Source organism: Eikenella glucosivorans, assembly GCF_016025525.2.
In the GTDB taxonomy this organism is placed as follows: domain Bacteria; phylum Pseudomonadota; class Gammaproteobacteria; order Burkholderiales; family Neisseriaceae; genus Eikenella; species Eikenella glucosivorans.
The window spans coordinates 1-57,149 of record NZ_JACSGR010000002.1 but is presented as its reverse complement, the minus strand read 5'-3'; the positions used below and the strand labels follow the sequence as shown (position 1 = coordinate 57,149).

Here is a 57,149-nt window from a genome sequence, read left to right as displayed (position 1 = left end):
CAGGAAGGGGCGCAAATCGTAGGCGATGCCGCCGAACAGGCAGAGGTGCATTTTGCCTTGGGCGGTCACGCGCAGGCGGTTGCAGCTTTTGCAGAAGTCTTCGCTATACGGGGCGATGAAGCCGATGCTGCCGGCGAAATCGCGGTGGAAATATTCGCGTGCGGGGCCGGCGTGCGGCAGGCGCGGGGCAAGCTGCCAGCCCTGCTCTTGCAGGCCGCGCTCGATTTCGGCGGCGGAGAGGTGCTGGCTGTTGAAGAAGGCGCCGTTGTCGCCGGTTTGCATCAGCTCGATGAAGCGCAGGGTAACGGGGCGGGCGCGCACGAAGGCAAGCGCGTCGGCCAGCGTGCGCTCGGCATAGCGGCGCAGCAGCAGGGTGTTCACTTTCACGCCGTAGAAGCCTGCATCCAAAATACCGTCGAGCGCGCGCAGGATGTTGGCGCATTCGCGTTTGCCGGTGATTTGGAAAAAGGTGTCGGGGTCGAAGCTGTCGATGCTGATGTTGATTTTGTCCAGCCCGGCGGCACGGTAGGCGGGGAAGAGTTTGGCCAGGCGGAAGGCGTTGGTGGTGAGCGCCACATTTTCAATCAGCGGGTTGGCTTTGCAGGCGGCGATGATGTCGGCCAGGTCGCGGCGCAGGGTGGGCTCGCCGCCGGTGAGCCGGATTTTGCGTGTGCCGGCGGCGGCGAATACGTTTACCAGGGTTTGGATTTCGGGCAGGGTCAGCTCGTCGGGCTTGGCTTTGCCCTGATAACCGTCGGGCAGGCAGTAGGTGCAGCGGTAGTTGCACAGGTCGGTAACCGACAGCCGCAGGTAGCTGAGGCGGCGTTGGTAGGGGTCGGTGAGCGGGGGTTGGGCGGTCATGGCGCGGGTCTCTGATGTGTGTTCGGCATTTATTTTTGTGTTTGGGTATCAAGGCTACCTGAAAATTAAGGGCCGGCTTTGGGGAACCCGTAAATATTTTTCAGGTAGCCTGAAGCGTGTTTACAGAAACGCTTCGTCAAACGGCTGTACGGTTACTTCCGCCCCCACCGGCAGCGAGCCGCTTTCGGCGGGGATGATCAGATAAGCATTGGCGCGGCTGACCTGATAGATGCGGTGCGAATCCTGGCGGCCGCAGGGCGCGGCCAGCCAAGTACCGTCTTCTTGGCGGCTGATGATAGCACGCTGGATGTCGGTGCGGCTGTGGTTCTTCGTTACCGGCTCGGACAGTTTGGCGGCAAAGCGCAGCGGCGGCGGGATGTCGGCCGCACCACAGAGCTGCCACAGTGCGGCTTTGAGGAAAATATCAAAACCGACAAAGCCGGACACGGGGTTACCCGGCAGGCCGAAGCACCAAGTGGTCATGATTTGGCCGAACACGAAGGGCTTGCCCGGCTTGAGCGCAACCTTGTAGTGGTGGATGCTGCCCACACGCTCCACGGCCTCGCGCATGAAGTCGTAATCGCCCACCGACACGCCGCCGGTGGTAATCAGCACGTCGGCCTGCTGGATCACCTTATCCAGCATCCGCAGCACGTCTTCCAGCTTGTCGGCCACCTGCCCGAAATCGATTACCTCCACCGGCAGCGCGGCCAGCCGCGCCATCAGCATCGGGCGGTTGCTGTCGTAAATGCGGTCGGTGCGGCTGCTGGCCTCACCCGGCTCCAGCAGTTCGTCGCCGCTGGACAGCACGGCCACGCGCAGCTTGCGGAATACCTCGATTTCGGCATAGCCCAGTGCGGCCAAGAGCATGATGTCGGCCTGGCGCAGAATCCGCCCCGCCTGCAACACGGTTTCGCCCGCCGCGATTTCCTCCCCACAGCGGCGGATGTTGCCGCCTTCGGCCGCGTCTTTTTCCAGGCGGATGATGCCGTCTTGCAACTGCACGTTTTCCTGAATCACCACGCTGCTGCATTCGGGCGGCACCACCGCGCCGGTCATGATCCGCACACAGCCGTTCTCCGACAGGCTGCCCGAAAACGGCTGCCCGGCCACCGATTCGCCCACTACCTGCCACTCGCTGCCTGCAGCGGCGGCCCCGGGCAGCGCATAGCCGTCCATGGCGGAAATATCGGCAGGCGGCAGGTTCAGCGTGGAAGCCACATCCTGCGCCAGCACGCGCCCCACCGCCGACAGCAGCGGCACACGTTCGCTTTCAGGCTGTTTGCGGGCGGCTGCAATTTTGTCGTGGATTAACGCTTGCAGTTCGTGGACGGGGGTGAGTGCCATGATGGTTTCCTTATTATCGGGTTGGAGGGCGGCGGGTGGTAAAGGCTACCTGAAAACACGGCAGTGTTGAATTTTCAGGTAGCCTCTTAATTCAGCATTTGGCTTCGGCGTTTTTGCGCGCGTAATACCACCAGTTGAGTGCGGCACAGATAACGTAGAAGGCGATAAAGCCGATCAGGGCGCCGTTTACGCTGCCCAGCAGTTCGAGTGAGGTGCCGAAGCTTTTCGGAATCAGGAAACCGCCGTAGCCCGCAAATGCGGCGGTGAAGCCGATCACGGCGGCCGCTTCGCGGTTGGCGTTGTGCACGCATTCTTCCTGCGTGATTTTTCCTTCATCGACAAATTTCTGATGGAAGCCGAGGAAAATCAGCGGCACCTGCACGAAGGTGGACGCGTTGCCGACACCGCTCAAGGCAAACAGCAGCATGAAGCAGGCAAAAAAGCCGGCGAAGCTGCCGCCCCCGCTATGCCCCGGCAGGAAGGTCAGCACGCCCAATACGCCGACAATCATGCCGACAAACACAATCTGCGTGGTACGCGCGCCGCCCAGCTTGCTGGACACCCAGCCGCCGGCGGAACGGGTAAGCGCGCCGATCAGCGGGCCGAGGAAGGCAAATTTGGTCGGGTCGGTTTCGGGGAACAGCAGTTTGATGAGGAACGGGAATCCGGCGGAGAAGCCCAAAAACGAGCCGAAGGTGCCCAAATACAGGATGCACATGATCCAGTTGTGCTTGCGCGAAAAAATCACGGCCTGCTCTTTGAAGCTGGCTTTGGCACTGGCCAAATCATTCATGCCGAACCAGGCGGCGGCGGTGGACATCAGGATCAGCGGCACCCAGATAAACCCGGCGTTTTGCAACCAGATTTGCACGGTCTCGTTGTTTTTCATCATGGTTTGCGGTTCGCCGCCGAGCGCACCGAACAGGCCGGCGGTGATTGCCAACGGCACGGCAAACTGTACGGCGGACACGCCCAGATTGCCCAAACCCGCGTTCAGGCCGAGGGCGGTACCTTTTTCGGCTTTGGGGAAGAAGAAGCTGATGTTGGCCATGCTGGAGGAGAAGTTGCCGCCACCGAAGCCGCACAACAGCGCCAGGATGACCATGGTGGCATAGCTGGTATCCGGATTCTGCACCGCAAAACCGATGCCCAGTGCAGGCAGCAGCAGGCTGGCGGTAGACAGCGTGGTCCATTTGCGGCCGCCGAAAATCGGCACCATAAAGGAATAAAACGCCCTCAGTGTCGAGCCGGATAAGGCGGGCAGCGCCGCCAGCCAGAACAATTGGTTTTTGCTGAAATTAAAGCCGATGTTGGGCAGGTTGAGGATGGTGACGCTCCACACCTGCCACATGGCGAAGGCGAGGAACAGCGCGGGGATGGAAATCCACAGGTTGCGGCGGGCGACTTTGCGGCCGGTGTTTTGCCAAAACTCGGCGTCTTCCGGCCGCCAGTCTTGAATCAGGTGGGACGACATGGTGTGCTCCTAATGAAATATGGGTTTGCTAGGGGCTACCTGAAAATTTCCGCTGCGCTTTAACTGCGTTTTTCAGGTAGCCTTCTCCGGCTTACTGGCCGCGTTTGGCTTTAAACGAGAAGTGCATCCAAACCAGCGACACGCACACCGTGCCGTAGAGCAGCATGAAGGTGGTGGAGCGGATGCCGGTGAGATCGAGCAGCATGCCGAACATAATCGGCAAGAGGAAGCCGCCCAAACCGCCCGCCAAGCCGACAATGCCGGACACCGTGCCGATGTCGTTCGGATAGTCGTCGGCTACGAATTTGAACACCGAAGCCTTGCCCACCGCCATGGCGATGCCGGCGGTGAACATCAGAATGGTAAACAACACCACGTTCAGGCCGATATGGAAGCTCTGCGGGCCGTGGGTGGTGGCAATCACGAAATCGGTTTGCGGGTAGGACAGGATGAAGAAGCACACCCACAGCACCCACATCACGCCCCAGGTAACTTTGTATGCGCCGTATTTGTCCGACAGCCAGCCGCCGATGGCGCGCAGCACGCCGCCGGGCAGCGAGAAACAGGCCGCCAGCAGGCCGGCGGTGGCCATTTCGAGGCCGTATTCGTTGATGTAGTATTTGGTCATCCACAGCGCCAAGCCGACGTAGCCGCCGAACACCACGGAATAATACTGGCTGTAGCGCAGCACGCCCGGGTCTTTCAGCATCGCCAACTGTTCTTTCAGCGAAGCCTTGGGCGCAGTGTTCGGGTTATGCGGGGTGGGATAGGTGGTAAACCAAAACAACACGGCGGTGGCGGCCATAATCGCGGCATACACCTTGGGCACGATGACCCAGGCCGCCGCGCCCGCGCCTGCCGCAGCAGAATATTTAATCAGCGCGGGGGCGACGAATTTGTTGATGGCGCTGCCCGCGTTGCCCGCGCCGAAAATGCCCATCGCCAAGCCCTGCTGCTGCTTGGGAAACCAGCGCGCCACATAGGGCGTGCCCACCGAAAACGAGCCGCCGGCCAAGCCCATCATCAGGCCGATGGCGATGAAGTGCCAATAATGCGTGGCATAGGCCATCAGAAAGATGGCGGGCACGGACAGCAGCATCAGCACGAACATCACGATGCGGCCGCCGAATTTGTCGGTCCAGATGCCCAGCGGCACTCGGATGAGCGAGCCGGAAAGCACCGGCACGGCCATCAGGATGCCGGTTTGTGTTTCGTTCAGGCCGAGCTGCTCCTGCACCTTCACGCCGACAATCGCCAACATCATCCACACCATAAAGCAAACGGTGAACGAGAAGGTGCTGGAAGCCAATACCGAGTAGCGTTTGTAGTTTTCTGATCTCATTTTTTATTCTCTATATCATGATATGAATCGGGCGGATCATCAGGCTACCTGAAAAGATGATTCAGCATATCTTATTGATAAAAAAACATTTCATCAGGCCGGCCAAAACCGCTGTTCCGGCAGAAATTCTAGAACAAAGCCCTGCGTGAAATAAGCCCTGTTGTAGCTAGGCTGTCTAATCCTAAAGGATTAGGTGGCCAGCCTCCTTCTGATTACACCAGAAAAGTGAAACAATTAGCGCGTATAATTATGGATAATGTGGGCGGTTGCGGCCGCCGTGTTGCCCCTATCCTCTTTAAAAACCCGCCGATGAAACTACTCAAGAGCCTGTCTGTCCGACTCAAACTGCTCACCCTGCTGTGGCTGGTGCTGGCCGCCGCCTCCAGCAGCTACACCCTGCTGTTGTCGTGGCGGCTGGAAGGCAGCGCGGCGGCCATCAACGACATCGGCAGCCTGCGCCTGCGCAGCTACCGCATCGCCCTGCTCATCCGCGAAAACGCCCCCGCCGCCGAAATTGAGCAGCGCCTGCAGCAATACGACGGCATCCTCGCCAACGTGCGTCAAGGCGACCGCCGCCGCCCGCTGTTCCTGCCGCCCGACGACATCGTGTGGCAGCGCTTCAACGAGCTGGACACCCATTGGCAACAATCTGTCCGCCCACGTTTTCAGGTAGCCTCACAGCAGCACAAACCGATTACCGACCAAGAGCTGCAGCCCTTCCTCAACCGCCTCGACAGCGTGGTTTCCGCTGTGGAGCAGACCAACACGCGCTATATTTCCTGGCTGCGCCTGTTCCAGAGCAGCCTGCTGGTGCTGGTGGCGATGAGTGCGGCCTTCATGATCTTCCTGCTGTATTGGTGGATCATCCGCCCCTTGCAGCATTTGCAACAGGGTGTGGCCGCCATCCACGGCGGACAGCTCGGCATCCAGATCCCCATCGACCATTCCTCCGAATTCGCCCGTGTGGACAACGGCTTCAACCAGATGAGCAGCCGCCTCTCCCAGCTCTATTCGCATTTGGAAGAAGAAGTAGCCGAGAAAACGCGCGATTTGGAAGCCAAACACCACACGCTGGAAACCCTCTATTTCTTCTCGCACTTCCTCAGCCAAACCCAAACCACCGCCGGTGCCGCCGAAGTGTTTTTAAAAAGAATGCTGGAAATGGTGTCGGCCGACGCGGGCAGCATTCGCCTGATCGACTTCAAACGGCAGCGCATGGATTTAGTGACACAAATCGGCCTGCCCGATTCGCTGCAAACCGCCGAAGCCTGCCAGCGCTTCGACGACTGCCTATGCGGCCATGCTGTGATGGAGGACGACTGGCAGCCCATCCGCTTCGTGCGGGATGCGGAAAAGCCAAACGAAGGCCAAAATGCTGACATCGACGGCAAGGAATGCAGCCGACTCGGTTTCTCCCAGCTGCGTATTTTCAAAATCCGCTACAAGGCGCAAGATTTCGGCATGGTGACGCTGTATTTCAAACAGAAAGAACCGGTGGCCATGGCCGACAGCGATTTGTGGGAAGCACTGTGCAGCCAGTTCGGCGTGGTCATCAGCAACCTGCGCCTGATCGACGAGAGCCGCCAGCTGGCCGTATTGCAGGAGCGCAACCTGATTGCCCAAGGCCTGCACGACAGCATCGCCCAGGCGCTCACCTTCCTCAACCTGCAAGTGCAGATGCTGGAAGCCGCCCTGCAAAACCACGAACAGGAACAGATCAACGAAAACCTGCAATACATCAAAGAAGGCATCCAAGAATGCTACGACGACGTGCGCGAACTGCTGAGCAACTTCCGCACCAAAATCAACAGCAAAGATTTCGCCGGTGTGGTGCAGGCCTTGGTGGAGCGCTTTGAGCGCCAAACCCAAATCGCCGTGCGCCTGAGCTGGCACGGCAACGGCCCGCCGCTGAGCAACGAGCAGCAATTGCAGGTGGTGTTTATCCTGCAGGAAAGCCTCTCCAACGTGCGCAAACATTCGCAGGCTTCACAAGTAGACATCCGCTTCGACAACGGGCAAGATTTCACCATGAGCATCCAAGACGATGGCTGCGGCTTCGACACCGAGCGCATCAAAGAGCAGCACAGCCACCATGTGGGGCTGCACATCATGCGCGAGCGCGCCAGCCGCATCCGCGCCGAGCTTGGCTTGCAATCCGCGCCCGGCGGCACCCGGGTAACCCTGAAACTTCCCAACATAGAAAGAAGGCAGGTATGACCGACACAATCAAGATCGTTCTCATCGACGACCACACCCTGTTCCGCAGCGGCATCAAAGCCCTGCTCGCCCGGCAGGAAAACTACGAAGTGGTGGGTGAGGCCGCCGACGGCTTGAGCGGCGTGAAACTGGTGAGCCAGCTCGCGCCGGACGTGGTGCTGCTGGATTTGGACATGCCCGTGATGAGCGGGCGCGAAGCCCTGGCACAAATCCTCAGTAGCCGCCCCGAGCAGAAAGTGGTGATGCTCACCGTATCGGAAGATGGCGAAGACCTGGTGGAATGCATGCGTTTGGGCGCCTGCGGCTTCCTGCTAAAAAACATCAACGCCAATTTCCTTATCGATGCCATCGGCAAAGCCGCCAACGGCGACAACGTGTTTTCCCCCGAAATGATGGCCTGCATGGTGCAATCCCTCATCCGCCCCACCCTGCCGCAGGCCAAAAACGCCCTCGACACCCTCACCTCGCGCGAGCTGGAAGTATTGGGCTACCTCGCCGCCGGCTACAGCAACAAAATCATCGCTAAACGCATGGATTTGGCCGAATCCACTGTGAAAGTGCATGTGCAGAACATCCTGCGCAAACTCGAACTCGGCAGCCGCGTGCAGGCCGCCGTGTATGCCGTGCAGCACAAAGTACCGCTGCCGGAAGAAGCACCGAAAGAATGAAGCCTGCTAAGCCACTTAGATGCATGCCCCAACCAAGGCTACCTGAAAACGGAAATCCATTTTCAGGTAGCCTTTTTACCAGGCAGCCGTCACCAAGTTTGCGATACGCCGAAATTTTATGCTGATGGGTTTCAAACCAGGGCAGTGTTACCCTGCCCTGTTGCCATACTGTTTGCGGTTTTGCCGCCTTGGCCTGATTTAAACCGCATTCGCTACCCCAACCGCATACAGAAAGTTTCCTGCATCCAACCAACAAAGGCTACCTGAAAATTTCAGGTAGCCTTTTGCTGGTAATGGAAACCGGTATCCGGCGGCGCGGAAACCGTGTTTGAGCTTCGCAGAACCCGGCTGACCCGAACACCTTATTTGCCTGCGTGAAAAGGCAAACCCGATGTTTTCAGGCTGCCGTGGCAAAGGCTACCTGAAAATCCGGCTGCCGCTTCCGGGCAAACCTGCAAAAAACCGCCCGCCAACCTGTTTGCCGAGGTGGGCGGGCGTTTGCGGTTTGCCGGTTTTAGAACGAGTAGCGCGCGTTGAAGAAGAAGCTGCGGCGGCGTTCGTTGTAGGTATTGGCGCGTCCGGCGGTGCGCAGGATGGTTTTGTCGAACAAGTTGTTCACGCCGGCGCGCAGGCTGATGCTGTCTTTCCAGTTGTAGCCGACGTTGAGCCCGAACACGCCGTAGCTGCCCATCTGGTATTCGGTCAGCTTGCTGCCGCCGTCTTCGTAATACACGTCGATGAAACGGGTAGGCTTGGAGCCGGTTTTCTGGCGGCCGTAGTAAGTGTAGGTGGCGTTCAGATCCCAGGCCGGGGTGATCTGCCAGTTGAGCGCGCTGTTGACGGTGTATTTCGGCACGATGGACACGGGGTTGCCGTAGAACTTCTCTTCGTTGCGGTGGAAATAAGTGAAGTTGGTGCTGAGGGTCAGCTTATCGCGGATCAGCGGCAGGGTGAGGTTGCCTTCCAGGCCTGAGAGCACAGCCTTGCCGCGGTTGCCCCACTGATACACGTTGGTGGCGGTGTAATTGCGCCAAATGTTTACGCCGCCGCGGTTATTGGTGGGACGCACGTCGCGGTTATAGCCACCGGCAGGGGCATCGATGGTGGTAACGAATTCGCCGTTGTCAACAATGCGGTTGCGGTAATCGTTGTGGAAATAGGCCAGCGAAGCCAGATAGCCGTCTTTGCTGAACTCGAAGCCGATTTCCTTGTTGATGCTGGTTTCGGGCTTGATGTCTTTGTTGCCGACGAAGTAGCAGGCGCGGCCCCAGTCGAAGCCGCCGGGGTTGCTGTTGTAGTAGGCGTTGCCTGCGGTCGTGCCGGGGCCGCCACTGGTGGCGCTGCTGTTTTGCGCATTGGGGTTGTCCCATCGGTTATGCTCGTCGATGGGGCAGCCGTGACTGGCATTGGTCAGCATGTAGTTGGGCTGGGTCTGGTACAGGTTGGGCGCTTTGAAGGCACGAGCCACGCCACCCTTAATCCGCCAGTTGTCGTTTAAGGCATGGGAGAAGTTGAACGAGGGCGAGAAAACCGAACCGAAGGCGGTGTTGTAGTCCCAACGCAGGCCGGGGATGAGGAAGGTACGGCCTTGGTTTAGCGAGATGTTGTCTTCGATATAGATGGCGAAGTCGTTCTGGCTGCCTTTGCCGCTGCGGCCGGTGCTGGCCAGCCACGGGATGTCGCCGTAGGTCTGCATGGTTTGCGACATGGAGGCGGAATCATCCAGCACGGAGCGGCCGCCTTCGGCGCCGACGGTGAGGGTATGGTTGGAAAGGGGCAGGTCGGCGCGGGTGCCGAAGCGGTAGTTTTTCAGCACGCTGTCGGAGAAGCCCGTGGTGCTGTTATAAGCGCCTTCGGTGCTGCCGAGCAGGCCTTCAGGCAAGCGGCTGTTTACGGTTTTGTCGAAGCTGATGTAGCTTTCCACATCGCCCCAATCCCAGCTGCCGCGGTGGGTGAGGGTATAGCTTTGGCGGTAGAGGCGGGCGGTTTCCGTGCCGATTAAGGGGAAGGCGATATTGCGTACGGCAGGGACGAGCACATTGCTGCTCTGTGTGTCGCCGTTGTAGATATTGCCTTGGCGGCTGTAGGTGGCATCGAAGGTGATGCGCTGGGTGGGGCTGATGTCCCATTGCAGGCGGCCTGCGATGTCGCGGTTGCGCACACCTTCGCGGCCGGCGCTCAGGGCAGTGCCGGTGTTCGCGCTGCTGTTGATGTCTAAATCGTCGGGACTGGTTTTGTTGATGTTGCCGTAGAGGCGGAAACCGAGTTTGTCCTGTACGATGGGGCCGGACACGATAAAGTTGGCGCGCCGCGTGGCACCTTGCTCGGTGCCGCTTTGCGGCTGTTCAATATAAGTGCCGACGCTGCCGTGGAATTCGCGGGTGATGGATTTGGTGCGGATGTTCACCACGCCGCCCATCGCACCCGAGCCGTAGCGGGCGGCAGCCGGACCGCGCAACACTTCGATTTTCTCGATCATTTCGGGCGGTACCCAGTTGGAATCGCCGCGCGTGTTACGCACGCCGCCGCGTCCGTAGCGTTCGGCGTTGCGCGAGCGCACGGGTTTGCCGTCAATCAAAATCAGTGTGTTTTCCGGCCCCATGGCGCGGATGTCGATTTGGCGTTTGTTGCCGCGTGCGCCGCCGGGCGAGTTGCTGCTGAGTGTCACGCCGGGCATTTTGCTGACGATTTCGGAGATGTCGTTGGTGACCGGCATGCGCTGCAAGTCCTGCGCGGTGATGACGGAAGAACCGAGCTGCTGTTTGGCTTGGGCTTCTGCGGTAACGTAGATGGTTTCCAGCTCGGTGCTGCCGGCGGGTTCGCTGGCGGCAGTGGTTTCCGCAGCGGCAAAGCCGGAGAGCAGCAAGGCGTTGAGCAGGGTGAGGCGGAATAATGCGGGGCGCATGATGAGGTGTGTCCTTGGTAGGGTTTAAACGGGTTTTAGGTGCGAGAACCAATTTCAGGTAGCCTGCTCGGCAATGCGACTTGAGGCTACCTGAAAAATGTTCGGCTTAATCCGGATTGAGGCGGGCTGAAATCATTGTTTTAGCCGGTTTATGCTTCTTCAGATTCCGGCCGGAATCCAGCGGGGCGCAATCATCTGTCTTTACCAAAATTAAAACTATTATGCGAAAGGATTAGTCCCACCGGTGGGCGCGGCTCGGCCGATGTGGAAAAGCCTTGCCGGATGCGGTTTGCGGCATGGCAAACTTTTCAGACGGCCTGCATTCCCCACCGGATGTCGGGTGGCTGCCGAGTGTGTTTGCCGCAACACAATTCCCCCGCCTACTCCTTTCGTACAATAAACCACCGCCTGCCCTGCGGCTAAAATGCAACGTTTTTGCCGAAACCCGAACACCATGCCCGCTCCCCGCCCCGCCCGTTTTTCCGGCTACCCGCTGCTGATGCTGGCACTGTCTGCCGTTTTGCTGCTGGCCGTGCTGTTTTCCCTGTCGTGGGGGCGTTACCCCGTGCCGGTGGACGCGGTGTGGCGTAGCCTGTTGCAGGGTGCGGCGCAGTGGGCGGCAGATTGGCATCTGCCGTTTGCAGGCAGCCTGACCCCCGCGCCGGTAGGCGAGGTGGAGGCCAACATCGTGTTGAACCTGCGCCTGCCGCGCATTTTGGCGGCCATGCTGGTGGGCGCGGCGCTGGCGGCTTCCGGCGCAGCCTATCAGGGCATCTTCCGCAACCCGCTGGTGTCGCCCGACCTGCTTGGCGTGTCTTCCGGCGCGTGCGTGGGCGCGGCATTGTCTATCCTGCTGGGTTGGAGCATTTGGGGCACGCAGGCGGCGGCCTTTGCAGGCGGCCTTTTGGCGGTGATGATGACGCTGGTGCTGCCCCGCCTGGTGGGGCGCGATTCGGCGGTGATTTTGGTTTTAGCGGGGATTGTGGTGTCGGGCTTTATGTCGGCCACGCTCGGGCTGATGAAATATCTGGCCGATCCGGAAACCGAGCTGGCGGAAATCGTGTATTGGCAGCTCGGCAGCCTGGCCAAATCGGAATACGGCAACCTGGCCGCGCTCGCGCCCGTCATGCTGCTGTCGGCGGCGGTGCTGGTGGCGATGCGCTGGCGCATCAACGTGCTGTCGCTGGGCGACCGCGAGGCGCGGCTGGTGGGGGCGGAAATCCGCCGCGAACGCACGGTGATGGTCGTCTGTGCCACGCTGCTGACCGCCTCGGCCGTGTGCCTGAGCGGCACCATCGGCTGGCTGGGGCTGGTCGTGCCGCACCTGGCGCGGCTCTCGGCGGGCGACAACAACCTGCGCACTCTGCCGCTCTCGATTCTGGCGGGCGCGCTGTTTTTGCTGTGCACCGACACGCTGGCGCGCAACCTGTACGAGCAGGAAATCCCGCTGGGCATCATCACCGGCTTTATCGGCGCGCCGTTTTTCGCCTGGGTGCTGGTGCGGCAGAAGGTGGCGGATTAGGATTGCAGGCCGCTTTTGCCCCGCAAAATCCACCTTGTTTGCTTCAACCGCACCGAGCCCCACGCCTCCGGCCAACCCTTTCCCAACCCAATGAAGGCTACCTGAAAAACCAAAACGCACCGCCCAACCACTGCCCTTTGGAAACCAATTTCAGGTAGCCACCGCCCATCATGCTGAACATCGAAAACCTGCACTACACCTACCGCGGCCGCCCCGTGCTCAACGGCATCAACCTGCATATTGAGCGCGGCGCACTGCTTACCCTGCTCGGCCGCAACGGCGCAGGCAAATCCACCCTGCTCAACTGCACCGCCGGCCTGCTTGCCCCGCAACAGGGGCGCGTGCTGCTGAGCGGGCGCGACGTGCAAACCATGCGCCCGCGCGAAATCGCCCGCGTGGCAGGTTATGTATCGCAGGCTGCGCCGCAAACCTACCGCTACACCGTGCTCGACTACGTCGTCCTCGGCCGCGCCGCCCGCATCGGCATGGCCGCCAAACCGCAGCCTGCCGACTACGAAGCCGCCATGCAGGCGTTGGAAACGCTCGGCATCGCCCGCTTGGCGCAACACATCTACATGGAAACCAGCGGCGGCGAAAAACAACTGGCCAACATCGCCAAAGTGCTGGTGCAGCAGCCCGAACTGATTTTGTTCGACGAGCCGACCTCCGCGCTGGATTACGGCAACGCCGTGCAGACTCTGCGGCTGGTGGCCGATTTGTCCGAACGCGGCTACACCATCGTCATGACCACCCACAACCCCGAACACCCGCTGCTGCTGCACGGCCGCCTGCCGCACAGCCAAACCGCCATCCTCGCCGCCGACGGCACGCTGCAAAGCGGCAACACCGCCGATATTTTAAGCAGCGAACGGCTGGAAGCCCTCTACGGTGTTGGCCTGCGCCTGCTCGACGTACCCAACTGGCCGCGTCGCGTCTGCGCCGTGGCAGAGTTGTAAAACGGCGCGCGAGGCCGTCTGAAAGCGCGGCTTCAATGCCAGTTAAAATGCAATCGCGCGGAGTAACAGCCGAGCCACACACCGAACAAGAGAAACCGAAGGGCTACCTGAAAAACAAGCCGCCTCGTGCAGGCTGTTTGCTCACTTTGTTGAAACCGCGCTTTCAGGTAGCCCATACCCGGCACAACGCCCCTATTTCAACCCAGCAACAAGGAAACTCCATGTCCCGTCAACGCCCCAAACTCATCGCCGCCGCCTTCGCCGGCCTGCTGCTCGCCCTCCAACCCGCCCACGCCCGCCCCGTGCGCGACATCAACAACCAAGTGGTCGAACTGCCGCAGCAGGTAAACCGCATCGCCGACCTGTGGCCCGCCAACAACCAAGTCGTGCTCATGCTCGGCGGCGCAGACAAACTGGTGGCCACCACCGAATCCGTCCGCAACCTGCCCTGGTTTGCCAAAGTTTATCCGCGCATCAAAAACGTGCCCGCCTTAAGCAACGGCCAAACCGTGCAGGCCGAAGCCCTCATCGGCGTGCGCCCCGACGCCGTGCTGCTCTCCCAGCCCGCCATGCAGGAACAAGTGCGCCGCGCCGGACTCAAACCCGTGCTGGTGCGTTTCCAAGACTATAACGGCCTCAAACAGACCGTCCGCATCACCGCCGAGGTCATCGGCGGCAACGCCCCGAAAATCGCCCGCCAATACAACGCCGAACTCGACGGCAATATCAGCCTCGTGCACCGCCGCCTCGCTAACCTGCCCGAAGCGCAGAAACCCACCGTGCTGCATCTTACCGGCGGCAGTAACCTGCGCCGCATCGACGGCGGCCGTTCCCTCATCGGCGAATGGATACGCACTGCCGGCGGCCGCCCCGCACTGCCCGAACAGGCCAACCTCACCGAAGTGTCGATGGAGGCCATCATCCGCGCCAACCCCGACATCATCATCATCGGCGGCCGTAATGCCGCGCAGTCCATCGCCCGTATCAGGCAAGACCCCGCCTGGCGCAGCATCAAAGCCGTGCAAAACAACCGCCTGCACGCCAACCCCATCGGCACCTTCGGCTGGGACCGCTACGGCACCGAAGCCGCCCTGCAAGTGCTGTGGGCGGCCAAGCTGCTGCACCCGCAGCGTTTCAACGACGTAGACATGACCGCCAAAACGCAGGACTTCTACCGCCGCTACTACCGCTACAACCTCAGCGCCGCCGAAGCGCAACGTATTTTGCAGGGCTTGGATCCGCAATAAGCCGTCTGTAACCTGCCGGCAAAACAAAAGGCTACCTGAAAACCTGACTTTGGTTTTCAGGTAGCCTTTGCGGCTTCAGGCAGCCAACTATTGCTAACAGGCTACCTGAAAAATCGGGCGAACGTTTGCCAACCCCTTTCACCCCTCCCCTTCCAAACCCCGCAACCACGCCGCCAGGCCTTCTTCCAACTGCCTTCTGGTTTCCGCGTCCAGCTTTTCCATCAGCCGCTTTTCGTTCTCCACATGCGGGAACACGGCCTGCTCAATCAAATCCCTGCCCTTGCCGGTCAGGCGCACCAGCAGGCTGCGTGCGTCGTCGGGATTGGGCAGGCGTTCGATCAGGCCTTGGTTTTCCATGTTTTTCAGGCGTGTGGTCATGGTGCCGGACGTTACCATCAGCGAGGAAAACAGCTCGGTGGGCGTGAGCGTATAGGGCGCACCGCTGCGACGCAGGGTGGCGAGCACGTCGAACGCACCTTCCGAAAGCCCGTATTCGCCGTAAACCTTGTCCAACTCGCGCGCGATTAAGGCGGCGGCGCGTTTCAGACGGCCGATTAAGAGCATATTTTCGGAGGCCAATTCGGGCAGTTCGTGCTGCCATTGGGCAACGGCGCGGGCTGGAGCGTCAGTGTATTCGGTCATAGAGTTTCCTTGGTTTGGACACCTTGGCTATTTTATCTTGACTTCAAGTTAACCGCCATTTATTATTTAGCTTGATTTCAAGATAAATAATTCGGTTGACGTTTCAGACGGCGTTTAAACTTCAAAAAGCCGTCTGAAACCGCCAAAACATCAGGAGAACCGCCATGCCGAACCGTACTGCCGCCATTCTTTTCACTGCGCTCGCCCCGCTGATTTGGGGCAGCACTTATCTTGTTACCACCGAATTTTTACCGCCCGACCGCCCGTTTACCGCTGCGCTGATACGCGTATTGCCTGCCGGGCTGCTGCTGTTGGCATGGACCAGGAAAATGCCCAAACGCGGGGAGTGGGCGACGGTTGTTCTGCTCGGTTTTTTGAATATCGGTTTTTTCCAAGCTATGTTGTTTGTGGCGGCATACCGGCTGCCGGGCGGTTTGGCGGCGGTCTTGAGTTCTACGCAGACGCTGATGGTGCTGGTGTTTACCTGGCTGATTGGCAAAACCATGCCGCCGAAAGCGGCTTGGGCTTGGTCGGCGGCTGGCGTGGCGGGGATTGCGCTTTTGGTGTTGTCGCCAAACGCGCGTTATGACACGGCGGGAATTGCGGCGGCACTGGCGGGCGCGGCGGCGATGGCGCTGGGCGTGTATTTGTCCAAACATCGCCAAACATCACTGCCCGTGCTGGCGTTTACCGGCTGGCAGCTTTTCATCGGCGGACTGTTTTTGCTGCCTGTCGCGCTATTGACCGAACCGCCACTTGAATCTTTAAGCACGGCCAATGTCGGCGGCTATCTGTATTTGTGCCTGTTTGGCGCGGTGTTGGCTTATGTACTGTGGTTTGACGGCATCGCGAAACTGCCGCCCGCTGCCGTTTCGTCGCTGGGACTACTTAGCCCGGTGTGCGCCTTTGTGTTGGGCTGGCTGTTTTTAGGGCAGGAGATGGATGCGGAGTCGCTGTGCGGCTTTGTGCTGGTGTTGCTGTCTATTTTCGGAGTACAGCGGGCGGTGGCGGGGAAGGCTACCTGAAAATGTAAGTCTCTAAGTAAAAAGAAGCTTCCGCAATCATGAGTGTTTCTGCACCGCTTAAACAGCAAACCCTTTTCAGGTAGCCTTCCCTTACCCTGCGGGCAGATGTTCTTTATCTGCCCCGCTGCTGCTTCATCAGCCAGTCGCGGGCAGGTTCGAGCAGGTAGGCGTAGTCGAACGAATACATATGTTCCGCGCCTTTGTGGGTGCTGCCTTCGGGAACAACGGTGTTCGGCGTGAAGCGGATAAAGTTGATGCGCCTGCCTTGGGCGAGCATTTTTTGCACTTGTGCGTCCTGCTGCGCCTGCGGCAGTTTGGCGGAAAACTCGGTTTCGGCGTAGGGCACGTTATCCCGTTGCAGCATTTCGCCGACTTCTGCCATGCCGCCCGAAGCCTTCTGGTCGCCGGCGGACACGGTGTAGATGAATTTCGCCTGTTCCAGCGGTTTCAACACGCTGATGTCCCACTGGCTGCCGACAAACATGGACGCGGCAAACAGTTCCGGTTCTATGCTGTTGAGATAAAAGGAAATCATGCCGCCCATAGACTGGCCGGTGGTGTACACGCGGTCTGCGTCTATCGGTTTTTCGGCCAACAGGCTGTGCACGAGTCGCAGCGTCATGCCGACTTCGTCCGTGGTCTGCCATTGGTCGTTCACCGCCGTTTCGGTGTAGGACGGCACCAGCACGAAGGCGGGGTGTTTCGCCTGCGCTTCGTCCGTTGCCCAGATAATGCCGCCGTAGCCCTGCATCAGCGGCGCGCGCACGCCTTTGCCGGCGGTGCTGGCATCGGCGATGAACATCACCAGTGGGTATTTGCGATTCGGTTCAAGATTTTTCGGCGTATAGAGGTTGTACTGCATGGTTTTGCCCGTCTGCGGGTCTTGGAAGGCCAGCACCTCAAAACGCGGGGCGATTCGGTCGCGCAGGGCGAGCAGGCGGTGGTCGTAGGATTTGTCCGCGCCGCCGTACTGCTTGTCCCAAGCGGGATTTTGCGTATTTTGGGCGGCGGGGCTGCCTGAAACGGGGTTGGGCGCGGTGCAGGCGGCCAAAAGCAGGGCGGCGGCCACGGCGGCGGTTTTTTTCATAAGATAACTCCTTAAAAATGAATTCGGTTAATTTGCTTTCACGCCCAAGCGGTTCAGCGCATCCATAGCAGGCTGCGAAACATGGTCGCCGCGTGCGGCGGATTTTTGATACCAGCGCACGGCTTGGGTCAGGTCTTTGGCCGTGCCGATGCCGTTTTCGTAGCAGTAGCCCAGCCAATACTGCCCCGTGATATCGCCCGCTTCGGCGGCTTGGGTGAAATAGGCAAACGCGGCCTGCGCGTCCTTTTCCACGCCCTCGCCGTTCAGAGACATCAGCCCCAGATAGCGCGGGGCTTTCATATGCCCCGCCTGCCGCGCCTGTTCAAAATAAGGGCGGGCGTTGGCGTAATCCTGTTTTTGATACAGGGCGATGCCTTCGTCCAACAGGGCTTTGGCCTGTACGTTGTGGGTAGGGACGGCTGTACAGGCAGTGAACACGAATATGGCGGCGGTAAGTGCCAGGGTTTTGGTTTGCATTGGTTTTCCTGATTGCTTTGCCGTTTGGCGGGAACGGCTATTTTAAGGGTGCCTGCAGACGGTGCAAAGACTCAGCGGGAAGGTTGACACTTTGAAAAACCAGATGAGTCCCGGGGCAGGCATTCTGTCAAAACTTCGTTTTAGCTCCGCAGAAACTCATCTCCCTTCGGGAACTCGTTTTCAGGTAGCCTGTGTTGGTGTTTGAGGCTACCTGAAAATATTAGGGGCTGTACTAGATTAGCCCTAAATTCCACACCAATCCCGCAGGATTTCAAGCTGCTGAGACGGTGTGCCGAAGTTAAACCGAAACTCGCATTCTTTCAAGAACAGTGGGAAAGATTTGCGGTCGATTCCGTTGTATGTGCGTAAGACGCGTTTTGCCTGATTCCAAAAGTTTTCGATGCCGTTGATGTGGTTCTGACGGTCTGCAAATTCCTTGGAATGGTTGATACGGTGATGGATAAAACCGCTCACGTCCAACTTGTCGTCACTGCTCAGGCTGTCGGTATAGACAATGCTGTCGGGCATGATTTTCTTTTAATGACAGGCATCAATGTTTCAGACCTGGCATTATTCACCACGACGGTATAGACCCGTCCTTGTCGTTTCAGGATACCGAATACCACCACCTTACCCGCTGCACCTCGTCCTCACCTACCTTTGCGATGACCACCGAAATAACTTTCGTCCAATTCGACCGGGCCGGCGAAAATTTCATTGGCCGCTAATGCCAAATGATGGCTGATGACCATACAGATTTTGCGGTAGAACAGGATGGCGGAATTGGGCTGTATGCCCAAAATATCGGCAGCGGAACGGGCGGTAACTTCGAGCACAAAAAAGCGAAGCAGTTTTTTCTGTACTTTTTTCTTTAATTTGCAGTGTGTTATCTTCATATCTTGAGAGTAACATAACTGCTAATCTAGTACAGCCCCAAATATTAAGCTTAACCATTCAAACGATACTCTTCGGAATAAGCGCAAAACAAGCAGCCTGAATTGTTCAGGCTGCTTGTTTTGCGGACGCACGGGTGGCACTACCCTTCGGCCACGCCGTGCGCCATTTTCCCCGCCGCCATGGTGGCCACTTCTTCAGCCAACACTTCGCTGTCCTGCGGGTCGTGGGTGATGAGCAGCATGGGAAGGTCGAGCTCCTGCTGCAGCTGCAGCAGCCATTGGCGCATCTGGCCGCGCAGGCCGATGTCGAGGGCGGCGAAAGGTTCGTCCAGCAGCAGCCAGCGCGGGTTGGCAATGCAGGCGCGGGCAAGGGCTGTGCGCTGGCGTTGGCCGCCGGAAATCTGGTAGGGATAGTGCGCGGCCACGCGGGTAAGCTGCATTTTGTCCAGCCAGAAGGCGACCAGCCGCTCCGCCTGTTTCTGCCCCGGCGTCGGCCAGCGGTGTTGCAGGCCGAAGGCGATGTTTTGCGCCACGGTGAGGTGCGGGAACAGGGCGTAATCCTGAAACACCAGCCCTACCTGCCGCTGCTGCGGCGGCAGCCACAGCTTGTGCGCGGTGTCGCCGTAGCAGGTGCCGCTAATCCGCACATGCCCGGCCTGCGGGCGCAGCAGGCCGGCCAAAAGCTGGAGGGTCAGGCTTTTGCCCGAACCTGATTCGCCCACGATGGCCAACCGTTTGGCACGGCTTTGGCAGCGGCAGTTTAAATCGAAGGTTTTGCCGCCGCCGGAAATCTGCAAGGCGAAGGCGAAATCGAACACAGGCGCTTGGCTCATACTTTGTCCCTCGCTTTGGCCAAGTGGCCGACGCTCCACAGAATCGACACGCACACCACGGAAATCAGAATCACCAGCTTGTTGGCCAACGCATCATCACCGGCCTGCACAGCTTCATACACGGCAATGGAAAGTGTTTGTGTTTGGTTCGGAATGCTGCCGGCAATCATCAGCGTGGCACCGAATTCACCCAAGGCGCGGGCAAAGGCCAAGAGCAGTCCGGCCAGGATGCCGCGCCAGGCCAGCGGCAGCGTTACCCGCAAAAACACCGCCCATTCGGGCAGCCCGAGCACCCGCGCCGCCTGCTCCAATTGCGGATTTACTTCTTCAAACGCCGCCCGCGCAGGTTTGCAAATCAGCGGGAAGGTAACCACCATCGCCGCCAGCACCGCGCCCTGCCAGGTAAAAATCAGGCTGAGGCCGAAATATTCCTGCAGCCATTTCCCCAGCGTGCCGTTGCGTCCGAACAGCACCAGAAGGTAGTAGCCCATCACGGTGGGCGGCATCACCATCGGCAGGGTTAGGATCACATCCAGCAGGTTGCGCCCGAAAAAGCGGTAACGCGCCAACAGCCAGCCGCAAAGCACGCCCAGCACCAGGTTCATCCCGCTGGCCCAAAACGATACTTTCAGCGACAACAGCAGCGCGGGCAATACGTCTTGCAACACGCAAACTCCTTAAATAATCAAAAGTACTTTTCCCAAACGGCAATCAGGCTACCTGAAAACGGAATGTTATTTTTCAGGTAGCCTTTTCCCGGGTCTGTTGGCCATGGCTTTTCCAAGCGGATTTTCGTTCCCAAAGCGGCAGATTCAAGGCGGAAACCGCAGCAAGGTTAAAAACACCTTGCAAGGATTTCCAACGCGGAAGATGCCATTTGGGGGCGAGAAGACGCGGAAACCAGCCACGGCCAACAGGCCCTAATCTTCCAACTTAACGTCTGGCCGGGTTAAAGCCGTATTTCTGCAAAATGCGGTTGCCTTCGCGCGACTGGATGAAATTGAGGTAGCGGGCTGCTTCGGCCGCATCCTTGCTGCTGGCGGTAACAGCAATGGCATAAGATACCGGCGTTTCCAGCGGCACTGCACGCACGATGCGAACCTGGTCGCGGATCAGCATGGCGTCGGTGCGGTATACAAACCCCGCATCCACTTCGCCGCGCGACACATAATCCAGCGCCTGGCGCACGTTCTGAGTGGAAATCACTTTGCCGCTCACCGCATTCCACAGGCCGGCTTTTTCCAGCGCGCCCTTGGTATAGCGGCCAGCCGGTACGCTGGCGGGATTGCCCACAGCGATACGCTGCACTTTGGCGTTGGTCAAATCCTGTAGGCGGGTGACGCGGAAAGCAGCATTTTTCGGCTGGATCAGCACCAAATCGTTCAGCGCGAAGGTGCGGCGGGTGGCCGGGGCAATAACCTTAGCCTCGGCGGCCTTATCCATGGTTTCCTGGTCGGCCGTGGCCAACACGTCCACCGGCGCACCCTGCACCAGCTGTTGCAACAGCACGCCGGAAGCGGCGGTATTCAAACGGATTTGCGTGTCGGGATGGGCTTTTTGATAGGCGGTGTTGATTTCCTGAAACGCTTCTTTCAGGCTGGCGGCGGCAGACACGGTGAGGTCTTTAGCCAGGGTGAGGGGAGCGGCGCAAAGCAGTGCGGCAGCTAAGGCAAGGCGGGGGAAACGGCGCATCATCATTCTCCTAATCGTCAGTGTGCGGACGGCAGCCTGCGGATTGAGGCTGCCTGAGATTCGGCGGATTCTAGCAAGCATCATCCGCGATGCAATAGTTATTCCGGCATACGCCGGAAGAAGTAGGCAGGCTACCTGAAAAATATCCCCGGTTTTTTCAGGTAGCCTTTTACCAACAAACCCTCTCCAAGCAACTAACGCTGCCTTCTGCCGCGACCTTCCCACAGCTGCAAAATCGACTGTTTCTGCGCGGGCGGGATGGCGGTGTCTTGCAGTAACACGGTTTCTTTGCCCTGCAAATCGCGGATGGTGATGCGGTATTGCTGGTGGGTGGTGCCGGATTGGTAGAGCCAGGGTGCCTGTTGCGGCGTCAGCTTGCGGGCGGCGGTTTGGCCGATCCAGTCGAAAGTACCGTCGCCGTTGTTGTAGAGGTAGGAGCGCGTGCCGTCGGCGTGGCGCTACCAGCCTTTGGTGGCGGTGGTAGGGCTGCGGCTGTCGTCAAACACCACGCCAAGCTCGCCGCCCCGTGTGCGCTCGATTCGCACCGAAGCCACACGCGGCGCGTTTTTCAGGCGGATGCCAAAGCCGTAACGGTAGCTCGAAGCGGCGGCACTCCGCCCCACCTCAGCCTGCACCCCGCCCGCCACTTCCATTTTGTAATCCGCCGTTTGCTGCCCACGCGGCATGCCGCCCCCGCTCGAGCACGCGCCCAGCAGGGCTGCGGCGGCCAAAGGCAATAAGTAGTTGGCTGCTTTCATTTAACCCTCCTCCTGTCGATAAGGAACTCCATTCTATAGCGAATTCGATTTAAATCAAGGCACGGCAACAAAACCGCAGGACAATTATGAATGCTACGGCACGTCGCGGCAGCGCATTCCACGCTATAATCCGCTCCCCCCAGCACCCCGACCCGCCCCGACATGAACAACCACCAATTGCTGCGCTACAGCCGCCACATCCTCCTCGACGAAATCGGCATCGAAGGCCAGCAAAAGCTGTTCGATGCAACCGTACTCGTGCTCGGCTGCGGCGGGTTGGGCAGCGCCGCCCTGCCCTATTTGGCCGCCGCCGGCGTGGGCCGCCTGCTGATTGCCGACCACGACCTCATCGACGACACCAATCTCCAGCGCCAAATCACCTACCGCGAAGCCGACATCGGTCGCCCCAAAACCGACACCATGGCAGACTACCTGAAACAGCTCAACCCCGCCTGCCAAATCGAAACCCATGGCAAATTGGGCGAAGCCGAGCTGCTGCGCCTGCTGCCCCAATGCCAAGCCGCCCTCGATTGCAGCGACAACTTCACCGCCCGCCAAGCCCTCAACGCCGCCGCCTGCGCCACCCGCACCCCGCTCGTATCCGGTGCCGCCACCCGCTTCGACGGCCAAATCGCCGTCTACCGCCCCGACCTGCCCGGCCAGCCCTGCTACGCCTGCCTGTTTGACGGCAGCGAAGCCAACGACGGCGCCTGCGCCCTGTTCGGCGTCTTCGCCCCGCTAGTGGGCATCATCGGCAGCACCCAAGCTGCCGACACGCTGAAAATCCTGCTCGGCCTGCCCACCGAACACGGCGTACTCCGCTGCTATAACGCGCTCTCCGGCCACTGGCAGCATTTCGCCATTCCGAAAAACCCGCAATGCCGCGTATGCGGCGGGGAGCAGGTATAAAGCCTTGCCCGCCGTGTCCGGTAAGGTAAACAGGCCGCAGGGATAGGCGCTTTATCCCTGCGGCTTGTTTTGGTTTGATTTGCTTGCGGCTGAAGTTTTCAGGTAGCCTCTTCTAACCGGCTGACGGCTTAGGCCGGGCTATGGAAAAACACATAAAGATGATAGCCCGTGGTAACGGCAATTAGCACCAGCCAAGCGCCGTAATACACCACCGCGCCCGCTTTCACTGCACGGATGCCACTAAAATGAGTGTCGATGTCGCCTTTGACCGTTTCAACCGGATAACTGCTCAATGCGCCATGCTCCTGATTGGCCGCCCAATGTTCCAGCGGGCGGAAGCCCTGTGCTTCATACAGCAGGTACACAAATTTTTTCTGCAAATCAAAATCCAAAGGTGGCACAAGACCTTTCCGCTCAATCCGTCCGCCAGCTGATCAATGCCCACTTCATAGCAAATTCGTCTTGTGCGAAGCGGTGGCCTTCGGCGTGGAAAAAGTCGGTCAGGCGGCGCAGGTCGGCGGGGGAGAGCGGGTGGTAGGCGGCGTGCATGCGGTGCAGGAAGTCATCTAAATCCGTGCAGTCGGCCAGGCGGCCGGGGGTGGTGATGAATGAAACCTCGGCATCGTAGCCCATCTGGTACAGGATATTGACGGCGTAGATGTAGTCGGGATAGGGCGCGCGGCTGCGGCCGAGCAGTGCGCTGACGGGTGAGTAGTCGAAGCGGCCGCCAACCAGCATGGAGAAATAGACGGCGCGGAGGGCGTGGGCGGAGAGTTTGGCGAACAGGGCGGCCAGGTCGCCGTCCAGCCCGCTGCGGGAGGCGATGACGCTGTCGCACACGGGGACGCGGCCGCGCCAGTCGTCTTCTTTGCTCAGCAGCAGCGGGGTGATGTTGCGGCAGCCTGCGGCTTCGGCGTTTTCCCGCAGGCATTGCAGCATGGCGGGGCTGTAATCCAGCCCGTACAGGCGGCGCACCTGCGGGGCGAGGCGCAGGGCGAGGATGCCGGGGCCGCAGCCGACATCGAGCACGGTGTCTTCGGGGCGGATGTCCATCCGGCTCAGGAAGGTGTCGGCATAGGCACTGGGCCGGCGGACTTTGGCGTTGAAACCGGCGGCTTTACCGTCCCATTCGGCGGCAGGTTTTTCGCAAAAACCGAGTTCGGCCATGCGGGCGCGGTAGGCGGCGGCGAAGTCGGCGGGCAGGGTGCGTGTGGTGTTCGGCATGATAAAGGCTACCTGAATATTCACACCAGCCCGAGCATCCGCTGCTGTGCGGCGGTGGGGTGGTGGTGGTATAGGGCTTCGAGCAGGGGCAGGATGCGGTCGCGGTGGCGGCTGACGGGCTGGCCGGACAGCACGGCGGCGAGGGCGTAGATACCGGGTAGGCGGTTGATGCCGGGCGGGCCGTCTATCCAGCCGTAGGGCAGACGCGGCAGCAGGCCGATGCGGCCTTCGCGCACGGCGTTCACTTTTTGCCACAAGGGGTTGCGTGCGGCTTCGGCGGCAAAATCGGCATCTTGGGTCAGCACCCAGTCGGGCTGCCACAGCAGGATTTGTTCCAGCGAAACCTGCGCCAGCCCACCGCCTTCCAGCGCGTCGCCCACGCTCTGCGCGCCCAGCATGGCGGCCACTTCGGTGTGGATGGAATCGCGCCGCCCCGTTTCCAGCCCATCTCGACCGCGCGCCAGATAAACGCTGACGGGGGCAGCACGGGCGGCGGCTTCCCGCGCAGCAAACAACAAAGCCTGTTCGGCCAGCGTGGCCAGGTTTTCGGTGTGTGACGAAGCGAGCAGTCCGCCCAATTGGCGGATTTGTTCGACCGACTGCGCCAGCCTGCCTTCCAGCAGCAGATAGGGCACGCCCAGCTGTTTGGCGGTTTGTTCGGCGGTAGACACGGTGGAATCGTTCACCACGCCAACATCTACAACCGCATCGATTTTCTCCGCCAGCAGCCTTTCCACGGATGCGGGTGTGCCACGCCCGTTGATGCCGCCGAGCACGGGCAGGCTGCGTGCGTTTTCGCCCAGCATTTCCAGCGTTTGCGGCCGTTTCTGCGTTGTCCAGCCCACCAGCCGTTCGGGGGCGAGCGCGTAAAGCAGCACTTCGGCGGGCGGGCCGGCGGCATACAGGCGTTGGAAGGCGCGGGTTTCGGACGACCCGAAGCGGTGCAGCAGTCCGGCAGCGGGCGTGGCGGAAGCGGAGGCTTCGGATGGGTGGTTTTCGCTAGGGCGGCAACCGGCCAGCAGCAGGCTGCCCGCTATCATGTTGCGCAGGAAGGTGCGGCGGCTAATCATGGCCGTCCCCGATGGCGGCAAGGGCATTGCGCGCCCATGCGATCACGGCGGCGGAATCAGCAGGCAGTTCCGCACCTTCGCCGCCGCAGAAGTCGCGCCATTCGGGCAGGTATTTGGTATGCACGGTAGTGAGCACGGGGATGCCCGCTGCTGCTGCTGCCAGGTATTCGGCCAGCAGGCCGCGGTTTTCGATTTCGGCGTGGCCGAATTTGTTGATGAAGACCAAATCGGCACGCGCTTGGACGGCTTCGCGCACCGCCGCGCCCGCTTCGGCCAGTTTGCCGCCGTCGAGTTTGCAGCCGGACGAGCCGCTGCCCAGGTTTTGGAAGATGGGGAATTCCGCGCCGTCGGCCAGGGAAACCAGGCGGGAATTGAGGTGGCGGCCTTGGCCGTCCAGCGGGTTGAGCAGGCCGCCGATGCGGAAACCTTGGCGGCGCAATCCGGCGGCGGCCTGCCACAGTGCGGCAGCTGCGGCGTCGGCTTGGGCGTCGTTTTGGAAAATAACGGCGGCAGTGGAAAAGTCAGTCATGGTCGGAATCGGGACGGGTTGGGGTTCGGTTGCCGGAATGGCACGGTATGATGTTTGGGCTGCGTTGGGGCTTGCTTTTTCAGGTAGCCTTTGAGGCTGGTAGGCTACCTGGAAACGGGTCTTATACGAAGTTCCGCTTATACCCGCCGTCGCGGTCTTTCAGCGGGGGATGCCGCGCATTGTGCCGTTGTGTGGCGGTGCTGTCTATCTTCTGCGTGCGGGTTGCGTGGTGCGGTGGGCTACCTGAAAGCTGGGCCGGTGGCCGGGTAGGATTCCAATGCAGACCGCAAGCCCAAGCCTTGTTTGAAACTTCGCTAAAGCCGTGCTTTCAGGTAGCCTAAATCATCGGACTACCTGAAAGCACGGCTTCAACTAAAGTGGCAATATAGCTTGCCTGCAAACACAGCGAAACGGGGTTTCTGCGAGGCTGGTACCGTGTACCGCTTAAAACGCGTAGCGCAGGTTGGTGAACCAGGTGCGGCCGGGCATGGGGTAGCCGTCTGAAAGTTCGTAATAACGGTTGCCCAGGTTTTCCACGCCTGCTTCCCAGGTCAGTCCTTCGCGGATGCGCCAAGCGGCTTTGGCGTTGTATACCGCGTAGCCGCCAAGGGTGCGCGTGCCGTTGCCGTAGGACGATTTGCGGCCGGTTTCAGCCAATACGGAAGCGTTCAGGCTCACGCGTTCGATGGGGCGGTATTCGGCATAAGCAGACAGCTTGTGGCGCGGCGTGTTTAGCAGCGGGGTGTCGGTGTCGCCCAAATCTTTGCGGTGCAGGTAGCCGTAGGTCGCGCCCAGCGTCCATTGGCTGCCGATGTTCTGACGCAGGCCGAGTTCGAAGCCCGCGTGACGGGTACGGCCGATGTTTTGGGTTTGCTGGCAGTAGCCCGGCACCGGAGAGCGGCGGCAGGTGCGGCCGGTGGGGTCGGGGACGTAGGCGTTTTGGATTTCGTTGCGCAGGCGGCTGTAGAACACGGCGGCTTCGGCTTCCGCACCCTGCCACGGTTTACCACGCCAGCCGAGCTCAACGTGATTGGCGCGTTCGGATTCCAAATCGGGGTTGGGGATAGCGCGCCCCAGGCGGTAGGAATAGCGGTCTTTCAGGCTGGGGAACCGTGATTTGCTCGACAACGTGCCGTAGAAGGTGTGGTTATCGTTCGGGCGGTAGCTCAGTTCCAACAGGCCGTTTACCGATGAGGTTTTACCGCTGTTAAACGAAGCAGGTAGCTCTTTGGTGGCCAAGCGTTCGTAATCCAAGCCGCTGCGCAAACGCCAGCTCGGGGTAAAGTCGATTTGGTGTTCGGCGGCGATTTGGTGGGCGGCATCGCGGAAGACCTGGTTGTCGCTCAACTCGTGGTGGCGGTCGGCCTTGTATTGATAGCCGATTTGCAGCAACTGGTTTTGCCATGCGGCGGTGGAGAAGTTGATGCTCAAACCCTGCGCCCTGTCTTTATAAGCGCTGATTTCGCCATCGGGGATGCTGTATGCCGCGTCGCGGTACATTTGCAGGCCGTTTTTATAGGTGTCATGGTAGGCGCGGATTTTTAGGCGGTTGGCTTCGCCGAGGCCGATGTTGCTCAGAAAATAGAAGCTGTCTTTGTCCCAATACGGCCAGCGCCAGTAGCGGGCGTTTTGGTTGGCGGTGCCGACATAGGCGGGCTGCTGCTTTTCGCTGCGGATGCCGCTGTAACCGATGGCGTATTCGTCGGTTAGATTGGGGGTAAAGCCGAGTTTGAGTGAGTAGTGACGGTCAGTGCGTGCGGCGTTTTCGCGGTAGGAACCGGTATCGGTGGGTTGCCTTTTCGGGTCGCGGAAGTGATGCGGCAGATGGAAACGGTCGGAATCCAAATAGGCGAAACCGCCCTGTATGTAGAAGCGGCCGGTATTGGAGCCGAAATTGGCCGAAAGGTTGTGGCCGACGGTATCGTCAAAACCGATATTGATGTCGCCTTCAAACGGTTTGGACGGTTTGCGCGTAACCAGGTTGATGGCGCCGCCCATGGTGTTCGGGCCATACATCAGCGACGCGCCGCTCTTGGCCACGCGGATTTCCGACAGGCCGGGCGTGAGGAAGCGGGCAAAATCCACATAACCGTCATAAGGAACGTATTGCGGGATGCCGTCGAGAAACAGCGGCACTTGGCGGGCATCGAAACCGCGCACACGCAGACCGGTTTCGTTGCGCGCGCCGGAAAAATCGATATTGACACCGGCCTGGGTTTCCAGTGCCTGGGCGATGTTCTGGCTATTGGTGCGGCGGATGTCTTCGGCGCTAACAGTGTGCTCGCCCGCGTCGGTGCTGCGGGTGCGCTTGCCGATGACGGTAATCTGACCGAGTTCGAAGGCGGATTCTTCGGCTTGGCCGGAGGTATCGGCAAAAGCCTGTGGGGTGGCAACGGCCAAGAGGCCGAGCAAGATGGCGTTGCAGGGGAAACGGGGAAACATAATGGTTTACGTGTGATTTAGTTAAGACTTTGTAAATCTACCCTGCCCGGTAAGTATCTGCCATCAGCCGAAAGGATTAGGCAAAACAGTAGTTAGAAAACAGGTGGCAAACATCCCCCCAACATGGAAAGGCTACCTGAAAACTGCATCTTCATGCAGCAAAGGCAGGGTTTCTGCGAAACAACCCCTTCATTTTGTTTTCAGGTAGCCTTCCGGCCACAGGCGGCCATAAAGCAATCGGGCAAGCCCGGATGCAGGGCTTACCCGATTGTTTGGTTTACGCGACAGGTTACGCCACCACGCCGAGAATCACGCTGCCGGCCTTAAATACGGCGGTTACGCTCTGCCCGGGGTGCAGGTCCAGCGTTTCGGTACTCTGCATGGTGATGCCGGCAGTGAGGACCAAACCGCCGCCGATGTCGATACTGACGATGGAATTAACCGCACCGCGCTCCACATTAATAATGTGTCCATTCAATTGGTTGCGCGCAGAAAGCTTCATCGGGTGCAGATCGGTGGCCACGATAATATTGCCTGCCTTAATCAGCGCGGTGGCCATACCGCCTTCCGCCAAGCCGAGCTCGCGGCAGCTCTCTTCGGTAACGGTGGCGACAAGGTTGGCGCCATTGGCCAGTTGCAGCGTGATTTCGCTGGTGACCGGGCCGTGTTTGATGGCTTTGATTTTGCCGGAAAATTGGTTGCGTGCGCTGGTTTTCATGATGTGGGTATCCTGTCAGTCATACTAAAAACGGGCACATCTTAACCGTTTGCCCGCCGTTTGAATATCCCTATTCGGCCTAACTATGCCGCAGCGGCAGAAAGTACTACTCCTTTCGGATTAGTCCACCCTAGCCTAATGAATGGATTTTAAACCTGTTGGAAGCATATTTTTTACCCTGCGCCTCCTCTATACTCCAAACACTTATAACCGGTTTTGAGACAAGCTTTGCACGGCACTGCCGCTGCACGGCATTTCTCGGCAAAGCCTAATAACGACAGGGATAGAACATGAGCCATTTCCTAGACCGCCTCACCTTCTTCAAACAAAAACGTGAGCCGTTTGCCAACGGCCACGGCATCCTGGTTAACGATGACCGTAAGTGGGAAGATGCCTACCGCAGCCGCTGGGCACACGACAAAGTTGCCCGCTCTACCCACGGCGTGAACTGTACCGGTTCGTGCTCGTGGAAAATTTATGTGAAAAACGGCATCATCACTTGGGAAACCCAACAAACCGACTACCCGCGCACCCGCCCCGACCTGCCAAACCACGAACCACGCGGCTGCCCGCGCGGCGCCTCCTTCAGCTGGTATGTGTATTCCGCCCAGCGCATCAAATATCCGATGATGCGCGGCGCGCTGGCCGAGTTGTGGCGCGAGGCACGCCAAACCAAAGACCCAATTGAAGCCTGGAAGTGGATTGTGGAAGACCCCGAACGTTCCAAATCCTACAAATCCCAGCGCGGCTTGGGCGGCTTCGTACGCTCCAACTGGGATGAAGCCTATGAAATGGTGGCGGCAGCCAACTGCTACACCATCAAAAAATACGGCCCCGACCGCATCATCGGTTTCTCACCGATTCCTGCTATGTCGATGATCAGTTATGCCTCCGGCGCACGCTATCTCGGCCTGATCGGCGGTGTGCCGCTCTCTTTCTACGACTGGTATTGCGACCTGCCGCCCGCTTCGCCGCAAACTTGGGGTGAACAGACCGACGTGGCCGAATCCGCCGACTGGTACAACTCCAACTACCTCTTGGTGTGGGGTTCCAATATCCCGATGACCCGCACGCCTGATGCCCACTTCTACACCGAAGTGCGCTACAAAGGTACCAAAACCGTGGCCGTGTCGTCCGACTTCGGCGAAATGGCCAAATTCAGCGACATCTGGCTGGCACCGCGCCAAGGCACGGATGCCGCGCTGGCAATGGCGATGGGCCATGTCATCCTCAAAGAATTCCATATCGACAAGCCTTCCGACTATTTCCAAGACTACTGCCGCCGCCTCACCGACATGCCGGTGCTGGTGTGCCTGAAACAAGACGGTGAAGGCTACCGTCCCGAATACACCCTGCGCGCCTCGCAGTTGGACGGTAATTTCGGCGAAGAGAAAAACCCCGACTGGAAAGTACTGGCCTGGAACGAAAAAACCGACAGCCTGATGCTGCCCAACGGCTCCATCGGCTTCCGCTGGGACGGCAGCGGCAAATGGAATTTGGAAACCAAGGCGCAGGACGACCAAGACGTTCAGGCAGCCTTGTCGCTGAAAGAGCGTGCCGACGAAGTGGTACGCGTCGGATTTGACTATTTCGGCGGCGAGTTCGACGAAGAGAAAACCTTGCGCAAAGTGCCGGCCAAACGCATCACCTTGGCCGACGGCAGCACGCAACTGGTGGCCACCGTGTTCGACTTGTTAGTGGCACAATACGGCGTGGACAACGGCCTGGGCGACGAAAACGTGGCCAGAGATTATTTCGACGACAAACCCTACACGCCGAAATGGCAGGAAAAACATACCGGCGTCGCGCCCGAGCGCGTGATTCAGGTAGCCCGCGAGTTCGCCCAAAACGCGCACGACACCAAAGGCCGTTCGATGATTATCGTCGGTGCCGGCCTGAACCACTGGTATTACCTGGACATGAACTACCGCGGCTTGATCAACATGCTGATGATGTGCGGCACCATCGGTAAGTCCGGCGGCGGCTGGTGCCACTATGTTGGGCAGGAAAAACTGCGCCCGCAATCCGGCTGGGCACCGCTCACCTTCGCGCTGGATTGGCACCGCCCCGCGCGCCAAATGGCCGGCACCTCCTTCTTCTACGGCCACACCGGCCAATACCGCCACGAAACCGTGTCCGCCGACGAGCTGCTCACCTCAGATGCCGGCGACGACATGCGCCGCCTGACCATGATCGACTACAACGCCAAAGCCGCCCGCATGGGCTGGACACCGAGCGCGCCGCAATTGGAAACCAACCCGCTGGACGTAACCGACGCGGCGGAAAAAGCCGGCATGAATCCGGTGGATTACGTGGTGAAAGGCCTGAAGGAAGGCACGTTGGGCATGTCCTGCGACGATCCGGAAAATCCGAAAAACTGGCCGCGCAACATGTTTATCTGGCGCTCCAATATTTTGGGTTCGTCCGGCAAAGGCCACGAATACTTCTTGAAATACCTGCTCGGCACGCAACACGGCCTGCTGAGCGATGAAGACGACTGCCTGAAACCGACTGAGGTCAAACAACGGGAAGGGGTGGAAGGCAAGCTGGACCTGTTCGCCCTGCTGGATTTCCGCATGAACACCACCTGCCTGTACGGCGATGTGATTTTCCCCACTGCCACCTGGTATGAAAAATATGATCTGAACACCTCCGACATGCACCCCTTCATCCACCCGTTTACCGAAGCGGTGCAGCCCCTGTGGCAGAGTCGTTCCGACTGGGAAATCTATAAAGGCCTGGCGAAAAAATTCAGCGAACTGGCCAAGGATTACCTCGGCGTGCGCAAAGACATCGTGCTCACCCCGCTGATGCACGACAGCCCGCAGGAGCTCGGCCAGCCCTTCGACCCGAAAGACTGGAAGCTGGGCGAATGTGAGCCGATACCGGGCAAAACCATGCCCGCCATGACGGTGGTAGAACGCGACTACGGCGCGGTATACGAAAAATTCACCTCCATCGGCCCTTTGTTGGAAAAAGTAAACAACAACGGCAAGGGCATGGCGTGGGACACCAAGCACGAAGTGGATTTCCTGCGCAAACTCAACGGCGTGCGCAGCGAAGGCGCCGGCAAAGGCCAGCCCAAGCTGGAAACCGCCATCGATGCCGCCGAGATGATTCTCACGCTGGCACCGGAAACCAACGGCCACGTTTCCAAAAAAGCCTGGCAGGCTTTGAGCAAAAACACCGGCCGCGACCACACGCACCTGATCAACGCCAGCGAGCACACGCAAATCCGCTTCCGCGACATCGTCGCCCAGCCGCGCAAAATCGTTACCTCGCCGATTTGGTCGGGCGTGGAAAGCGAAGAAGTGTGCTACACCGCCGGCTACACCAATGTGCACGAGCTGATCCCGTGGCGCACGCTCACCGGCCGCCAGCAGTTCTACCAAGACCACAAATGGATGCGCGATTTCGGCGCAGGCTTCTGCGTGTACCGCCCGGCGGTGGACACCAAAACCACCAAACAGCTCCTGGGCAAAATGCCCAACGGCAATCCGGAAATCACGCTCAACTTCCTCACGCCGCACCAAAAATGGGGCATCCACAGCACCTATTCTGAAAACCTGCGCATGCTCACGCTCGGCCGCGGCGGCCCGCACGTGTGGATTTCCGAAATCGATGCCAAGAAAGCCGGCCTGGTGGATAACGACTGGGTGGAAGTGTTCAACACCAACGGCACGATTGCCTGCCGCGTGATTGTGAGCCAACGCATTCCCGAAACCATGATCGTGATGCCGCACGCCCAGGAAAAACTGGTGCACACCCCCGCAGCGGAAACCACCAAGAAACGCGGCGGCATCCACAATTCGGTAACCAAAGCGGTGCTGAACCCAACCCACATGATCGGCGGTTACGCCCAGCTGGCCTACAGCTTCAACTACTACGGCACGGTCGGCTCCAACCGCGACGAATGGGTGATCGTACGCAAGATGAAGGACATCGACTGGATGGACGAACCCGCCGAACAGGCATAACCGTTTTCAGGTAGCCTCCTGCAACAAAAGGCTACCTGAAACCGTACCCCGAGAACGAAACCATGAAACTCCCGCAGATTATCCGTTTCGCCGACTACTTGCAGGACCAGCCCGCCGAAGCCGTGCGCACCGTGCTGCACCAAGACCCGCACGACAACATGGTGCTGTGGCAGATTCCGCCGCAAACCATGTTGCCCGCCCACCGTCACCCGCACGGCGCGGACATCTGGATTGTGTTGCAGGGCGAAGCCGAGCTGGTGGACGACGCGCAAAGCGGCCGCACCATCCGCGCGGGCGAAGCCGTAGTGGTGGGCGACCACCAAATCCACGGCGCGCGCAACAACGGCCAGCCCGGCGACCCGGACTGCATCTTGGTTTCCGTGATCAGCCCGAAGGCGGGATTCGAACAGGCATAACAGAATTTTCAGGTAGCCTCAAACAGGCTTTCCCCAATCTTTAAAGAGGCTACCTGAAAAATAATTCAAAGGAACACAACATGAAAATCAGAGCGCAAATCGGCATGGTGCTGAATTTGGACAAATGTATCGGCTGCCACACCTGCTCCGTTACCTGCAAAAACGTGTGGACAAGCCGCGACGGCGTGGAATACGCCTGGTTCAACAACGTGGAAACCAAGCCCGGCATCGGCTTCCCGAAAAACTGGGAAGACCAGGAAAAATGGAACGGCGGCTGGGTGCGCAAGCCCAACGGCAAACTCGTGCCCAAACAGGGCGGCCGTCTGAAAATCCTGTCCAATATCTTCGCCAACCCCAACCTGCCGCAGATAGACGACTATTACGAGCCCTTCACCTACGACTACGAACACCTGCAAAACGCCCCGCGCATGAAAACCCCGCCCACCGCGCGGCCGATTTCCATGCTCACAGGCAAGAAAATGGACAAAATCGAATGGGGTCCCAACTGGGAAGACGACTTGGGCGGCGAATTTGAAAAACGCGCCAAAGACACCCTGTTTGAAGGCATCCAAAAAGAAATGATGGGCGCATTCGAGCAGACCTTCATGATGTACCTGCCGCGCCTGTGCGAACACTGCCTGAACCCGACCTGCGTCGCCTCCTGCCCCTCCGGCAGCATCTACAAGCGCGAAGACGACGGCATCGTACTGATCGACCAAGACAAATGCCGCGGCTGGCGCATGTGCGTGTCCGGCTGCCCCTACAAAAAAATCTACTACAACTGGGTGAGCGGTAAAGCCGAAAAATGCATCTTCTGCTATCCGCGCATCGAATCGGGCGAACCCACCATCTGCTCCGAAACCTGCGTCGGCCGCATCCGCTACTTAGGCGTGCTGCTGTATGACGCCGACAAAATCGAAGAAGCCGCCTCGGTGGAAAACCCGCAAGACCTCTACGAAGCACAACTGGGCGTGTTCCTCAACCCGCACGACCCCGAAGTGCAGCGCGAGGCCCTGAAACAGGGCATCAGCCAAAGCTGGCTCGATGCGGCGAAACAATCGCCGGTGTACAAAATGGCGATGGACTGGAAAATCGCCTTCCCGCTGCACCCCGAATACCGCACCCTGCCGATGGTGTGGTACATCCCGCCGCTCTCGCCGATCCAATCCGCCATCGAAAACGGCCTTGTAGGCGAAAACGGCATCATCCCCAGTGTGGACGAAATGCGCATCCCCCTGCGCTACCTGGCCAACCTGCTCACCGCCGGCAAAATCGAGCCGATCAAAGACGCGCTGGAGCGCATGATCGCCATGCGCCGCTACAAACGCGGCCAAATCGTGCACGGCGAAACGCTGGAGCAAACCCTCGACGGCACCGGCCTCACCCCCGAGATGGTGGAGGATATGTACCAAATCATGGCCATCGCCAACTACGAAGACCGCTTCGTGATCCCCACCAGCCACAAAGAACAAGTGGAAAATGCCTTTGAAGACAAAGCCAGCTGCGGTTTCACCTTCGGCAACGGCTGTTCCACCGGCTCCGACGGCCTCACCAAGGAAAGCCTGTTCGGCAAGCCCAAAGCTTCGCCCATCGTCTTCTTCGACCGCCGCAAAGACATCGAAGAAAACCGCGAAAAAGGGGTGCGCTGATGCAGGGCAATCCGGTGTACAAATTCCTCTCCGCGCTGCTGTGCTATCCCGAAGCGGAAATGATCGAAGCGCTGCCCGAATTTCAGACGGCCTTAAACAGCCTGCCCGAACTTTCAGGTAGCCGCGAAAGCCTGCAGGCGCTGCTGGACTACTTCGGCAGCCACAGCCTGCGCCATTTGCAGGAAGAATACGTTTCCACCTTCGACCGCAACCGCCTGCACGCGCTCTACATCTTCGAGCACGTTTACGGCGAAGACCGCGAACGCGGCAACGCCATGGTGGACCTGCTGGAAGAATACCGCCGCCACGGCTTCGAACTGGGCGACGACGAGCTGCCCGACTTCCTGCCCGCACTACTGGAGTTCTTCTCACACATCCCGCCGGAAGAAGCGCAAAAACTGCTGGGCGACGCGATACACGTGATCAACCACATCGGCAAAAACCTGCGCACCGCCGGCTCGCCCTACGCTGCCGTGCTCGAATGCGCCGTATCGCTCAGCCCCGTGGTGCCGCAGCCGCTGATTGAGCCGCCCGTGCGCGACATGGACGAAGCGATGGAAACCTTCGGCCCCGACGCATCTGGTATCGAGCCGCTGCTCAAGCCCAGCATCCAAACCGTACAGTTTTACCCCAAAGGCAAGTAAGCCTGCCTGCTTAGGAGTATCGACATGAGTAACCTGCATTCCTTTTTCTTCGCCATCTATCCCTATATCTGCCTGGCGGTATTCTTCTTCGGCAGCCTGGCCCGCTTCGACCGCGAGCAGTATTCCTGGAAGAGCGATTCCAGCCAGCTGCTGTACGACGGCCAACTGCGCCTGGGCAACATCCTGTTCCACGTCGGCGTGCTGGCGGTGTTTGCCGGCCATTTCGTCGGCCTGCTCACCCCGCTGTGGTTTTGGGACGCGCTGGGCGTGAGCCACTCCGCCAAGCAGCTCCTGGCCATGACCGCCGGCGGCATTTTCGGCAGCATGGCGCTGGTCGGCCTGCTGATCCTCATCAACCGCCGCTTCCGCATCGACCGCATCAACCTCAACAGCACCTGGCGCGATAAGCTGCTCTTGGTGTGGATTTTGGCCACCCTGCTGCTCGGCCTCTCCACCATCTTCGTGAGCGCCGGCCACCTCGACGGCCACGAAATGACCCTACTGATGCAATGGGCACAGCACATCGTTACCTTCCGCGGCCTGGAAGCGGCCAAATTTATCGAACATGTGCACATCCTCTTCAAGCTGCACATGTTCATGGGCATGACCTTCTTCCTCATCTTCCCCTTCACCCGAATGGTGCACGTATGGAGCGGCTTTGCCAGCGCGTTCTATATCTTCCGCCCCTGGCAGCTGGTACGCCGCCGCTAAAGCAAGATTTTCAGGTAGCCTGTTCAGCATCAGAGGCTACCTGAAATTTTATTCCCACACACAAAAGGAACCCCAACCATGATCGACCGCGAACTTTGGCAAAACGCCTCCGACAGCGCCATCATCGACCACATCCTCCCCCGCTACCACGACACCCACCGCCGCCAACTGGAAGAACTGCTGCCGCTGGCCGAAAAAGTCTCCACCGTACACGAGGGCAAATTTCCCGCCGAAGTTTTGCCGCTGCTGCAAGCCATCCAAGGCGAACTGCTCAGCCACATGATGAAAGAAGAACGCATTCTCTTCCCCATGCTCAAACAAGGTGCCGGCGCCGCCGCCATGCCCGTGCGCATGATGATGCACGAGCACGCCGAGCACAATGCCGCCCTCGAACGCCTGCTGGAAATCACCGGCAACCTGCAAGCCCCCGCAAATGCCTGCCGCAGCTGGCAGCGCCTCTACAGCCTCGCCCGCGAGCTGGTGGACGACCTGCACGACCACATCGAGTTGGAAGACCACATCCTCTTCGCCCGCGTGTTGGCTTAACTCTCCCGCATAAGCAAACGGAAGGCTATCTGAAAACCGCTTACAGTTTTCAGGTAGCCTTTTTGCCTTCCCCGTTGTGCTATATAACCGCCCTGCATTTGCAAACAACCAACCGTTCTTTCTGTTTTTCCGCCGCCTTGTTTATAGTGCGAGCTACCTGAATTTGTGATGGCGGAACCTATGCGCTTATTGAAAACCCCCAGCGTGCTGCCCGGCTTCAACCTGAGCCTGGGCATCACCGTATTGTGCCTGTCGCTTTTGGTGGTGCTGCCGTTTGCCATGATGGCGGTGAGCACGGCGCAGATGGGCTGGGCAGCGTTTTGGCACACGGTGAGCGAGCCGCGCGTGCTCGCTTCGGTGTGGCTGAGCCTGCGCATGTCCTTCTTCGCCATGCTCACCAATATCGTGTTCGGCACGCTGGTGGCCTGGGTGCTGGTGCGTTATGAGTTTCCGTTTAAGGGGCTGGTAAACGCGCTGGTGGACCTGCCTTTCGCGCTGCCCACGGCGGTAACCGGCATCGCGCTGGCCACGCTGTATGCGCCCAACGGCTGGATCGGACGCTGGTTTGCCAAAATGGATATTCAGGTAGCCTTCACACCCAAGGGCATTTGGATTGCCTTGGTGTTTGTAAGCCTGCCGTTTATCGTGCGCGCGGTGCAGCCGGTGTTGGAAGAATTATCCGGCGAATACGAAGAGGCGGCGGCTTCACTGGGCGCAGGGCGGCTGGCCACCTTCCGCCGTGTGATCCTGCCGGAAATCGCGCCGGCGCTGCTCACCGGGGCGGGCATGATGTTTGCACGCGCCACGGGCGAGTTCGGCTCAGTGATTTTCATTGCCGGCAACATCCCGATGGAGTCGGAAATCCTGCCGCTCATCATCACCGGCAAGCTGGAGCAATATGATGTGCAGGGCGCATCGGCGGTGGCGCTGTTTATGCTGCTGATTTCCTTCTTTATCCTGCTCGCGCTGAATTTGAGCCAGTGGGCGCTGGGCAAACGCGGAGGCGCCAAAGCATGAAAACCAATCCGAACATCACCGAGCCGAGGTGGCTGCAATGGCTGCTCATCGGCATCGCGCTCGCCTTTTTGCTGCTGATGCTGATCATCCCGCTCTTGGCGGTGTTTTACGAAGCCCTGCGCGAAGGCTGGCAAACTTATCTCGATTCGCTCACCAACCCAGAAGCGCGCGCCGCCATCCGCCTCACGCTGATTACCGCCGCCATCGTGGTACCGGTAAACGCGGTGCTGGGTATCGCCATGGCCTGGCTGCTCACCCGTTTCGACTTCCGCGGCAAGCAGCTGCTCACCACGCTGCTGGATCTGCCTTTTTCCGTGTCGCCCGTGGTGGCCGGCCTGATGTTTGTGCTGTTGTTCGGCGCGCACACGGCGCTGGGCGGCTGGCTGGAGGCGCGGGGCATACAGGTTATTTTCGCCATTCCCGGCATTGTGCTGGCCACGCTGTTCGTCACCTTCCCCTTCGTGGCGCGCGAGCTGGTGCCGCTGATGCAGGCGCAGGGTGACAGCGAAGAGCAGGCCGCACTGATTTTGGGTGCGGGCGGCTGGCAAATGTTTTGGCGCGTTACCCTGCCCAACATCAAATGGGCGCTGCTCTACGGCATCATCCTCACCAACGCCCGCGCCATGGGTGAATTCGGCGCGGTGAGCGTGGTGTCCGGCCACATCAGGGGCGAAACCAACACCATCCCGCTTTTGGTGGAAATCCTCTACAACGAATACCGCTTCACCGCCGCCTTCGCCCTCTCCAGCCTGCTCGCCCTGCTCGCCATCGCCACGCTGGTGCTGCAAGACATCCTCACCCGCATCCAAAACCGCAAGCTGGCCGCCGCCCAAAGGAACGAACCATGAGTATTACCATCCAAAACATCAACAAACATTTCGGCAACTTCCACGCCCTGAAAAACATCCGCCTGGAAGTGCCCACCGGCGGATTGGTTTCCCTGCTCGGCCCCTCCGGCTGCGGCAAAACCACCCTGCTGCGCATCATTGCCGGGCTGGAAAACGCCGACAGCGGCCAAATCCTGTTCGACGGGCAAGACGTCACCCGCCTGCACGTGCGCGAACGCAAAGTCGGCTTCGTGTTCCAGCACTACGCCCTGTTCCGCCACATGAACGTGGCCGACAACGTCGCCTTCGGGCTCACCGTCTTGCCCCGCGCCCAACGCCCGGGCAAAGCCGAAATCCGCGAAAAAGTAGCCGGCCTGCTCAAGCTCGTGCAGCTCGAACACCTCGCCAACTCCTACCCGCACCAGCTCTCCGGCGGCCAGCGCCAACGCATCGCACTGGCCCGCGCCCTGGCCGTCGAGCCCAAGCTGCTGCTGCTCGACGAGCCCTTCGGTGCGCTCGATGCCAAAGTGCGCAAAGAGCTGCGTACCTGGCTGCGCAACCTGCACCACGAGCTTGGCATCACCAGCATTTTGGTCACGCACGACCAGGAAGAAGCGCTGGAAGTGTCCGATCAAATCGTCATCATGAACCAAGGCCGCATCGAACAGGCTGGCAGCGCCGACACGCTCTACCGGCTACCTGAAAACGCCTTTGTGGCCGAATTCCTCGGCGAAACCGACTCCTTCGAAGGCCGCATCGAGCGCGGTGAGTGGCACTACAACGGCTATGCCTGGCCGCTGCCCGCCAACCGCCGCTGGCAGGAGCAAAGTGCGCGTGGTTTCGTGCGCCCGCACGAATGGCAGATCGCCCCCGAGCGCCCCATGCTGCACGCCCGTATCGAGCACCTGCACATCTCCGGCGCCCTCACCCGCCTCACCCTCGCGCCGCAAAACGCACCCGAGCGCCGCGCCCTGCATGCCAGCTTCGCCAGCAGCGAAGCCGCCCGCCTCGGCCTCGCCGCCGGCCAAGTGCTACCACTCGCGCCGAGGCAGGTATATGTGTTCAGCCAGAGCGATTTGATCGAATACGCCATTTAGCGCCACCTCTCCGGCATACGGCAAAAGGCTACCTGAAAACGCCGGCTTCCACCCAGTTAAACCACGCAGCCGCCGCGAAGTTCAACCCAAGCTTGTGCGATGAAGACGAACTTCCGCGCCGCCGGAACATTTTCAGGTAGCCTCCAAACCCGCCCGCAATCTATTCAAACCAAGCATAAGGCTACCTGAAAACCTGCACCGCAATGCAACGGCGTTGCTGCAAAGCAGAAATTTTCAGGTAGCCTTTACTGTTCCGCCATGCAGGCGCAGCAGCATTCCTCTTATCAACTACGCTTTCAGGCTGCCTCACGCCTAATTTCCCGAATCACTTTGGCAGGCACGCCGCCGACGATGGTATTTGCCGGCACGTCTTTACCCACCACCGCACCCGCCGCGACAATGGCGTTTTCGCCGACGGTAACGCCCGGCAAAATTGTTGCTCCCGCACCTATCCACGCACCTTTTTTGATAACGACGGGCTTCAGGATTAAACCGCGACGCATGGCGGGGTCTTCGGGATGGTTTACGGTCAGGATGTTTACGCGCGGGGCGATGAGTACATCGTCTTCCAGCGTGATGCCGCCCAAGTCGGTAAACATCGCGCCCGAATTGATAAACACGTTTTTGCCGATGCGGATATGCCTGCCGAAATCACTGTAAAACGGCAGATTGACGTGCAAATCGTCGGGAATCTCGCTGCCCGTCATGTCGGCAAGCACGGCACGGATTTGCCCGGGCGTACGGAACGCACCCGACAGTTCGGCGATTTTCGGCGCGTTTTCGGCAACGATGGCGTGAATTTCGGCGAAGATTGTGCTGTCAGCGGGGATGTATCGGTTTAGGGGATAATTGTGCATTTTTATTCCTTACGATGTTGGTCGGGCATTCATGCCCAATCTGCTTTTCAGACGACCTCACCGTCCAAACCGCACCGCCGCGTTTCCCGCACCGACCGCCGCTTTCAAACCCGCCGCGTCGGTGATTTTGCCGATACGCGTGTAGCGGTAGGGCGTGTCGAAACTTTCGTAGAACACGACGATGCTGTTGCCCTGCCACAAGAGAATATCGCCCGCTTCAATGCGTTTGACGGCGGTGTCGGCGGCGGTCAGGGCTTGGGGCAGTGTGGCGACTTTTTCGTTGCGGTTGTAGTCGGACATATCCAACGTCAGCGGCAACAGTGCGGCAAACTCGGCAGCAGCTTGGGTCTCGGCAAACTCGGCGGCGAAAATTTGCCCGTTGATGGAAAGGTTCATGTTTGCTCCTTGATTGGGTTCGGCTTGACGGGATGGGGCGGAAGCAGGCGGCTTTGCCTGCGAAGTGTCGGGCGTGCAGCCCAAGCAGGCAAGGGCTGCGGCGATGAGGAAGAGGCGCATAGGGTTCTCCTTGTTGATATAGGTCGTCTGAAAACGCAGCTTCAACGAAGTTAAAACCAGATTGCCGTAAAATTAGGGCTACCTGAAAACCGTTTTTCAAGTTTTCAGGTAGCCTTTTCGTGTTTCAGCCGACCTTTTAACTTCGTTGAAGCTGGCGCTTTCAGGCTGCCTTAACGCAGGTTCGCTTTAAAAAACTGCTCAAACTTGTCAAACGGAATTTTGCCGCGCGTGTTGTCGTACAAATCGGTGTGGCTTGCGCCTTTGACGATGTACAACTCTTTGTTTTGGCTACCCAAAGATTTGAACGCGTCTTCGCTGAAATAGCGGGAATGTGCTTTTTCGCCGTGAACGATTAAAGCGGGGGCTTTCAATTCGCCGGTGCGTTGCAGGATGGGCATATTGATGAACGAGAGCGGGGTGGTTTGCGACCATGCGCCGTTGGAATTGACGGAGCGGGGGTGGTAGCCGCGTTTGGTTTTGTAGAAGCCCGAATATTCGCGCACAAACTGCGGCGTGTCGGCGGTGAATTTGTCTTGCGACGGCAGGTGGTTGTCGGGGCTGCCGTGCGACGGCGTGCCGCTTTCCGCGTCCGCCCAGCGTTGGGTGTTCATGCCCTGTTTGGCTTGGTAGCGCGCATCGGCGTTCATTTGCGCGGGCGCACGGTCGTAGCCGCCTTGGGCGTTCTGCTTCATATTGATTTCATAGCCGTTTGCCATCACGCGGGTCATGTCATACATGGTGCTGGTGGCGACCGCTTTGACGCGGGTGTCGTTCACAGCGGCGTTCAACACGAAACCGCCCCAGCCGCAAATGCCCAACAGACCGATTTGGTCGCGGTTCACGAAGTTTTGCAGCCCGAGGAAATCCACGGCGGCGGAAAAGTCTTCGGTATTGATTTCGGGCGATGCGATATTGCGCGGCTCGCCGCCCGATTCGCCGGTGAACGAACCGTCAAATGCCAAGGTTACAAACCCGCGTTCGGCAAGCGTTTGCGCGTACAGACCGCTGGACTGCTCCTTCACCGCACCGAACGCGCCGGCGACAGCAATCGCGGGCAGCTTCTGACCCGGACGGATATTTTTCGGCACATACAAATCGCCAGCTAAAGTAATACCGTAGCGGTTTTTAAAGGTCACTTTGTGGTGTTCTACTTTATTGGAACGCGGGAAAATTTTGTCCCATTCTTGAGTAAGCTGCAAAGTTTGGACGCCTTTCATTGGGGTTACGGTAACGTCTGCCAGCGCGGGGGCGGATAAAGTCAGCGCAACGGCGGCAGCGGCGGCAGTTTGGGCGAAGGTTTTTTTGACGAGGGTTTTCATGGGGTTGCTCCTAAGCTGTTGTTTATCGGATAAGTGCATTATGGCGGTGGACTGGGTTTTAAACAATGAATAAAATCGGAATTTTCGATTCGCAAATATGGAACAATCGCATCGCAAAAGGCTACATGAAATATTTTCAGGTAGCCTCTCAGATATCCTCTTCCCGATAGAAAGCCGAAAATGGACAAACTCAACGCCCTAAAATTCTTCTGCTCCGCCGCCGAAACCCTGCAATTTCGTGAAACCGCCTTGCGCCTGTCCGTATCCCCGCAGGTGGTGACACGCGTGATTGCCGAGTTGGAAGCGGCTTTGGGCGAGCAGCTTTTTACCCGCAACACGCGCAATATCCGCCTGACTGAGTTCGGGGCGGAATTTTTGCCGCGCGCACAGGCTTTACTTGCCGAGAGTGAAAACCTGTTTGCCGCCGCGAAAACGGAAGACGAAATGCACGGGATTGTGCGGATTACCGTGCCGCGCCTGCTGCAAAACAGCGAAGTGCTGCCGCTTTTGCTGGCAAAATGCGCCGACTATCCCGAACTTTATCTGGACTGGCGCAGCGGCGATGTCAAGCTCAACGCGGTGGAAAACCAAATCGACATCGGCGTGCGTATCGGCATGGAAGCCGAAGATTTGATGATTGTCCGCAAAATCTGCGACACCGCAGACAAAATCGTCGCCGCTCCTTCCTATCTTGCCCGCCACGGCACACCCGAAACGCTGGAAGAACTCGCCGCCCGTTTTCCCGCCTCATCGCTGATAAACGCCGATACCAACCGCCCGTGGGGTTGGCCGTTGAACGCCGACTTGCACATTTTTCCGAAAAACATCCGCTTTGTTTCAGACGACCCCGAAAACGAACTCGCCGCTGTGCTGTCGGGCAATGTTGCCGCTTATCTGCCCGACTATTTGTGCCGCCCGTATCTGCAAAACGGCGAACTGGTGGAACTTTTCCCCGACATTCCCCGCCGCCCGTGGCAGCTTTATGTTTACCGCCCGCAGCGCACGGTCACGTCGGTGCGCGTGTTGAAGGTATTTGACTGGCTGACGGAGATTCTACGGACAATTTACGGGGAGGCAGAAAATACGGCGTGAAAATTTTTCAGGTAGCTCCTACCGCAGAAAGGCTACCTGAAAATGCAGCTGCGATGAAGTAGAAGCAAACTTCGCAAAGCCATAAATAGTTGAAACCATTTTGCAGGTAGCCCCTGCGGCACAATAGGCTATTTGAAAAACAAACTGCCACGGTGAAACCACGTGGCAGTTTGTTTTTAGCCCGGCTGCGGGCGTAACCGCGCCTAGGATTTGCCATACATCCGCGACAGTACGGATTCGCCTTTCACGGCGTGAACCACCACCATGGCGATGTGTCCGGCCACCAGCGCCAGCAGCACGAAGGCCAGCTCGCCGTGGAATTGGTTGCCCAGCTCGATCAGGCTCGGGTTGTCCTGACCGCGTCCGATCTGGCGGGCGATGCCGAGGGCGGGCACGGCCAGCATCAGGGCATACAGCGCCCAATGGCCGAGCTTGGCGGCAAGGTTGTTGGCGGGGCGGTGCTGGCGTTGCAGCAGCGCCCACAGCACGCGGCAGACGGCGAGAAACATCAGCAGGAAGCCGGCCGCTTTGTGCGGATTGATGAGGCGCATCATCAGCTCTTCGTTGGCATTCCAAGCGAAGGCGGTGCCGAACATGAAGAGGAAGCAGGCAGCCATGCTCCAATGCAGGAGGCGGGTGAGGGTGCCGTAGCGTTGCGGGGTATCGGGTTGCATGGGTTTTCCTTTTTGATAAGTGGTTGCGTGTGATCAAGGGGCGCGATTATACACGTTTCGGCCGGCGGGAAGCGTCTTTCATGCTGGCAGCCCGCGCGTGGAAGGCGGCGGTGCGGCAACAGAAGCCGATTGAGGGGAAGGGCAGCGCCCCGCCCTGCCCGATATGCTTCAGGCAAAACAAAGGCTACCTGAAAAATGTTTGGGTATATTTTCAGGTAGCCTGCTGCTTGCGGGAAGGAAGCCGCGCAGTTTATGCCCGGCCGAACACTTGGTTCAAATGTGCGGTATAGTTGGCAATATATTGTTCCACCTGGGGGTTTTTAATTACGTCGTTGCAAATGAAGGTGGGCAGGCGCGTGGTGCCCAGGAATTCGTTGGCTTTGTGGAAATGCAGATACACGCCGTCCACGCCCACGCCTTCGAAGAAGTCGCCGGGGCGGGTGAAGGCTTCGATGGGCGCGTTCCAGGTGAGCGAGAGCATGTGTTTGCGGCCTTGCAGCAGGCCGCCGCTGCCGTAGCCTTCGGTGGGGTTGGCGCGGTGGCGGCCGTCGCTTTGATAGAGTTTGCCGTGCCCGAAGGTGAAAATTTCATCCATATATTTTTTCACTGTCCACGGTTCGTGCATCCACCAGCCGGGCATCTGCCACACCACGGTGTCCATCCACAGGAATTTTTCGATTTCCACGGCGATGTCGTAGCCTTGGTCGATTACGGTTTCTTGGATGGCGTGACCGTTGGCGCTCAATACGTCTTTGGCGGTTTGTTGCAGGGTGTGGTTGAGGCGGCCGGCGGAGTGGCCGAAATGTTTGCCGCCGTCTAACAATAGGATTTTCATGCTGTTTTCCTTTTTTTGCTGTTTACAAGACAAGCCGATGGTATCCCGTTTCCATGCCCGGGGCAAACGGCGGGCGGGATAAAGGCTACCTGAAAATATTCGGGTATATTTTTCAGGTAGCCTTTATGCGCTTCTATGCGCTTCGCGCTGCAAGGATTTTTCAGGTAGCCTATGCGCCGGCTTTGGCGAGCTGCGTGCGCATTTCTTGAATCACTGCCGCATAGTCCGGCTGGCTGAAGATGGCTGAACCGGCCACGAAAGTATCCGCACCGGCGGCGGCGGCTTCGGCAATGTTGCCGGCCTTGATGCCGCCGTCCACTTCAATCAGGATGCGGCGACCGCTTTCGGCGGCGTAGAGGTCGGTGAGCGAACGCACTTGGCGGATCTTCTCCAGCGTGTGCGGAATAAATTTCTGCCCCCCAAAACCGGGATTGACCGACATCAGCAGCACCAGGTCGATTTTATCCAACACGTTTTCCAACACATACACCGGCGTGGCGGGATTGAGCACCAGCCCGGCACGGCAGCCGCTGTCGCGAATCAGGCTCAAGCTGCGGTCGATATGGCGGCTGGCCTCGGGGTGGAAGGTGATGATGTCGGCACCGGCTTCGGCAAAGGCCTGGATCATCGCGTCCACCGGCTCCACCATCAGGTGCACATCAATCGGCACGGTGGCATAGGGCTTGAGCGCGGCGCACACCATCGGCCCAAAGGTGAGGTTGGGCACATAATGGTTGTCCATCACGTCGAAATGAATCCAGTCGGCGCCGGCGGCAATCACATTGCGCACTTCTTCGCCCAATCGGGCGAAATCGGCGGATAAAATACTCGGCGCGATGCGGTAATCGGTCATTTGTATGCTCTCTCGGATGGTTGGGTGCTATAATCAGCCACATATTGTGCTAAAAACGTCATGTTTTCCATCACAATATGGTTTACACAGGTTTACTCGAATTATACCGTGTTTCACGCCGCCGTTCGTATACTGGCAGCATATTTATACGGTTATACTGGATCAAAGAGTTATCATGACTCAGCGCCTATTTCCCCGCCGGCAGGCTCTCTGCCGCTGTTTTTTCGCCTCCATCCTGCTCTCCGCCGGCTCCCTGGCCTGGGCCGACGGCCATTGCGACATGCGCCAGCTCTCGCTCAGCAGCAGCCAGCAGGAGCAGATGCGCCAGGTGCGCGCTGAATACCGCCAGCGGCTCGACAACTTGGTGGCCCAATCGCGCAACCTGCGCCAATACACCACACAGGCTTCCAACCTGGTGCTGGCCGGCCCGGTGTTCGACGACAATATGGCGCGGCATTATGTGAACGAAAAATACGCACCGCAGATGCAGCGCGAGGTGGAAAACCTGCGCGCGCAGCACGCCCTGCTGCAAATCCTCACACCGCAGCAGCGGCAGGAATGGATGCGGCATTGCGTCCATCACTGATTAAACCGTTTCCCGGCAAAAGGCTACCTGAAAACCCGAACAAGGTTTTCAGGTAGCCTTTTTTGGCTGACGGGTTGGGCACATCACGCCGCCACATCATGTTTCCATCTGTTTCCGTCCCAATTTTCGACCCTATAAAGGCTACCTGAAAACGAGCGCGGCGTTTTCAGGTAGCCTTCCATCCCTGCGACCAAACAGCTAGAGCATCCCAATGCCCGACACTTCCCTCGCCAGCCGGGCGGCGGCGTTGTCGGTCATGCCGCCCACGAAATCGAGGATTTTCATGTAGGCGCCGTAGAGCGTGTCCTGCTCGTTCAGCGGGTCGTCGCGCAAGAGCTCGAGGGCGAGCGACTGGCGCGTGCTCACCTGCCGGGTGGTGACATAGGCGAAGGCGGCGGGCACGAGCAGGTTCAGAATCGAGCCGATGCAGGGGAAGGCAGCGATTTCGGTGATCAGCTTGCTTTGGTGGCGGAACACGCGGGCACGCGCCAGCTCTTTGGCCTGCTCTAGGGAATCGCGCACTTCGGGCGTGCAGGCGCCGAGCAGGTCTTTACCTTGGAAGCTGCCGGCAAGCAGGTCGGCGTGGTGCGTCATGAAGGTTTGCGCCATGTCGTCGATGGCGCGGCCGATGGCCATGCCGCGCAGCATGGCGCAGCGCTGGCGGGCGGATTGCTCGGGCCAGACTTTGTTCACTTGGGTGTGCACCATGCCTTGCAATACGTTTTCCACTTCGCGGTCGTCCAATAGGCCAAGCTCGACGGCGTCTTCCAAGTCCAGGAGGGCGTAGCAGATGTCGTCGGCGGCTTCCATCAGGTAGGAGAGCGGGTGACGGCTCCAGTGGTGCGTGCCGATTTCGGGCAGCCCCAGCTCGGCAGCCACGCATTCGATAAACGGCAGCTCGGTTTGATAAATATTGAATTTTTTCAAACCATTCGGCGCGGAGGTAGTCCAAGGGTATTTGAGCAGGGCGCCGATGGAGGCGGCGGTGAGGCGCATGCCGCCGCGGTGGCGGTACATTTCGAGGTTGGAGAGGATGCGCAGGCTGTGGGCGTTGCCTTCATAAGTTTGCACGTCTCGGCGTTCGGCTTCGGCGAGGTTTTTCAGGTAGCCTGACTGGGCGGGATCGCGGAACCAGTCGCGCAGTGCGTCTTCGCCGGTGTGGCCGAAGGGCGGGTTGCCCATGTCGTGCGCGAGGCAGGCCACCTGCACCACGGCGCCGATGTCGGACGGTGTGTTGCCCGGCGGCAGGAAGCCGCCCTTGGCCAGCATCACGCCCACGCGGTTGCCCAGGCTGCGCCCCACGCTGGCCACTTCCACGCTGTGGGTGAGGCGGTTGTGGGTGTGGTCGTGTTCGGCGAAGGGGTGCACCTGGGTTTTGCGCCCGAGCCGCCGAAACGCGCCGGAAAACACCACGCGGTCGTAGTCGATGTGGAAATCGGTGCGCAGGGCGTCGGCGCCTTCCTGGCTGGAAGGGGTGACGGTGGCCACCAGCTGCCCGTTTTCGGGCTTGAAGCGCTTGGTGCTGAGCAGTTGCTGCCAGTTCATGCTTATCCTTTTGTTTTGCTGAGTAATTGATGCTACCTAAAATACAATTACTCAATTCCTTTTAACGCATCAAACTTTGCTTTCATAGTTGGATTCTTACGAGTCAGTTTTCTAACAGTTAAATCTTCTGCTTTATCATTAGCTAAACGCAAGTTATTTTCTGAACCCAACAAGTCAGCTTTAGTTTTTTCTAATTCTCGGATAGTTTTATCGATATGTTCGATAGCAGATTGAAATTTCTCACTGGCTAAACGGTAGTTGCGGCCAAATTTTTCCTTAAACTCTTCCAAATCATCCTCGAATCGAGTGATATCAATATTTTGTGCACGCATAATAGCAGCCTCCTGTTTGTATTTCAGAGCGTTTAATGCTGCATTGCGCAATAACGAAATCATTGCTAGGAAAAACTGTGGGCGTACTACATACATTTTTGGATAGGCATACGATACATCTACGATGCCACCGTTATACAACTCATTATCGCCTTCTAATAAAGAAACAAGTACAGCATATTCACAGCCTTTTTCACGACGATCTTTATCTAACTCTTTAAAAAAATGTTCATTTCTCTTTTTAGTGGCAGTCTCATCACCTTCATTTTTCATCTCAAACATGATAGAGACAATTTCATTACCTTCTTGATCACATTCTCGGAAAATGTAGTCTCCTTTACTCCCAGATGAAGTATCATTATCTTTACCAAATTCAGCCATAGGGAAGGCAGAGGCACGGATACGATTGAACTCTATTTCACAATGAGCTTCCAGAGTTTCTCCTAACATTTTAGTGGACTGGCGAGCTTTAAAATCTCGATAAAAAGCAATAACCTCATCTTTTTGTTTAAGTTCACTCTCATATTTGGCTTTTAGGGCACTCTGTGCTAATTGACTTTCACTATCACGCAGTCTTAACTGGCCAGACAGGTCAGACAATTCCTGTTCTTTACTAGCAATAGCCTCACGCACAGCAAGCTGCTTTTTCAATTCAGCCTGCGCTGTGACTGATTGATTTTGTGAGTGAAGTTCAGCAATTGTGCGATCTCTTTCTGCCAGTTCAGCTTTCAACCCATCTGAAACTTTGGAAATAGCCAACTGACGATCTTTCTCATGTGCAGCAAGCTGGCTAAGCAACTCATTAATTTTTGTATTTTTATCAGATAGTTGCTTATCGAACGTAGCCTGTTGTTCAGCTTGTTTTAGGGCGGCTTCGCTTTTTACTTGAGCCTGAACCTGTACCAACCTCTCTTGTACTTCGTTGTAAAATTCGCGGGTACGTACCTGGCTGAGAATATCAGCATACCCTGCTTCATCAATAGTAAACGCTGTGTGGCAATGGGGGCATTGAATTTGATGCATAATAGATTCCTACATCTACTAAGATAAAATAAAAATGTATTTTATTTCATTGATTTTTTTGTTTTTAGGCTACCTGAAAAACCGTTTGGCTGATTTTTCAGGTAGCCTCTTGCCGCTTTAGCGCGTTACCGGTTTATAGCGAATCCGTTTCGGTTTCGCGCCTTCTTCGCCCAGGCGGCGTTTCTTGTCGGCTTCGTATTCCTGATAGTTGCCGTCGAAGAACACCCATTTGCTGTCGCCTTCGCAAGCCAAGATATGCGTGGCGATGCGGTCGAGGAACCAGCGGTCGTGCGAAATCACCATCACACTGCCCGCAAATTCGAGCAGGGCGTCTTCCAGCGCGCGCAGGGTTTCCACGTCGAGGTCGTTGGACGGTTCGTCCAGCAGCAATACATTGCCGCCGGAGAGCAGAGTTTTTGCCAAATGCAGCCTGCCGCGTTCGCCGCCGGAAAGCTGCCCCGCGATTTTGCTTTGGTCGCTGCCTTTAAAGTTGAAGCGTCCCAAATATTGGCGGGCGGGGATTTCAAACTGCCCCACCTGCAAAATGTCGCGGCCTTCGGCGATATTGTCGAACACGGTTTTGTCGTTTTGCAGACCTTCGCGGCTTTGGTCGATCAAGGACATTTTCACGGTCTGACCGATTTTCACCTCGCCCGAATCGGGCTGCTCTTTGCCCGCAATCATTTTGAACAGCGTGGATTTACCCGCGCCGTTCGGGCCGATGATGCCGACAATCGCACCCGCCGGCACTTTGAAACTCAAATCGTCAATCAATACTTTGTCGCCGAACGATTTGGAAACGTTCACAAATTCAATCACTTCATTACCCAAACGCTCGGCAACGGGAATGAAGATTTCCTGCGTTTCATTGCGTTTTTGGTATTCGTAGTTGCTCATTTCCTCAAAACGCGCCAAACGCGCTTTGGATTTGGCTTGGCGGCCTTTGGCATTTTGGCGTACCCATTCCAATTCCTGCTTCATCGCCTTCACGCGCGCGGCTTCGGATTTGGCTTCGTTTTCCAAGCGTTTTTCTTTCTGCTCCAACCAAGACGTGTAATTGCCTTTCCACGGGATACCGTGTCCGCGGTCGAGTTCCAAAATCCATTCGGCGGCGTTGTCCAAAAAATAGCGGTCGTGGGTGACGGCGACCACCGTGCCGGGGAAGCGCACGAGGAACTGCTCCAGCCATTCGACCGATTCCGCGTCCAAGTGGTTGGTCGGCTCGTCCAAAAGCAGCATGTCGGGCTTGCTCAACAAGAGTTTGCACAAGGCGACGCGGCGTTTTTCACCACCCGACAGATTGCCGATTTTCGCATCCCATTCAGGTAGCCTCAACGCATCGGCGGCGATTTCCAATTCGTGTTCCGCACCGCCGCCGGTAGAAGAACCCGCCGCGATGATCGCTTCCAAGCGGCCCTGTTCTTCCGCCAGCGCGTCAAAATCCGCATCGGGATTGGCATATTCGGCATACACTTCTTCCAAACGCTTCTGCGCGGCGGCCACTTCGCCCAAACCGCTTTCCACTTCCTCGCGCACGGTTTTTTCGGGGTCGAGTTCCGGCTCTTGCGGCAGATAGCCGATTTTGATGCCGCCCATCGGCATGGCTTCTCCTTCAAACTCCTTGTCTACGCCTGCCATAATGCGCAACACGGTGGACTTACCCGCGCCGTTCAAACCGAGCAGGCCGATTTTCGCGCCGGGGAAAAAGGACAGGGAAATGTCTTTAATGATGGTTTTCTGCGGCGGAACGACCTTGCTCACGCGCAGCATGGAATAGACGTATTGTTGGGACATACAAACTCCTTGGAAAACAAAAAAAGCAACAAGCTACAAAGCATTTAAAATACCGCGGATTCTAACTGAAAAAAGCATTTCAGACAGCCGCAACAGGCTATCTGAAAAATGTGTAACGCAAGTTACCAGTGTAACCAAAGTTATCTGCCAACTTTTTCAGGTAGCCTCCACCGCCGCCTGAGGCTACCTGAAAACATCGGCTGCAAAATATATCGGATTCAAATTAAGAATGAGGCAAGGCAGCGAGCCAGAGCAAAAGCATTCTTATTTGAATTCGCTATAGTTCACACCCTCTGCCGCCAAGTCATCTACCTATAAAACACCACTCCCTCGCGTTCGGGGTGTTTCCCCAAAAACAGATAACAGTTGAGCAGATAAACCATTTCCGACTCAATCGCAGGCAGATTTTTTGGCGGAAGGCGGCTGTCTTTTTGCCAAATGCCCAGCTTGCCCCGTTTCTCGTCGTAAACCAGATCAAAGACTTCCCTGCTGAAAAAATCATGCCGGAACACAAATCTTGCCCGTAAGTTTCTGGAACATTCAGGCGACTTCTGCCACACAAATTTTGTCGATTGCACCATCTGCCGAATCAAACCATTGAGCTCTCCAAGATGGATGCGGTATAGCGTTTGTGCCGTATAGGGAATTCGGCGGGACACACCGATTCGGTAATCTAACCACGCCGACAGCAATTCATCGCGCACAGCCCGCGCCCCCTTCCGGATCACCGCGCTGGAATGTATCAGGCATTCCTCGCCGTCATAAGCCACCTTCACATAATAGTGATCCTTCAAGCCTTGGCGGGGAATAGCCCGGCAAATAAAAATATCCGACACCGCCTGCCAGCTCACCGACCATTTTCGCCGCTGCGAGGACAGCAACAACACATCGTTTACCTCAATGCCCCGATTATCCATGCGGATTACCGGCTGCCGAAACAAAACAAACACAGCGACAAGCAATACCGGCAGCTCCACCGCCAACAGCACACCCCAAAGCCCTGATATCGGCATGCCCAGCATCACGCTAAAAAACACGGCACTCACCACCATGATTAACATCGCGCCAAGCATCAGCCATCCCAAAGAACGCCACACGCTCAAATAAAAAGCTTTTTGCATCAACCTCTCCATGCCATGCAGCCCACTTTATCAGGTAGCACCAACAGGCTACCTGAAAACCAAAAACGAACCTCCGAAACAACGAACCGCCTTTTTCAGCTAGCCTCATCTCCCGCCCCGATGTCCTGCCGCAGGTTTGCCAACACCTGCCGCAATTCCTCCGGCAGCGGCGCGGTCAGCACCAGCGTTTCGCCGCTCGCCGGGTGCGCCAGCTCCAAGCGGTGCGCATGCAGGAACATGCGCTTGAGGCCGAGCTTTTTCAGGCGGCGGTTGGCGGTATAGTCGCCATAGCGCTCGTCACCGGCGATGGGGCAGTTTTGCGACTGCATGTGCACGCGGATTTGGTGCGTGCGCCCGGTGCGCAACGTGGCCTCCATCAGGCTCAGGGCGGAAAGTCCCACCGCGTGCAGCGGCGCACCGCCGAAACGCTCTAATTCGCGGAACAGCGTGTGCGCGCTCTGCCCTTCCTCGCTCACGCGCACCATTTTCTCGCCTGCCGCGCCGGTATATTTGAACAGCGGCAGCTTTACCTGCCGCACCTCCTGCGGCCACGCGCCCACGCCCAGCGCGAGATACACTTTTTTCGGCTGATCGTTGCGCCAGGCTTCATGCAGCTTCACCAGCGCGCTGCGCCGCTTGGCCACTACCAAAAGCCCGCTGGTATCCTTGTCTAGCCGGTGCACCAATTCCAAATAGCGCGCCTGCGGCCGGGCGCGGCGCAACTGCTCGATCACGCCGAAGCTCACGCCGCTGCCGCCGTGCACCGCCACGCCGGAAGGCTTGTCCACCACCAGCAAATGCTCGTCTTCAAATACAACCTCAAACTCGCGCGGCGGCACGGCGGTCTGCTGCTCGGTTTTCTGCGCCACGCGCAGGGGCGGAATGCGCACTTCGTCGCCCGCGGCCAACCGGCTGTCGGCCGCAGCGCGCTTTTTGTTCACACGCACCTCTCCGCCTCGGATGATGCGGTGAATGTGGCTTTTGGGCACGCCCTTGAGCAGCCGGATTAAAAAATTGTCCAAACGCTGCCCGGCCGTGGCTTCGTCTACCGTTAAATAATTGACTGAATTTTTGCTAATTGCTGGCATTTTCTCTATAATCCGCTCCTTGCTGATACCGTGCTTGAGGCTACCTGAAAAACGAGCTCCACGAAGTTCAAGAATGCAGCGCAGCAAATATTCTGCGCCGCCAAACGGAGCTGGAGCAAAAGTAGCCGCCGCTTTCAGCAAGATTATTATTACTGTTTATTTTATCGTAAAAAGACAATTCCGAACGGCTTTCCTTTGCCTGCCCTTAATTTCAGGCAAATTAAAGAGTAATTGAGTTTCACCGCTCCGGTAGCCCGGCGGCTTAAGACGCGGCACAGCGTCGCCGCCCCGCTGCCTGGCTTAAAGAAGACCGCATACCGAATTTTATCCGCTGAGGCTTCCATCGCACGCCATACGCCGTGCGGGAAATGACCCCAGCAGCTTTAAATCATCCGCCGCCCATCCGGCGGCCAGCGCGGCAGCCATGCCGCACCCTCGTTCTTTCATTCCTTCTTTACCGATTTCCGCCCGCCTCCAGCGGCCACCATGCCGAACGCACATCCCGCTCGGTTTTTCAGGTAGCCTCAAGGCGGCGGAACATCGCCAAACTGATTACCACGCTTCGGAATTGCAAACCAACACAAAAGGTTAGCAATATCATGAAACGCATGTTGTTTAATGCCACCCAGGCCGAAGAGCTGCGCGTGGCGATTGTAGACGGGCAAAACCTGCTCGATTTGGATATTGAAACGCTGGGCAAAGAACAGCGCAAAGGCAATATCTACAAAGGCATCATCACCCGCATCGAGCCCTCGCTCGAAGCCTGCTTCGTGGATTACGGCACCGACCGCCACGGCTTTCTCCCCTTCAAAGAAGTTTCCCGCGCCTATTTCCAAGACTACGAAGGCGGCCGCGCCCGCATTCAAGACGTATTGCAGGAAGGCATGCAGGTGATCGTGCAGGTGGAAAAAGACGAGCGTGGCAATAAAGGCGCGGCACTCACCACCTTCATCAGCTTGGCCGGCCGCTATCTCGTGCTGATGCCCAACAACCCGCGCGGCGGCGGCATTTCCCGCCGCATTGAGGGCGAAGAGCGCCAAGAGCTCAAAGCCGCCATGAGCCAGCTCGACGTGCCGCACGGCATGAGCCTGATCGCCCGCACCGCCGGCATCGGCCGCAGCGTGGAAGAGCTGCAATGGGATTTCAACTACCTCCTGCAACTGTGGCGCGCCATCGAAGAAGCCGGCAACGCCCATCAGGATCCCTACCTGCTGTTCATGGAAAGCTCGCTGCTCATCCGCGCCATCCGCGACCACTACCGCTCCGACATCGGCGAAATCCTCATCGACAACCGCGAAGTATTCAGCCAGGTGCAGGAATTCATGAGCTATGTGATGCCGCACAACGTGGGCAAGCTCAAATACTACAGCGACCACATCCCGCTCTTCTCCCGCTTCCAAATCGAACACCAGATCGAAAGCGCCTTCTCACGCTCCGTGAGCTTGCCTTCCGGCGGTGCCATCGTCATCGACCACACCGAGGCGCTGGTTTCCGTCGACGTGAACTCCGCCCGCTCCACTCGTGGCGCCGACATTGAAGAAACCGCTTTCGAAACCAATATGGAAGCTGCCGAAGAGGTCGCCCGACAAATGCGTCTGCGAGACTTGGGCGGCCTGATCGTGATCGACTTCATCGACATGGAAAACCCCAAGCACCAACGCGACGTGGAAAACACTCTGCGCGATGCGCTGAAGAAAGACCGCGCCCGCGTGCAGATGGGCAAACTTTCCCGCTTCGGCCTGCTCGAGCTTTCCCGCCAGCGCCTGCGCCCCTCCCTGGGTGAAAGCAGCCACGTGGCCTGCCCGCGCTGTGCCGGCACCGGCGTGATCCGCGGCATCGAATCCACCGCCCTGCACGTGTTACGCATCATTCAGGAAGAAGCGATGAAGGACAACACCGAGGAAGTGCATGCCCAAGTGCCGGTGGACGTGGCCACTTTCCTGCTCAACGAAAAACGCGCCGAATTGTTCGGTTTGGAAGAGCGGCTCGACGTGTCCATCCTGATGATTCCTAACACCCATCTGGAAAACCCGCACTACAACATCACACGCGTGCGCCCCGACGATGTGGACGATGATGCCGAGCCGAGCTACAAACAGGTGGAAGCACCGGAAAACGATGAGCCCACTTTGGAGCTGGGTCAGCAAGCCAAACCGGTCAAACCCGAACCGGCCGTGAAAGGTATCAAACACAGCAGCCCCGCCCCGGTGGTGCAGCAGCCGGCTGAACCCGGCCTGCTTGCCGGAATCGGCGCTTGGTTGGCCAAACTGTTCGGTGGCGGCGAAAGCAAACCCGAACCCCAACCGCAGGCAAACAACCGCAGCGGCGGCAACCGCAACCGCCAGCAACAATCCAAACGCAACCCGCGTAACCGCAATCCGCAGCGCAACCAAAACGGCGGCAGCCGTCGAGAAGCTTCTGCTGAAGCCGAACGCCTCTCCCTGCAATCGGAAAACACCGCCGCTACTACCCAAGGCGAAAGCGCAGCAAACAATCCGCGCCAACGCCGCCGCCAGCGCAAAGACCATACCGTTCAGGTAGCCTCCGTAGCCGACAACGAAACTCTGCAAGCGCAAAACACTGCTGACGAAATCAGTAAAGAAACGCATCCTGCCGTGGCAGAAAAAAACCTTACTGATGAACGCAACGAGCGAGGCGAACGCCGCAACAACCGCGACCGCCAATCCGGCAACCAACGCAATGGCAAAGGCCGCAGCCGCCAGCGCAATATCCCATCGGCACAAAAAATCATTCAGTATCTGGATATCCAACTGCAGGCCGAATTGGTACAAACCTCCGCTGCCATCGTATTGGGATTGCAAACCGAAGCGGAGGCAACCACCACTCCGTATGAGCAGCCACAGCAACAAAGCGCAACTGCTGATAGCAATCAGCCCTTGGTCATCACCATCCCGGAAGTCGCTGATGAAGCCGATGCTGCTGCGCCTACCTTTGTCTTTGCTCAGGAAGCTCCAGCTAACGCTGAAACCGTTGCCGTGATAGAAGAAGATTTATCCATTTTGGCCGCTGCCGAAGCAGTAGAAGCAGCTACTTCTGCCGTTATTAGCCACGATGATACGGCTCAGCCATCCCCCCCCCCAGACGACATTGGTGAACAGTCTGCAGATTCTTCTAGCACAGACTCTGTCATAACCGCTGCCGATTTCGACTTAGGTGGCTTGGTACTGGTACAAACCGATCCTAGCGCCCTATCTTCCTCCGTGGAAGAATCCACACCGGCATTACCAAGCGGCAAACGTAGAGCTGACCTCCGTCCCGAGGCTCCTGCAACTATTCCCGAACCACAACACCTGCAGCAGATTGAAACGCATCATGACTAACCCTGTTTTCGGGTAGCCCTACCTGATAATAGATAGAAAACACCTCTGAACAATTAAATTTGTTCAGAGGTGTTTTATCTTTTTACACTGGGGACATCCGCATGGACCGCAACGCTGGCAATGCCACCCTGCCGCCGGCCGGCAGCCCCGAGAAAGCCATCGCCCCACCCGAGAAAGCAGCCGGCAAATAACCCTCCCCTCTCCCCAGCTCCCCTCCGCTCTATCATGCAAGAAGGCTACCTGAACTTTTCAGGTAGCCTTCTCCTTTCCCCTACAGCAGAAACACGCCTATCTCCCAAGCATCCCAATCCATCCGGCGCTATCCAGCTCCCACCAGACTCCCCCTTTCCCTCTTTTATCCCGCCCACAGGCTTCCAATTATTTTCATCTTTACTTATTTTCATCAGGCAAAAGCATACCCCGGCTGTTTGGCCGGGGTATCGTATAA

Annotated in this window: 49 protein-coding genes and 1 pseudogene (1 of these 50 running past the window's edge); 20 read left to right on the top strand and 30 right to left on the bottom strand. The window is 58.3% G+C overall.

Features of this window, described 5'->3' with window-relative positions; genetic code table 11:
• The 4 genes from moaA to H9Q10_RS02205 all read right to left on the bottom strand — a co-directional run.
• Positions 1-861, bottom strand: the 5' portion of a protein-coding gene (moaA, locus tag H9Q10_RS02220; RefSeq protein ID WP_197902417.1) for a GTP 3',8-cyclase MoaA. The gene continues 126 nt to the left of window position 1, outside the view; 861 of the gene's 987 nt are visible here — the first part of the coding sequence; it begins with the start codon at positions 859-861; its stop codon lies off the left edge, out of view.
• Between the two features lie 120 nt (positions 862-981).
• Positions 982-2,208, bottom strand: a complete 1,227-nt coding sequence (locus H9Q10_RS02215) for a molybdopterin molybdotransferase MoeA (protein ID WP_197902416.1) — start codon at positions 2,206-2,208, stop codon at positions 982-984.
• A gap of 91 nt (positions 2,209-2,299) precedes the next feature.
• Entirely contained in the window at positions 2,300-3,682 is a 1,383-nt protein-coding gene (locus H9Q10_RS02210) for a NarK family nitrate/nitrite MFS transporter (protein ID WP_197902415.1), read from the bottom strand.
• A gap of 91 nt (positions 3,683-3,773) precedes the next feature.
• Positions 3,774-5,024: an MFS transporter gene (locus H9Q10_RS02205; protein ID WP_197902414.1), complete on the bottom strand. Its 1,251-nt coding sequence runs from the start codon at positions 5,022-5,024 to the stop codon at positions 3,774-3,776.
• A 309-nt stretch (positions 5,025-5,333) separates the two neighbouring features.
• Here H9Q10_RS02205 and H9Q10_RS02200 point away from each other — a divergent pair, with 309 nt between their 5' ends.
• Together H9Q10_RS02200 and H9Q10_RS02195 are read left to right on the top strand one after the other, a co-directional pair.
• Positions 5,334-7,241, top strand: coding sequence for a type IV pili methyl-accepting chemotaxis transducer N-terminal domain-containing protein (locus H9Q10_RS02200; protein ID WP_197902413.1), 1,908 nt, complete (start codon positions 5,334-5,336; stop codon positions 7,239-7,241).
• A complete protein-coding gene (locus H9Q10_RS02195; protein WP_197902412.1) occupies positions 7,238-7,909 on the top strand; it encodes a response regulator in 672 nt (223 codons plus the stop codon). Before H9Q10_RS02200 ends, H9Q10_RS02195 begins: the two co-directional genes overlap by 4 nt.
• 514 nt (positions 7,910-8,423) lie before the next feature.
• On the opposite strand, the gene H9Q10_RS02190 is transcribed toward H9Q10_RS02195, so the two are convergent.
• Complete coding sequence (locus H9Q10_RS02190) at positions 8,424-10,814, bottom strand: FepA family TonB-dependent siderophore receptor (protein ID WP_197902411.1); 2,391 nt, start codon at positions 10,812-10,814, stop codon at positions 8,424-8,426.
• Between the two features lie 454 nt (positions 10,815-11,268).
• Here H9Q10_RS02190 and H9Q10_RS02185 point away from each other — a divergent pair, with 454 nt between their 5' ends.
• The 3 genes from H9Q10_RS02185 to H9Q10_RS02175 all read left to right on the top strand — a co-directional run bounded on the left by H9Q10_RS02185 (position 11,269) and on the right by H9Q10_RS02175 (position 14,539).
• Positions 11,269-12,336, top strand: a complete 1,068-nt coding sequence (locus H9Q10_RS02185) for a FecCD family ABC transporter permease (RefSeq protein ID WP_197902410.1) — start codon at positions 11,269-11,271, stop codon at positions 12,334-12,336.
• 170 nt (positions 12,337-12,506) lie between these two features.
• Positions 12,507-13,292 carry an ABC transporter ATP-binding protein gene (locus H9Q10_RS02180; RefSeq protein ID WP_197902409.1) on the top strand — a complete coding sequence of 262 codons (786 nt, stop codon included), beginning with the start codon at positions 12,507-12,509 and terminating at the stop codon, positions 13,290-13,292.
• A 221-nt stretch (positions 13,293-13,513) separates the two neighbouring features.
• Positions 13,514-14,539 carry an ABC transporter substrate-binding protein gene (locus tag H9Q10_RS02175; protein ID WP_197902408.1) on the top strand — a complete coding sequence of 342 codons (1,026 nt, stop codon included), beginning with the start codon at positions 13,514-13,516 and terminating at the stop codon, positions 14,537-14,539.
• A gap of 138 nt (positions 14,540-14,677) precedes the next feature.
• Here the strand turns inward: H9Q10_RS02175 and H9Q10_RS02170 are convergent, their stop codons facing one another.
• On the bottom strand, positions 14,678-15,181 hold the full coding sequence (locus H9Q10_RS02170; protein WP_197902407.1) for a MarR family winged helix-turn-helix transcriptional regulator: 504 nt from the start codon (positions 15,179-15,181) through the stop codon (positions 14,678-14,680).
• Between the two features lie 164 nt (positions 15,182-15,345).
• Here H9Q10_RS02170 and H9Q10_RS02165 point away from each other — a divergent pair, with 164 nt between their 5' ends.
• On the top strand, positions 15,346-16,206 hold the full coding sequence (locus H9Q10_RS02165; protein ID WP_197902406.1) for an EamA family transporter: 861 nt from the start codon (positions 15,346-15,348) through the stop codon (positions 16,204-16,206).
• A gap of 112 nt (positions 16,207-16,318) precedes the next feature.
• Here the strand turns inward: H9Q10_RS02165 and H9Q10_RS02160 are convergent, their stop codons facing one another.
• From H9Q10_RS02160 to H9Q10_RS02130, 7 genes and pseudogenes are all read right to left on the bottom strand, one after another.
• A complete protein-coding gene (locus H9Q10_RS02160; RefSeq protein ID WP_197902405.1) occupies positions 16,319-17,293 on the bottom strand; it encodes a carboxylesterase family protein in 975 nt (324 codons plus the stop codon).
• Between the two features lie 27 nt (positions 17,294-17,320).
• Positions 17,321-17,770, bottom strand: coding sequence for a tetratricopeptide repeat protein (locus H9Q10_RS02155; protein WP_197902404.1), 450 nt, complete (start codon positions 17,768-17,770; stop codon positions 17,321-17,323).
• Positions 17,771-18,013: 243 nt separating this feature from the next.
• Positions 18,014-18,666, bottom strand: a pseudogene (locus tag H9Q10_RS02150) (IS1595 family transposase).
• 140 nt (positions 18,667-18,806) lie between these two features.
• Positions 18,807-19,499: an ATP-binding cassette domain-containing protein gene (locus H9Q10_RS02145; protein ID WP_197902403.1), complete on the bottom strand. Its 693-nt coding sequence runs from the start codon at positions 19,497-19,499 to the stop codon at positions 18,807-18,809.
• Positions 19,496-20,167: a molybdate ABC transporter permease subunit gene (gene modB / locus H9Q10_RS02140; RefSeq protein ID WP_197902402.1), complete on the bottom strand. Its 672-nt coding sequence runs from the start codon at positions 20,165-20,167 to the stop codon at positions 19,496-19,498. The genes H9Q10_RS02145 and modB overlap by 4 nt, the downstream gene beginning before the upstream one ends.
• A 265-nt stretch (positions 20,168-20,432) precedes the next feature.
• The gene (gene modA, locus H9Q10_RS02135; protein WP_197902730.1) at positions 20,433-21,191 is read right to left on the bottom strand and encodes a molybdate ABC transporter substrate-binding protein; all 759 of its coding nucleotides are present in this window, start codon (positions 21,189-21,191) and stop codon (positions 20,433-20,435) included.
• A gap of 458 nt (positions 21,192-21,649) precedes the next feature.
• On the bottom strand, positions 21,650-21,949 hold the full coding sequence (locus H9Q10_RS02130; protein WP_197902401.1) for a hypothetical protein: 300 nt from the start codon (positions 21,947-21,949) through the stop codon (positions 21,650-21,652).
• Between the two features lie 162 nt (positions 21,950-22,111).
• Here H9Q10_RS02130 and H9Q10_RS02125 point away from each other — a divergent pair, with 162 nt between their 5' ends.
• Positions 22,112-22,858 (top strand): HesA/MoeB/ThiF family protein, encoded by a 747-nt coding sequence (locus tag H9Q10_RS02125; RefSeq protein ID WP_197902400.1) that lies wholly within the window; start codon positions 22,112-22,114, stop codon positions 22,856-22,858.
• A 128-nt stretch (positions 22,859-22,986) separates the two neighbouring features.
• Here the strand turns inward: H9Q10_RS02125 and H9Q10_RS02120 are convergent, their stop codons facing one another.
• From H9Q10_RS02120 to H9Q10_RS02095, 6 genes are all read right to left on the bottom strand, one after another.
• Entirely contained in the window at positions 22,987-23,238 is a 252-nt protein-coding gene (locus H9Q10_RS02120; protein WP_197902399.1) for a hypothetical protein, read from the bottom strand.
• Between the two features lie 34 nt (positions 23,239-23,272).
• A complete protein-coding gene (locus H9Q10_RS02115; RefSeq protein ID WP_197902398.1) occupies positions 23,273-24,082 on the bottom strand; it encodes a methyltransferase domain-containing protein in 810 nt (269 codons plus the stop codon).
• A 20-nt stretch (positions 24,083-24,102) separates the two neighbouring features.
• Positions 24,103-25,152, bottom strand: coding sequence for an ABC transporter substrate-binding protein (locus H9Q10_RS02110; RefSeq protein WP_197902397.1), 1,050 nt, complete (start codon positions 25,150-25,152; stop codon positions 24,103-24,105).
• On the bottom strand, positions 25,145-25,681 hold the full coding sequence (locus H9Q10_RS02105) for a DUF2478 domain-containing protein (protein ID WP_197902396.1): 537 nt from the start codon (positions 25,679-25,681) through the stop codon (positions 25,145-25,147). Before H9Q10_RS02105 ends, H9Q10_RS02110 begins: the two co-directional genes overlap by 8 nt.
• Before the next feature lie 444 nt (positions 25,682-26,125).
• Positions 26,126-28,123: a TonB-dependent receptor plug domain-containing protein gene (locus tag H9Q10_RS02100; RefSeq protein ID WP_197902395.1), complete on the bottom strand. Its 1,998-nt coding sequence runs from the start codon at positions 28,121-28,123 to the stop codon at positions 26,126-26,128.
• Positions 28,124-28,412: 289 nt separating this feature from the next.
• Positions 28,413-28,841, bottom strand: a complete 429-nt coding sequence (locus tag H9Q10_RS02095) for a TOBE domain-containing protein (RefSeq protein ID WP_197902394.1) — start codon at positions 28,839-28,841, stop codon at positions 28,413-28,415.
• A gap of 290 nt (positions 28,842-29,131) precedes the next feature.
• Here H9Q10_RS02095 and H9Q10_RS02090 point away from each other — a divergent pair, with 290 nt between their 5' ends.
• The 9 genes from H9Q10_RS02090 (at position 29,132) to H9Q10_RS02050 (ending at position 39,725) form a co-directional block, all read left to right on the top strand.
• Complete coding sequence (locus H9Q10_RS02090; RefSeq protein WP_197902393.1) at positions 29,132-32,818, top strand: nitrate reductase subunit alpha; 3,687 nt, start codon at positions 29,132-29,134, stop codon at positions 32,816-32,818.
• Positions 32,819-32,880: 62 nt separating this feature from the next.
• Complete coding sequence (locus tag H9Q10_RS02085) at positions 32,881-33,234, top strand: cupin domain-containing protein (protein ID WP_197902392.1); 354 nt, start codon at positions 32,881-32,883, stop codon at positions 33,232-33,234.
• 80 nt (positions 33,235-33,314) lie between these two features.
• On the top strand, positions 33,315-34,883 hold the full coding sequence (narH, locus tag H9Q10_RS02080; RefSeq protein WP_197902391.1) for a nitrate reductase subunit beta: 1,569 nt from the start codon (positions 33,315-33,317) through the stop codon (positions 34,881-34,883).
• Positions 34,883-35,527, top strand: a complete 645-nt coding sequence (gene narJ / locus H9Q10_RS02075; RefSeq protein ID WP_197902390.1) for a nitrate reductase molybdenum cofactor assembly chaperone — start codon at positions 34,883-34,885, stop codon at positions 35,525-35,527. The genes narH and narJ overlap by 1 nt, the downstream gene beginning before the upstream one ends.
• Positions 35,528-35,551: 24 nt before the next feature.
• The gene (gene narI, locus H9Q10_RS02070; protein WP_197902389.1) at positions 35,552-36,238 is read left to right on the top strand and encodes a respiratory nitrate reductase subunit gamma; all 687 of its coding nucleotides are present in this window, start codon (positions 35,552-35,554) and stop codon (positions 36,236-36,238) included.
• 78 nt (positions 36,239-36,316) lie between these two features.
• Positions 36,317-36,784 carry a hemerythrin domain-containing protein gene (locus H9Q10_RS02065; RefSeq protein ID WP_197902388.1) on the top strand — a complete coding sequence of 156 codons (468 nt, stop codon included), beginning with the start codon at positions 36,317-36,319 and terminating at the stop codon, positions 36,782-36,784.
• A gap of 180 nt (positions 36,785-36,964) precedes the next feature.
• A complete protein-coding gene (cysT, locus tag H9Q10_RS02060; protein WP_197902387.1) occupies positions 36,965-37,801 on the top strand; it encodes a sulfate ABC transporter permease subunit CysT in 837 nt (278 codons plus the stop codon).
• Positions 37,798-38,649 (top strand): sulfate ABC transporter permease subunit CysW, encoded by an 852-nt coding sequence (gene cysW / locus H9Q10_RS02055; protein ID WP_197902386.1) that lies wholly within the window; start codon positions 37,798-37,800, stop codon positions 38,647-38,649. The genes cysT and cysW overlap by 4 nt, the downstream gene beginning before the upstream one ends.
• Complete coding sequence (locus H9Q10_RS02050) at positions 38,646-39,725, top strand: sulfate/molybdate ABC transporter ATP-binding protein (protein ID WP_197902385.1); 1,080 nt, start codon at positions 38,646-38,648, stop codon at positions 39,723-39,725. Before cysW ends, H9Q10_RS02050 begins: the two co-directional genes overlap by 4 nt.
• A gap of 296 nt (positions 39,726-40,021) precedes the next feature.
• On the opposite strand, the gene H9Q10_RS12080 is transcribed toward H9Q10_RS02050, so the two are convergent.
• The 3 genes from H9Q10_RS12080 to H9Q10_RS02035 all read right to left on the bottom strand — a co-directional run bounded on the left by H9Q10_RS12080 (position 40,022) and on the right by H9Q10_RS02035 (position 42,417).
• Entirely contained in the window at positions 40,022-40,582 is a 561-nt protein-coding gene (locus H9Q10_RS12080; protein ID WP_197902384.1) for a DapH/DapD/GlmU-related protein, read from the bottom strand.
• Positions 40,583-40,639: 57 nt separating this feature from the next.
• The gene (locus tag H9Q10_RS02040; RefSeq protein WP_197902383.1) at positions 40,640-41,098 is read right to left on the bottom strand and encodes a cyclophilin-like fold protein; all 459 of its coding nucleotides are present in this window, start codon (positions 41,096-41,098) and stop codon (positions 40,640-40,642) included.
• Positions 41,099-41,268: 170 nt separating this feature from the next.
• Positions 41,269-42,417, bottom strand: coding sequence for an alpha/beta hydrolase (locus tag H9Q10_RS02035; protein WP_197902382.1), 1,149 nt, complete (start codon positions 42,415-42,417; stop codon positions 41,269-41,271).
• 180 nt (positions 42,418-42,597) lie between these two features.
• Between H9Q10_RS02035 and H9Q10_RS02030 the strand changes: the two genes are divergently transcribed.
• Positions 42,598-43,509 carry a LysR family transcriptional regulator gene (locus tag H9Q10_RS02030; protein WP_197902381.1) on the top strand — a complete coding sequence of 304 codons (912 nt, stop codon included), beginning with the start codon at positions 42,598-42,600 and terminating at the stop codon, positions 43,507-43,509.
• Positions 43,510-43,712: 203 nt separating this feature from the next.
• Here H9Q10_RS02030 and H9Q10_RS02025 read toward each other — a convergent pair whose 3' ends face one another.
• The 3 genes from H9Q10_RS02025 to rpe form a co-directional block, all read right to left on the bottom strand.
• Positions 43,713-44,183, bottom strand: coding sequence for a cytochrome b (locus tag H9Q10_RS02025; protein WP_197902380.1), 471 nt, complete (start codon positions 44,181-44,183; stop codon positions 43,713-43,715).
• A gap of 250 nt (positions 44,184-44,433) precedes the next feature.
• A complete protein-coding gene (locus tag H9Q10_RS02020; RefSeq protein WP_197902379.1) occupies positions 44,434-45,018 on the bottom strand; it encodes an NAD(P)H-dependent oxidoreductase in 585 nt (194 codons plus the stop codon).
• Positions 45,019-45,187: 169 nt separating this feature from the next.
• A complete protein-coding gene (gene rpe / locus H9Q10_RS02015; RefSeq protein WP_197902378.1) occupies positions 45,188-45,871 on the bottom strand; it encodes a ribulose-phosphate 3-epimerase in 684 nt (227 codons plus the stop codon).
• 175 nt (positions 45,872-46,046) lie between these two features.
• Between rpe and H9Q10_RS02010 the strand changes: the two genes are divergently transcribed.
• Positions 46,047-46,457: a Spy/CpxP family protein refolding chaperone gene (locus tag H9Q10_RS02010; RefSeq protein WP_197902377.1), complete on the top strand. Its 411-nt coding sequence runs from the start codon at positions 46,047-46,049 to the stop codon at positions 46,455-46,457.
• A 198-nt stretch (positions 46,458-46,655) separates the two neighbouring features.
• Here H9Q10_RS02010 and H9Q10_RS02005 read toward each other — a convergent pair whose 3' ends face one another.
• The 5 genes from H9Q10_RS02005 to H9Q10_RS01985 form a co-directional block, all read right to left on the bottom strand.
• Positions 46,656-48,002 carry a deoxyguanosinetriphosphate triphosphohydrolase gene (locus H9Q10_RS02005; RefSeq protein WP_197902376.1) on the bottom strand — a complete coding sequence of 449 codons (1,347 nt, stop codon included), beginning with the start codon at positions 48,000-48,002 and terminating at the stop codon, positions 46,656-46,658.
• A gap of 47 nt (positions 48,003-48,049) precedes the next feature.
• On the bottom strand, positions 48,050-49,357 hold the full coding sequence (locus tag H9Q10_RS02000; RefSeq protein WP_197902375.1) for a DUF2130 domain-containing protein: 1,308 nt from the start codon (positions 49,355-49,357) through the stop codon (positions 48,050-48,052).
• Between the two features lie 117 nt (positions 49,358-49,474).
• The gene (ettA, locus tag H9Q10_RS01995; RefSeq protein WP_197902374.1) at positions 49,475-51,151 is read right to left on the bottom strand and encodes an energy-dependent translational throttle protein EttA; all 1,677 of its coding nucleotides are present in this window, start codon (positions 51,149-51,151) and stop codon (positions 49,475-49,477) included.
• Positions 51,152-51,459: 308 nt separating this feature from the next.
• A complete protein-coding gene (locus H9Q10_RS01990; RefSeq protein WP_197902373.1) occupies positions 51,460-52,272 on the bottom strand; it encodes a hypothetical protein in 813 nt (270 codons plus the stop codon).
• Between the two features lie 95 nt (positions 52,273-52,367).
• On the bottom strand, positions 52,368-53,360 hold the full coding sequence (locus H9Q10_RS01985) for an RluA family pseudouridine synthase (RefSeq protein WP_197902372.1): 993 nt from the start codon (positions 53,358-53,360) through the stop codon (positions 52,368-52,370).
• Positions 53,361-53,433: 73 nt separating this feature from the next.
• Here H9Q10_RS01985 and H9Q10_RS01980 point away from each other — a divergent pair, with 73 nt between their 5' ends.
• Positions 53,434-53,595: a hypothetical protein gene (locus H9Q10_RS01980; protein ID WP_197902371.1), complete on the top strand. Its 162-nt coding sequence runs from the start codon at positions 53,434-53,436 to the stop codon at positions 53,593-53,595.
• 364 nt (positions 53,596-53,959) lie between these two features.
• The gene (locus tag H9Q10_RS01975) at positions 53,960-56,701 is read left to right on the top strand and encodes an Rne/Rng family ribonuclease (RefSeq protein WP_197902370.1); all 2,742 of its coding nucleotides are present in this window, start codon (positions 53,960-53,962) and stop codon (positions 56,699-56,701) included.
• Positions 56,702-57,149 lie beyond the last annotated feature (448 nt).

What these genes read in the sequence shown, in the direction of transcription:
- H9Q10_RS02005 (WP_197902376.1), bottom strand. Translation starts at nt 48,002, where the DNA reads ATGAACTGGCAGCAACTGCTCAGCACCAAGCGCTTCAAGCCCGAAAAC.
- H9Q10_RS02215 (WP_197902416.1), bottom strand. Translation starts at nt 2,208, where the DNA reads ATGGCACTCACCCCCGTCCACGAACTGCAAGCGTTAATCCACGACAAA.
- modA (WP_197902730.1), bottom strand. Translation starts at nt 21,191, where the DNA reads ATGCGCCGTTTCCCCCGCCTTGCCTTAGCTGCCGCACTGCTTTGCGCC.
- H9Q10_RS02065 (WP_197902388.1), top strand. Translation starts at nt 36,317, where the DNA reads ATGATCGACCGCGAACTTTGGCAAAACGCCTCCGACAGCGCCATCATC.
- H9Q10_RS02030 (WP_197902381.1), top strand. Translation starts at nt 42,598, where the DNA reads ATGGACAAACTCAACGCCCTAAAATTCTTCTGCTCCGCCGCCGAAACC.
- H9Q10_RS02085 (WP_197902392.1), top strand. Translation starts at nt 32,881, where the DNA reads ATGAAACTCCCGCAGATTATCCGTTTCGCCGACTACTTGCAGGACCAG.
- cysW (WP_197902386.1), top strand. Translation starts at nt 37,798, where the DNA reads ATGAAAACCAATCCGAACATCACCGAGCCGAGGTGGCTGCAATGGCTG.
- H9Q10_RS02025 (WP_197902380.1), bottom strand. Translation starts at nt 44,183, where the DNA reads ATGCAACCCGATACCCCGCAACGCTACGGCACCCTCACCCGCCTCCTG.
- H9Q10_RS02050 (WP_197902385.1), top strand. Translation starts at nt 38,646, where the DNA reads ATGAGTATTACCATCCAAAACATCAACAAACATTTCGGCAACTTCCAC.
- H9Q10_RS02175 (WP_197902408.1), top strand. Translation starts at nt 13,514, where the DNA reads ATGTCCCGTCAACGCCCCAAACTCATCGCCGCCGCCTTCGCCGGCCTG.
- H9Q10_RS02100 (WP_197902395.1), bottom strand. Translation starts at nt 28,123, where the DNA reads ATGTTTCCCCGTTTCCCCTGCAACGCCATCTTGCTCGGCCTCTTGGCC.
- H9Q10_RS02200 (WP_197902413.1), top strand. Translation starts at nt 5,334, where the DNA reads ATGAAACTACTCAAGAGCCTGTCTGTCCGACTCAAACTGCTCACCCTG.
- H9Q10_RS02105 (WP_197902396.1), bottom strand. Translation starts at nt 25,681, where the DNA reads ATGACTGACTTTTCCACTGCCGCCGTTATTTTCCAAAACGACGCCCAA.
- H9Q10_RS02115 (WP_197902398.1), bottom strand. Translation starts at nt 24,082, where the DNA reads ATGCCGAACACCACACGCACCCTGCCCGCCGACTTCGCCGCCGCCTAC.
- H9Q10_RS01990 (WP_197902373.1), bottom strand. Translation starts at nt 52,272, where the DNA reads ATGCAAAAAGCTTTTTATTTGAGCGTGTGGCGTTCTTTGGGATGGCTG.
- H9Q10_RS02020 (WP_197902379.1), bottom strand. Translation starts at nt 45,018, where the DNA reads ATGAAAATCCTATTGTTAGACGGCGGCAAACATTTCGGCCACTCCGCC.
- H9Q10_RS02040 (WP_197902383.1), bottom strand. Translation starts at nt 41,098, where the DNA reads ATGCGCCTCTTCCTCATCGCCGCAGCCCTTGCCTGCTTGGGCTGCACG.
- H9Q10_RS02205 (WP_197902414.1), bottom strand. Translation starts at nt 5,024, where the DNA reads ATGAGATCAGAAAACTACAAACGCTACTCGGTATTGGCTTCCAGCACC.
- ettA (WP_197902374.1), bottom strand. Translation starts at nt 51,151, where the DNA reads ATGTCCCAACAATACGTCTATTCCATGCTGCGCGTGAGCAAGGTCGTT.
- H9Q10_RS01980 (WP_197902371.1), top strand. Translation starts at nt 53,434, where the DNA reads ATGCAGCGCAGCAAATATTCTGCGCCGCCAAACGGAGCTGGAGCAAAA.
- H9Q10_RS12080 (WP_197902384.1), bottom strand. Translation starts at nt 40,582, where the DNA reads ATGCACAATTATCCCCTAAACCGATACATCCCCGCTGACAGCACAATC.
- H9Q10_RS02210 (WP_197902415.1), bottom strand. Translation starts at nt 3,682, where the DNA reads ATGTCGTCCCACCTGATTCAAGACTGGCGGCCGGAAGACGCCGAGTTT.
- H9Q10_RS02195 (WP_197902412.1), top strand. Translation starts at nt 7,238, where the DNA reads ATGACCGACACAATCAAGATCGTTCTCATCGACGACCACACCCTGTTC.
- rpe (WP_197902378.1), bottom strand. Translation starts at nt 45,871, where the DNA reads ATGACCGATTACCGCATCGCGCCGAGTATTTTATCCGCCGATTTCGCC.
- H9Q10_RS02130 (WP_197902401.1), bottom strand. Translation starts at nt 21,949, where the DNA reads ATGAAAGCAGCCAACTACTTATTGCCTTTGGCCGCCGCAGCCCTGCTG.
- H9Q10_RS02125 (WP_197902400.1), top strand. Translation starts at nt 22,112, where the DNA reads ATGAACAACCACCAATTGCTGCGCTACAGCCGCCACATCCTCCTCGAC.
- cysT (WP_197902387.1), top strand. Translation starts at nt 36,965, where the DNA reads ATGCGCTTATTGAAAACCCCCAGCGTGCTGCCCGGCTTCAACCTGAGC.
- H9Q10_RS02165 (WP_197902406.1), top strand. Translation starts at nt 15,346, where the DNA reads ATGCCGAACCGTACTGCCGCCATTCTTTTCACTGCGCTCGCCCCGCTG.
- narJ (WP_197902390.1), top strand. Translation starts at nt 34,883, where the DNA reads ATGCAGGGCAATCCGGTGTACAAATTCCTCTCCGCGCTGCTGTGCTAT.
- H9Q10_RS02090 (WP_197902393.1), top strand. Translation starts at nt 29,132, where the DNA reads ATGAGCCATTTCCTAGACCGCCTCACCTTCTTCAAACAAAAACGTGAG.
- H9Q10_RS02170 (WP_197902407.1), bottom strand. Translation starts at nt 15,181, where the DNA reads ATGACCGAATACACTGACGCTCCAGCCCGCGCCGTTGCCCAATGGCAG.
- H9Q10_RS02095 (WP_197902394.1), bottom strand. Translation starts at nt 28,841, where the DNA reads ATGAAAACCAGCGCACGCAACCAATTTTCCGGCAAAATCAAAGCCATC.
- H9Q10_RS02180 (WP_197902409.1), top strand. Translation starts at nt 12,507, where the DNA reads ATGCTGAACATCGAAAACCTGCACTACACCTACCGCGGCCGCCCCGTG.
- narI (WP_197902389.1), top strand. Translation starts at nt 35,552, where the DNA reads ATGAGTAACCTGCATTCCTTTTTCTTCGCCATCTATCCCTATATCTGC.
- H9Q10_RS01985 (WP_197902372.1), bottom strand. Translation starts at nt 53,360, where the DNA reads ATGCCAGCAATTAGCAAAAATTCAGTCAATTATTTAACGGTAGACGAA.
- H9Q10_RS02010 (WP_197902377.1), top strand. Translation starts at nt 46,047, where the DNA reads ATGACTCAGCGCCTATTTCCCCGCCGGCAGGCTCTCTGCCGCTGTTTT.
- H9Q10_RS02190 (WP_197902411.1), bottom strand. Translation starts at nt 10,814, where the DNA reads ATGCGCCCCGCATTATTCCGCCTCACCCTGCTCAACGCCTTGCTGCTC.
- H9Q10_RS02155 (WP_197902404.1), bottom strand. Translation starts at nt 17,770, where the DNA reads ATGCAAACCAAAACCCTGGCACTTACCGCCGCCATATTCGTGTTCACT.
- H9Q10_RS02000 (WP_197902375.1), bottom strand. Translation starts at nt 49,357, where the DNA reads ATGCATCAAATTCAATGCCCCCATTGCCACACAGCGTTTACTATTGAT.
- H9Q10_RS02145 (WP_197902403.1), bottom strand. Translation starts at nt 19,499, where the DNA reads ATGAGCCAAGCGCCTGTGTTCGATTTCGCCTTCGCCTTGCAGATTTCC.
- H9Q10_RS02035 (WP_197902382.1), bottom strand. Translation starts at nt 42,417, where the DNA reads ATGAAAACCCTCGTCAAAAAAACCTTCGCCCAAACTGCCGCCGCTGCC.
- H9Q10_RS01975 (WP_197902370.1), top strand. Translation starts at nt 53,960, where the DNA reads ATGAAACGCATGTTGTTTAATGCCACCCAGGCCGAAGAGCTGCGCGTG.
- H9Q10_RS02185 (WP_197902410.1), top strand. Translation starts at nt 11,269, where the DNA reads ATGCCCGCTCCCCGCCCCGCCCGTTTTTCCGGCTACCCGCTGCTGATG.
- narH (WP_197902391.1), top strand. Translation starts at nt 33,315, where the DNA reads ATGAAAATCAGAGCGCAAATCGGCATGGTGCTGAATTTGGACAAATGT.
- H9Q10_RS02110 (WP_197902397.1), bottom strand. Translation starts at nt 25,152, where the DNA reads ATGATTAGCCGCCGCACCTTCCTGCGCAACATGATAGCGGGCAGCCTG.
- H9Q10_RS02160 (WP_197902405.1), bottom strand. Translation starts at nt 17,293, where the DNA reads ATGAAAAAAACCGCCGCCGTGGCCGCCGCCCTGCTTTTGGCCGCCTGC.